54 protein-coding genes, 1 tRNA gene and 1 pseudogene (1 of these 56 only partly in view) are annotated in these 57273 nt (G+C 61.9%); 36 read left to right on the forward strand and 20 right to left on the reverse strand.

Annotated features, from left to right (window positions below; all coding sequences use genetic code 11):
- The 6 genes from NKK51_RS13560 to NKK51_RS13585 form a co-directional block, all read left to right on the forward strand.
- On the forward strand, nucleotides 1–3014 hold a 3014-nt coding region (locus tag NKK51_RS13560), incomplete at its 5' end, for a cadherin-like domain-containing protein (protein ID WP_352553314.1).
- A gap of 60 nt (nucleotides 3015–3074) precedes the next feature.
- Nucleotides 3075–3446: a PDZ domain-containing protein gene (locus NKK51_RS13565; protein ID WP_352553316.1), complete on the forward strand. Its 372-nt coding sequence runs from the start codon at nucleotides 3075–3077 to the stop codon at nucleotides 3444–3446.
- A gap of 32 nt (nucleotides 3447–3478) precedes the next feature.
- The gene (locus NKK51_RS13570) at nucleotides 3479–4252 is read left to right on the forward strand and encodes a lytic transglycosylase domain-containing protein (protein ID WP_352553487.1); all 774 of its coding nucleotides are present in this window, start codon (nucleotides 3479–3481) and stop codon (nucleotides 4250–4252) included.
- 92 nt (nucleotides 4253–4344) lie between these two features.
- Nucleotides 4345–5544, forward strand: coding sequence for a type 1 periplasmic-binding domain-containing protein (locus NKK51_RS13575; protein ID WP_502902460.1), 1200 nt, complete (start codon nucleotides 4345–4347; stop codon nucleotides 5542–5544).
- Between the two features lie 57 nt (nucleotides 5545–5601).
- On the forward strand, nucleotides 5602–6282 hold the full coding sequence (locus NKK51_RS13580) for a thermonuclease family protein (protein WP_352553320.1): 681 nt from the start codon (nucleotides 5602–5604) through the stop codon (nucleotides 6280–6282).
- Between the two features lie 228 nt (nucleotides 6283–6510).
- On the forward strand, nucleotides 6511–7263 hold the full coding sequence (locus NKK51_RS13585; RefSeq protein WP_128305808.1) for a GGDEF domain-containing protein: 753 nt from the start codon (nucleotides 6511–6513) through the stop codon (nucleotides 7261–7263).
- Nucleotides 7264–7321: 58 nt separating this feature from the next.
- Here NKK51_RS13585 and NKK51_RS13590 read toward each other — a convergent pair whose 3' ends face one another.
- Nucleotides 7322–8869, reverse strand: coding sequence for a GMC family oxidoreductase (locus tag NKK51_RS13590; RefSeq protein ID WP_352553322.1), 1548 nt, complete (start codon nucleotides 8867–8869; stop codon nucleotides 7322–7324).
- A 42-nt stretch (nucleotides 8870–8911) separates the two neighbouring features.
- Complete coding sequence (locus NKK51_RS13595) at nucleotides 8912–9589, reverse strand: FadR/GntR family transcriptional regulator (protein WP_023809939.1); 678 nt, start codon at nucleotides 9587–9589, stop codon at nucleotides 8912–8914.
- A 204-nt stretch (nucleotides 9590–9793) separates the two neighbouring features.
- On the opposite strand from NKK51_RS13595, the gene NKK51_RS13600 reads away from it, so the two are divergent.
- The 9 genes from NKK51_RS13600 to NKK51_RS13640 all read left to right on the forward strand — a co-directional run bounded on the left by NKK51_RS13600 (nucleotide 9794) and on the right by NKK51_RS13640 (nucleotide 18883).
- Entirely contained in the window at nucleotides 9794–11422 is a 1629-nt protein-coding gene (locus NKK51_RS13600; protein WP_352553324.1) for a GMC family oxidoreductase, read from the forward strand.
- A 290-nt stretch (nucleotides 11423–11712) separates the two neighbouring features.
- Nucleotides 11713–12864 carry a cupin domain-containing protein gene (locus NKK51_RS13605; protein ID WP_024505127.1) on the forward strand — a complete coding sequence of 384 codons (1152 nt, stop codon included), beginning with the start codon at nucleotides 11713–11715 and terminating at the stop codon, nucleotides 12862–12864.
- A gap of 45 nt (nucleotides 12865–12909) precedes the next feature.
- Nucleotides 12910–14067 (forward strand): LVIVD repeat-containing protein, encoded by a 1158-nt coding sequence (locus tag NKK51_RS13610; RefSeq protein ID WP_352553326.1) that lies wholly within the window; start codon nucleotides 12910–12912, stop codon nucleotides 14065–14067.
- Between the two features lie 9 nt (nucleotides 14068–14076).
- A complete protein-coding gene (locus NKK51_RS13615; RefSeq protein WP_023809936.1) occupies nucleotides 14077–14484 on the forward strand; it encodes a RidA family protein in 408 nt (135 codons plus the stop codon).
- Nucleotides 14485–14510: 26 nt separating this feature from the next.
- On the forward strand, nucleotides 14511–15131 hold the full coding sequence (locus NKK51_RS13620) for a glutathione S-transferase family protein (protein ID WP_023809935.1): 621 nt from the start codon (nucleotides 14511–14513) through the stop codon (nucleotides 15129–15131).
- Entirely contained in the window at nucleotides 15131–16060 is a 930-nt protein-coding gene (gene fhmpcd1, locus NKK51_RS13625; RefSeq protein WP_352440316.1) for a 5-formyl-3-hydroxy-2-methylpyridine 4-carboxylate 5-dehydrogenase, read from the forward strand. Before NKK51_RS13620 ends, fhmpcd1 begins: the two co-directional genes overlap by 1 nt.
- Nucleotides 16061–16190: 130 nt before the next feature.
- Nucleotides 16191–17021, forward strand: coding sequence for an ABC transporter ATP-binding protein (locus NKK51_RS13630; RefSeq protein ID WP_352553328.1), 831 nt, complete (start codon nucleotides 16191–16193; stop codon nucleotides 17019–17021).
- Nucleotides 17018–17833, forward strand: a complete 816-nt coding sequence (locus NKK51_RS13635) for an ABC transporter permease (RefSeq protein ID WP_224621906.1) — start codon at nucleotides 17018–17020, stop codon at nucleotides 17831–17833. The genes NKK51_RS13630 and NKK51_RS13635 overlap by 4 nt, the downstream gene beginning before the upstream one ends.
- Before the next feature lie 39 nt (nucleotides 17834–17872).
- A complete protein-coding gene (locus NKK51_RS13640; protein WP_023809931.1) occupies nucleotides 17873–18883 on the forward strand; it encodes an ABC transporter substrate-binding protein in 1011 nt (336 codons plus the stop codon).
- Between the two features lie 38 nt (nucleotides 18884–18921).
- Here NKK51_RS13640 and NKK51_RS13645 read toward each other — a convergent pair whose 3' ends face one another.
- The gene (locus NKK51_RS13645) at nucleotides 18922–19347 is read right to left on the reverse strand and encodes a hypothetical protein (RefSeq protein WP_023809930.1); all 426 of its coding nucleotides are present in this window, start codon (nucleotides 19345–19347) and stop codon (nucleotides 18922–18924) included.
- Between the two features lie 100 nt (nucleotides 19348–19447).
- On the opposite strand from NKK51_RS13645, the gene NKK51_RS13650 reads away from it, so the two are divergent.
- From NKK51_RS13650 to NKK51_RS13685, 8 genes are all read left to right on the forward strand, one after another.
- The gene (locus NKK51_RS13650; RefSeq protein ID WP_031212769.1) at nucleotides 19448–20476 is read left to right on the forward strand and encodes a putative B6 ABC transporter substrate-binding protein; all 1029 of its coding nucleotides are present in this window, start codon (nucleotides 19448–19450) and stop codon (nucleotides 20474–20476) included.
- A 79-nt stretch (nucleotides 20477–20555) separates the two neighbouring features.
- Nucleotides 20556–22124 carry a putative B6 ABC transporter ATP-binding protein gene (locus NKK51_RS13655; RefSeq protein ID WP_352440320.1) on the forward strand — a complete coding sequence of 523 codons (1569 nt, stop codon included), beginning with the start codon at nucleotides 20556–20558 and terminating at the stop codon, nucleotides 22122–22124.
- Entirely contained in the window at nucleotides 22121–23218 is a 1098-nt protein-coding gene (locus NKK51_RS13660) for a putative B6 ABC transporter permease subunit 2 (protein WP_023809927.1), read from the forward strand. Before NKK51_RS13655 ends, NKK51_RS13660 begins: the two co-directional genes overlap by 4 nt.
- 3 nt (nucleotides 23219–23221) lie before the next feature.
- A complete protein-coding gene (locus NKK51_RS13665) occupies nucleotides 23222–24157 on the forward strand; it encodes a putative B6 ABC transporter permease subunit 1 (protein WP_023809926.1) in 936 nt (311 codons plus the stop codon).
- Nucleotides 24158–24204: 47 nt separating this feature from the next.
- Nucleotides 24205–25011 (forward strand): 4-pyridoxolactonase, encoded by an 807-nt coding sequence (gene pldA / locus NKK51_RS13670; RefSeq protein ID WP_023809925.1) that lies wholly within the window; start codon nucleotides 24205–24207, stop codon nucleotides 25009–25011.
- Between the two features lie 25 nt (nucleotides 25012–25036).
- Nucleotides 25037–26215 carry a pyridoxamine--pyruvate transaminase gene (ppaT, locus tag NKK51_RS13675; protein ID WP_023809924.1) on the forward strand — a complete coding sequence of 393 codons (1179 nt, stop codon included), beginning with the start codon at nucleotides 25037–25039 and terminating at the stop codon, nucleotides 26213–26215.
- Nucleotides 26216–26248: 33 nt separating this feature from the next.
- Nucleotides 26249–26995: a pyridoxal 4-dehydrogenase, SDR-type gene (gene pldH, locus NKK51_RS13680; RefSeq protein WP_023809923.1), complete on the forward strand. Its 747-nt coding sequence runs from the start codon at nucleotides 26249–26251 to the stop codon at nucleotides 26993–26995.
- 125 nt (nucleotides 26996–27120) lie between these two features.
- Nucleotides 27121–27957: a sulfite exporter TauE/SafE family protein gene (locus NKK51_RS13685; protein ID WP_352553330.1), complete on the forward strand. Its 837-nt coding sequence runs from the start codon at nucleotides 27121–27123 to the stop codon at nucleotides 27955–27957.
- 21 nt (nucleotides 27958–27978) lie between these two features.
- Here the strand turns inward: NKK51_RS13685 and NKK51_RS13690 are convergent, their stop codons facing one another.
- Nucleotides 27979–29328: an HlyD family type I secretion periplasmic adaptor subunit gene (locus NKK51_RS13690; RefSeq protein ID WP_352553332.1), complete on the reverse strand. Its 1350-nt coding sequence runs from the start codon at nucleotides 29326–29328 to the stop codon at nucleotides 27979–27981.
- Nucleotides 29325–31094 (reverse strand): type I secretion system permease/ATPase, encoded by a 1770-nt coding sequence (locus NKK51_RS13695; protein ID WP_352553489.1) that lies wholly within the window; start codon nucleotides 31092–31094, stop codon nucleotides 29325–29327. Before NKK51_RS13695 ends, NKK51_RS13690 begins: the two co-directional genes overlap by 4 nt.
- Before the next feature lie 469 nt (nucleotides 31095–31563).
- On the opposite strand from NKK51_RS13695, the pseudogene NKK51_RS13700 reads away from it, so the two are divergent.
- A pseudogene (locus NKK51_RS13700) lies at nucleotides 31564–31744 on the forward strand (IS21-like element helper ATPase IstB); the annotation flags it as partial.
- A 507-nt stretch (nucleotides 31745–32251) separates the two neighbouring features.
- Nucleotides 32252–34357 carry a hypothetical protein gene (locus NKK51_RS13705; protein ID WP_352553334.1) on the forward strand — a complete coding sequence of 702 codons (2106 nt, stop codon included), beginning with the start codon at nucleotides 32252–32254 and terminating at the stop codon, nucleotides 34355–34357.
- Between the two features lie 334 nt (nucleotides 34358–34691).
- Here NKK51_RS13705 and NKK51_RS13710 read toward each other — a convergent pair whose 3' ends face one another.
- Nucleotides 34692–35333 carry a response regulator transcription factor gene (locus NKK51_RS13710; RefSeq protein WP_023809918.1) on the reverse strand — a complete coding sequence of 214 codons (642 nt, stop codon included), beginning with the start codon at nucleotides 35331–35333 and terminating at the stop codon, nucleotides 34692–34694.
- Nucleotides 35334–35524: 191 nt separating this feature from the next.
- On the opposite strand from NKK51_RS13710, the gene NKK51_RS13715 reads away from it, so the two are divergent.
- The 3 genes from NKK51_RS13715 to NKK51_RS13725 all read left to right on the forward strand — a co-directional run bounded on the left by NKK51_RS13715 (nucleotide 35525) and on the right by NKK51_RS13725 (nucleotide 38980).
- Nucleotides 35525–35665 carry a hypothetical protein gene (locus NKK51_RS13715; protein WP_164779986.1) on the forward strand — a complete coding sequence of 47 codons (141 nt, stop codon included), beginning with the start codon at nucleotides 35525–35527 and terminating at the stop codon, nucleotides 35663–35665.
- Between the two features lie 245 nt (nucleotides 35666–35910).
- Nucleotides 35911–36360, forward strand: coding sequence for a hypothetical protein (locus NKK51_RS13720; protein WP_352553336.1), 450 nt, complete (start codon nucleotides 35911–35913; stop codon nucleotides 36358–36360).
- Nucleotides 36361–37024: 664 nt separating this feature from the next.
- Entirely contained in the window at nucleotides 37025–38980 is a 1956-nt protein-coding gene (locus NKK51_RS13725) for an AAA family ATPase (RefSeq protein WP_352553338.1), read from the forward strand.
- A 274-nt stretch (nucleotides 38981–39254) separates the two neighbouring features.
- Here the strand turns inward: NKK51_RS13725 and NKK51_RS13730 are convergent.
- Nucleotides 39255–39331, reverse strand: a tRNA-Met gene (locus tag NKK51_RS13730).
- Between the two features lie 240 nt (nucleotides 39332–39571).
- Here NKK51_RS13730 and NKK51_RS13735 point away from each other — a divergent pair.
- Nucleotides 39572–40537: a Gfo/Idh/MocA family protein gene (locus NKK51_RS13735; RefSeq protein WP_352553491.1), complete on the forward strand. Its 966-nt coding sequence runs from the start codon at nucleotides 39572–39574 to the stop codon at nucleotides 40535–40537.
- A 26-nt stretch (nucleotides 40538–40563) separates the two neighbouring features.
- Here NKK51_RS13735 and mnmA read toward each other — a convergent pair whose 3' ends face one another.
- Nucleotides 40564–41754, reverse strand: coding sequence for a tRNA 2-thiouridine(34) synthase MnmA (gene mnmA / locus NKK51_RS13740; protein ID WP_127317831.1), 1191 nt, complete (start codon nucleotides 41752–41754; stop codon nucleotides 40564–40566).
- A 288-nt stretch (nucleotides 41755–42042) separates the two neighbouring features.
- On the opposite strand from mnmA, the gene sciP reads away from it, so the two are divergent.
- Entirely contained in the window at nucleotides 42043–42318 is a 276-nt protein-coding gene (gene sciP / locus NKK51_RS13745) for a CtrA inhibitor SciP (RefSeq protein WP_013529904.1), read from the forward strand.
- Nucleotides 42319–42410: 92 nt separating this feature from the next.
- On the opposite strand, the gene NKK51_RS13750 is transcribed toward sciP, so the two are convergent.
- Nucleotides 42411–43337 (reverse strand): NADP-dependent oxidoreductase, encoded by a 927-nt coding sequence (locus NKK51_RS13750; protein ID WP_352553340.1) that lies wholly within the window; start codon nucleotides 43335–43337, stop codon nucleotides 42411–42413.
- Between the two features lie 90 nt (nucleotides 43338–43427).
- Here NKK51_RS13750 and NKK51_RS13755 point away from each other — a divergent pair, with 90 nt between their 5' ends.
- Complete coding sequence (locus tag NKK51_RS13755) at nucleotides 43428–43826, forward strand: winged helix-turn-helix transcriptional regulator (RefSeq protein WP_023809911.1); 399 nt, start codon at nucleotides 43428–43430, stop codon at nucleotides 43824–43826.
- A gap of 86 nt (nucleotides 43827–43912) precedes the next feature.
- Here NKK51_RS13755 and NKK51_RS13760 read toward each other — a convergent pair whose 3' ends face one another.
- Nucleotides 43913–44290 (reverse strand): flagellar export protein FliJ, encoded by a 378-nt coding sequence (locus tag NKK51_RS13760; RefSeq protein ID WP_013529907.1) that lies wholly within the window; start codon nucleotides 44288–44290, stop codon nucleotides 43913–43915.
- 452 nt (nucleotides 44291–44742) lie between these two features.
- On the opposite strand from NKK51_RS13760, the gene ctrA reads away from it, so the two are divergent.
- Nucleotides 44743–45438 carry a response regulator transcription factor CtrA gene (gene ctrA / locus NKK51_RS13765; RefSeq protein WP_006203583.1) on the forward strand — a complete coding sequence of 232 codons (696 nt, stop codon included), beginning with the start codon at nucleotides 44743–44745 and terminating at the stop codon, nucleotides 45436–45438.
- A 104-nt stretch (nucleotides 45439–45542) separates the two neighbouring features.
- Here ctrA and NKK51_RS13770 read toward each other — a convergent pair whose 3' ends face one another.
- The gene (locus NKK51_RS13770; protein ID WP_032901484.1) at nucleotides 45543–45947 is read right to left on the reverse strand and encodes a response regulator; all 405 of its coding nucleotides are present in this window, start codon (nucleotides 45945–45947) and stop codon (nucleotides 45543–45545) included.
- 240 nt (nucleotides 45948–46187) lie between these two features.
- A complete protein-coding gene (gene chpT / locus NKK51_RS13775) occupies nucleotides 46188–46817 on the reverse strand; it encodes a histidine phosphotransferase ChpT (protein WP_024504504.1) in 630 nt (209 codons plus the stop codon).
- A gap of 391 nt (nucleotides 46818–47208) precedes the next feature.
- On the opposite strand from chpT, the gene NKK51_RS13780 reads away from it, so the two are divergent.
- Both NKK51_RS13780 and NKK51_RS13785 read left to right on the forward strand, forming a co-directional pair.
- Nucleotides 47209–47745 (forward strand): DUF1134 domain-containing protein, encoded by a 537-nt coding sequence (locus tag NKK51_RS13780; RefSeq protein WP_245273156.1) that lies wholly within the window; start codon nucleotides 47209–47211, stop codon nucleotides 47743–47745.
- 189 nt (nucleotides 47746–47934) lie between these two features.
- On the forward strand, nucleotides 47935–49071 hold the full coding sequence (locus NKK51_RS13785) for a coiled-coil domain-containing protein (RefSeq protein ID WP_352553342.1): 1137 nt from the start codon (nucleotides 47935–47937) through the stop codon (nucleotides 49069–49071).
- Between the two features lie 91 nt (nucleotides 49072–49162).
- Here NKK51_RS13785 and NKK51_RS13790 read toward each other — a convergent pair whose 3' ends face one another.
- From NKK51_RS13790 to NKK51_RS13815, 6 genes are all read right to left on the reverse strand, one after another.
- Nucleotides 49163–49978, reverse strand: coding sequence for a TrmH family RNA methyltransferase (locus NKK51_RS13790; RefSeq protein WP_352553344.1), 816 nt, complete (start codon nucleotides 49976–49978; stop codon nucleotides 49163–49165).
- Between the two features lie 164 nt (nucleotides 49979–50142).
- Nucleotides 50143–50487, reverse strand: coding sequence for an ArsR/SmtB family transcription factor (locus NKK51_RS13795; RefSeq protein WP_352553346.1), 345 nt, complete (start codon nucleotides 50485–50487; stop codon nucleotides 50143–50145).
- A 152-nt stretch (nucleotides 50488–50639) separates the two neighbouring features.
- Nucleotides 50640–51419 carry a HugZ family pyridoxamine 5'-phosphate oxidase gene (locus tag NKK51_RS13800; RefSeq protein WP_352553348.1) on the reverse strand — a complete coding sequence of 260 codons (780 nt, stop codon included), beginning with the start codon at nucleotides 51417–51419 and terminating at the stop codon, nucleotides 50640–50642.
- A 31-nt stretch (nucleotides 51420–51450) separates the two neighbouring features.
- A complete protein-coding gene (locus tag NKK51_RS13805) occupies nucleotides 51451–52626 on the reverse strand; it encodes a CaiB/BaiF CoA transferase family protein (protein ID WP_352553349.1) in 1176 nt (391 codons plus the stop codon).
- Nucleotides 52627–52632: 6 nt separating this feature from the next.
- Nucleotides 52633–53394 carry a 3-hydroxyacyl-CoA dehydrogenase gene (locus NKK51_RS13810; protein WP_352553350.1) on the reverse strand — a complete coding sequence of 254 codons (762 nt, stop codon included), beginning with the start codon at nucleotides 53392–53394 and terminating at the stop codon, nucleotides 52633–52635.
- A 60-nt stretch (nucleotides 53395–53454) separates the two neighbouring features.
- Complete coding sequence (locus NKK51_RS13815) at nucleotides 53455–53991, reverse strand: GNAT family N-acetyltransferase (protein WP_352553351.1); 537 nt, start codon at nucleotides 53989–53991, stop codon at nucleotides 53455–53457.
- A 275-nt stretch (nucleotides 53992–54266) separates the two neighbouring features.
- Between NKK51_RS13815 and NKK51_RS13820 the strand changes: the two genes are divergently transcribed.
- Nucleotides 54267–55259 carry a glutathione S-transferase family protein gene (locus NKK51_RS13820; protein WP_352553353.1) on the forward strand — a complete coding sequence of 331 codons (993 nt, stop codon included), beginning with the start codon at nucleotides 54267–54269 and terminating at the stop codon, nucleotides 55257–55259.
- Nucleotide 55260: 1 nt separating this feature from the next.
- Here the strand turns inward: NKK51_RS13820 and NKK51_RS13825 are convergent, their stop codons facing one another.
- The gene (locus tag NKK51_RS13825) at nucleotides 55261–55755 is read right to left on the reverse strand and encodes an NUDIX domain-containing protein (protein ID WP_023809899.1); all 495 of its coding nucleotides are present in this window, start codon (nucleotides 55753–55755) and stop codon (nucleotides 55261–55263) included.
- Nucleotides 55756–55808: 53 nt separating this feature from the next.
- Between NKK51_RS13825 and NKK51_RS13830 the strand changes: the two genes are divergently transcribed.
- Nucleotides 55809–56738, forward strand: coding sequence for a metallophosphoesterase family protein (locus tag NKK51_RS13830; RefSeq protein ID WP_352553355.1), 930 nt, complete (start codon nucleotides 55809–55811; stop codon nucleotides 56736–56738).
- Here the strand turns inward: NKK51_RS13830 and NKK51_RS13835 are convergent.
- Nucleotides 56722–57273 carry the 3' portion of a hypothetical protein gene (locus tag NKK51_RS13835; protein ID WP_352553357.1) on the reverse strand. Its footprint extends 66 nt past the window's final position, so 552 of the gene's 618 nt are visible here — the last part of the coding sequence; the start codon falls outside the window, past its right edge; it ends in the stop codon at nucleotides 56722–56724. The two genes, NKK51_RS13830 and NKK51_RS13835, sit on opposite strands and share 17 nt — an antisense overlap.

Consider the following 57273-nt stretch of genomic DNA (forward strand, 5'->3'; position numbering starts at 1 on the left):
CGACGGCGGGGACCGAGGACAATCTCGGCTTCAACCTGAGCTACAAGGTCTACGACGCCGACGACACGGCCGCCACGGCCGCGACCGGCACGCTGACCGTGACGGTCGACGACGACATCCCGGTTGCGGTCAATGACGGGCAGGCCGCGACGGAAGGCGGCGCGGCGATCGTGACGAATGCGGCCAATGGCGTCCTGGCCAACGACCATGTCGGTGCGGATCAGCCCGGCACGGTGACGGCGGTGGCGGGCGGCACGCTCGGCAATCCGATCGTGACGGCCTATGGCACGCTGACGCTGAACGGCGACGGCTCCTACATCTATACCCCGAAGATCGGTGTATCGGTGCCGGCTGGGACGGTGGACAGCTTCACCTACACGATGAAGGACGCGGACGGGGACACCTCGCAGGCGGTTCTGTCGTTCACCTTCTCGGGCGACAACAACCATGCGACGGCGGGCACGTCGGCGGCGCTGGTCGACGAGGACGACCTTGCGACGGGCAACCATGACAACGCTCCTGGCGATGACGTGCCGAGCGTGCAGCCCGGGACGCTGACGCACAATTATGGTGCGGACGGCGCGGGCCATATCGCGCTGGTGTCCGGCTCGGAGACGGTGAACGGCACCACCTACACCTACACGGCCAACGCGGCGGGCACGCAGATCATCGCGTCGGCCGGCGGCGTCGATGTGTTCCAGGTTGACCTGACCAATGCGGTCACCGGCACCTATACGGTGACGCTGCTGTCGCCGGTCCAGCATCCGACGGCGGGGACCGAGGACAATCTCGGCTTCAACCTGAGCTACAAGGTCTACGACGCCGACGACACGGCCGCCACGGCCGCGACCGGCACGCTGACCGTGACCGTGGATGATGATTTACCGACGGTGGCGACCAACCTCGCCGTCCAACTCGACGACGACGCGCTTGCCGGCGGCAACCCCGGCGGCACGGGTGACGTCACTCCCGACACCGCCAACCTCACCGGAACGCTGGCACACAGCTACGGCGCCGATGGCGCCGGCTCGACACTGCTGTCGGGTGCCGGCCTGCCGACCTCGTCGGTGGTGGAAGGTGCCTTCATCCAGACGGTGAACGGCACCGGCACATTGTTGACGATCAGCCAGATCCAGAACGGCATCGCGGTGGCGGTGATGTCGGTGTCGCTGTCGAACACGACGGCCGGCGCCTACACGGTCACCCAGCTGCATGCGATCGACCACCCGGCGGGCGCCAACGAGAACGACGTGGCGTTCACGGTCGGCTACACGACAACCGATCATGACGGGGATACGGCGACCGGCTCGCTGACGATTAATGTTGATGACGATACCCCAACGATCACCGGCATTCAGGACGCGATCATGCCGAACATCAGCGGCACTGATGTTCACGGCACCTGGCAGCCATCCTTTGGAGCGGATGGGCTGAGCCTTACTTCGGCGATCACCTTGGCTATGGGGACTGCACCCGCCGGGTTGACCTATATCTTGACCGGCCACGGGACGAATGGTGCCGGCGACACCATCAATCAGGTCGACGTGAAGAGTGGAACGACGACTCTCTACACGTTCTACGAGTACACGCACTACGATCCGGCAACCCACTCGTCCGAGATGTTCGCCTACACAAACCTTGCGGATGCGCAGGGCGCCACCGGCGCGAACGAATACTTCACGCTGACTGTCGCAGCTGATGGGACCTACGACTTCCACCTTGTGACGAACAGCCTGCAGTCGACCAATACGTTCGATATCACGGGGGTCCATCCGGGTAACGGCAACTACGCGACGATCATCAACAACGTTGGCAGCTTCGGCAACGGTGCGGTTCCAGCCAGTGGCTATGATGTCCTTATCGATGGGTTCAACGCGTCAAACGTCAACGACAACGTATACATGAACAATAACGGGTTGGGGGTCGGCAACGGCAACCTGGACACGAACGAAACCCTGACCTTCAAGTTCGCTCTGCTTCAGGATCAAGTCTCAATGGCCATCGGAAAAAGCGGAAACGCTGTGTCCGAGCATTTCCTGGTGACCATTTGGGATACGACGCACACCATCTCCGCCACTTGGAATGTAACCCAAGCGGACGGCACGCCGCTGATTATCGACGCGGCCCATTGGGGGACCAACGGATCGAACAGCGGGGCGTTCTTCGACTTCAGCGAAGCGGATGTGAAGAACATCTCGAGCGCAAGTAGTGAGGATCCCAAGCTCGTGATCCTGTCGCTTACCTACAACTCGCAGACGATCATTAGCGACACGACGCTGAATTTTGTGCTTGGCATCACCGATCATGATGGCGACTCCGTCACCAGTTCGGACAATCTGTCCGTCTCGCTAGTCGGAACCCATACCGGCTCCGGCTATCAGGAGACGGGTACCACGACTGCGGAGGTGATTGCCGCGAGTTCGGGTGCCGACACGCTCAACGGCGGAACCGGCCCCGGCGACACCGTCGACTACAGCAATGCGTCGGGCGCGGTCACGATCAATCTGTCAACGCAGACAGTGAGCGGAGCGGGTGCGAGTGGCGACACGATTAGCAACTTCGAGAATGCCATCGGCTCGCATTTCGCAGATACATTGACCGCCCACAACACCGGAAGTGCACTGTGGGGCGGGGGAGGCGACGATACGTTGATTGGCGGCAACGGCAACGACCTGCTCATCGGCGGCGCTGGCCATGACACGATGACCGGCGGCATCGGCGCCGACACGTTCAAGCTCGACGACCTGAATATCAAAGATCTCATCATCGACTACAATAAAGGCGAAGGAGATCAAATCGACCTGACTGCGTTGTTCGACAAGGCTGCAGGGACCATCGACGACTACGTGCATTACGACACCAGCACCAAGACGTTGAGCGTCGACACCGATGGTTCGGGCAATGCGGCCAATTTCGTGGCCGTTGCCGAGTTGCAGAACGGACCGACCACTGCCGGCGCCATCACGATACTCTACGACGACACGGCGCACGTACAACACACGGCCACTATCTAACGCCATAGCGCGCGACCACGCGACTATGTTATACATCGCTAATATCGAGGGGAGCTCAACATGAAACGTTCTGCAAGACTGCTGGTTTCCGCTGCGACGCTGTTGCTGGCAGTCGGGTCGACGGGTTATGCCGCCGACATCATCGAAGGTCCGACGGGCGACTATTGCCGTGTCGTGGGGACGTCCAACCTGGTGCTGAACGACAACATCGTCGATCTCAGGGAGCAGGTGGTGAAGCTGATGGACGAGTCGGTGGTCGTCGCCAACAGCTCGGAGTGGATCAACTCGTCGCGTCCCGTCTTCGTCTGGGCATCGGAAGCCAAGGTCGCCTGCGGCATGGCTTACGGCTATCTCAAGACGAACTACAAGGACGAAGACACCCTCAACAAATGCGAGTGTTTTCACGATCGCATGGTCGAGTACATGCACTGACCGGATAGGCGAACCCACGCCTGTTGGCCATCATGACAGCCGACGGATCCTTCCTGAAGGCGGTCGCGGGCGCGATCGTGTTGTTTGGCTTTGTCCAAACGGTCACGCCGGCCAGTGCCAACTGGCTGGAACGACCGTCTGTGAAACAACAGTTTTCGTCCGGCCTGAATCAGCCAGTGCGCTGTGATCCGGCCGCCGAGTGGACCCGGCAGGCTTTCAAGTCATTCGCCAGTTGCCAGGCATCGATCCATGGCCTGGAGCCGATGCTGGCGCATGCGGTGATTGAGATCGAAAGCGGCTTCGATCCCGACGTGCAAGGCGCCGACGGCGAAGTCGGCCTGATGCAGGTGATGCCGGCGACCGCCAGGATGCTCGGCTTTCGAGGTTCCCTGGACGATCTGAGCGCGCCGGCGGCCAACATCGCGCTGGGGGTCAAATATCTTGCACAGGCCAACAGGCTGGCCGCCGGCGATCTGTGCACCACCGTCATGAAGTATCGCGCCGGGCACAATGAAAGCCGGTTCTCGGCCCTTTCGGTCCGCTACTGCCAGCGTGCGCGGGCAATCCTGGCAAGGGAAGGCTTTGAAGTGACCGGGCTTTTGCCGGTGGCGACGTTCGGCTTTTCCGCCTTTTCAGGCGGTGAGGGTGGAGCCGCTGCCCAATTCTGGCCGGGGAAGGGGGCAAAGGGCGTCTGCGTGCGCCGCGTGTTCGTGCCCGGGCCGCGATACATGAAATGCGCCGACTATCGGAGTGCCGGGCAAGCAAGGCAGATCAGGGCGCTCAGAGACAGGCTTTTCGGCGGCTAAAAGAACTACAGACGGCACTGCAAGTCCGCCGTAACATGCGTTGGAGACCAGACCGGGAACAATATCCGGCGGCACATAGGGGTTGAGCATTCATGGAAGCTGGCCGACAGGTCCACTGTCCGCGGACATGGGCAATCGCCTTGGCGCTCGCCGCGATCTTATCGGGCTGCCAGTCGAAGGGCGGCGTGTCCGAAGTGCTCGATCCGGCGGCGATTGCCGCGCCTGCCGGGCAGAATGGCGCCGCCGGTGCCGGCCCCGTCCAGGCGACCCAGTCGCTGGGCACCGGGTCGACAAAAGTCACGATGCTGCTGCCGTTGTCCGGCTCCGGAACAGCGGGCGAAAACGGCAGGAAGATGCTGGATGCGGCCAAGCTGGCGATGACGGATATTGGCAATGGATTGCTGACGCTGACGGTAGAAGACACCAAAGGCGACAGCGCACTGGCCAGCAAAATGGCGATAACGGCCATAACGACGGGCTCGAAGGTCGTGATCGGCCCGACCGAACTGACGGCAGCCCAGCATATTGCCACGCTGTCTGGATCGAAGCGGCCACCGGTCCTGGCGCTTGCCGATAATTTCGCCGGCGGCGCCGGGGTCTATGCCGTGCTCCTTGGTGAAGCGGACAGCGCCGCCGCGGGCGCCGCGGGACTGGCCGCGAAAGGCAGCAAGAAGTTCGTACTGCTTGTCGCGGATGGCCCAAACGCCGGCGCCATGGAGAAGCGGGTCGCAAACAGCCTCAGCATCTACGGCGCGGCGCTCGCGGTCACTCTCCGATATTCCGCCGGCGACGGCGCCGCGAAGGCGGTCGACGAAATGGGCTCACTCGTGGACGCCCCCGACGCCGTCATTGTCGCCAGCGGCAATGGCAGTCCGTCGCCTGTCCTTGCCGCCCTCAAATCGAAGGGCATTCCGGGAAAGACTATCTCCGTCGTCGGAACGAACCGTTGGCTGGAGCACCCCATGGATCCGCTCTTAGAGGGGGCGTTTATCGCCACGCTCGATCCAAGTGAAACCGGGCCGATCGCCGACCGCTTCAGGACGACATACAACTATCCCGCTGACGTCAATGTGGCCTATGCCTATGACATGGTTGCCCTGACGGCAGGGATTGCCAGCGCGATCGGGCCTGGTGGCTTCAGCAAAAAAATTCTCGAGAATCCAAACGGCTTTCGCGGGTCGACCGGCCTGTTCCGGTTTCGGGCCGACGGATCCAGCGAACGCTCGATGCCGTTCTATCGGATTGAAAAAGGTGCGCTCAAGCTGGTTGCCAAATCGACGTCGGGTTTCTGACCGGCGCAAATCCCTGAGATCCTGTTCAAGCTGATGGGCAGGCCGGGCCGCAGCCGCTTGGCGATCGCGCTCGGAAGCCTGCTGCTTCTGGCCGGGATACTGCTGATCATTCAAGGTGGGGCGTTGCTTTCGGTCGATCGGCCTGTCCGTGCCCCGTCGCGGGATGTTGACGATACGCAGCCTATCCGGCCGGTTGCCCCGGTAGCCGGCGCACAACGCCTGGAGCCGGCGCGCAAGGTTGCTCAAGACCTGATCGCTCCGCCACGGCTTGATCCCGCTGAGATCGAACGGACCGAGCCCCGTCCGCCACTCAGCGAGCTCGGTCTCGCCGTGCCCCCGAAAACGCCGATGCCTGGGGATTGGCGGGAGGTCTTGCTCTACCGCCCGGTTGCCACATCGTCGGCGATGTTCGCATCCATGGGCCGCAAGGTGGTCATCAGCGGAGTGCGAGGCATCGATCTCGACAGCTCCTGCTCGTTTCATGACGTCACCTGGCCTTGCGGCCTGCGCGCACGCGCCGTTTTCAATTCCTGGCTGAGGGGACGCGGGCTGCACTGTTTCGTACCGCCGGACGTCGAGCGTTTTGCCGTCGCCGCGCCATGCAGGCTGGGCAAGCAGGATGTTGGCGCCTGGCTTGTCTCCAACGGCTGGGCCACGGCGCTGCCGAGCGGCATCTACGGCAAGGCGGAGGCGACAGCCAGAAAGGCTGAGATGGGCATATTCGGCCCGGCACAATAGCCTGCCATTCAACCCTGATGTTTTGTTTGTTAACCGCCACGGGCGCAGCTTAGATCTTTGTTTTTCTGCATGTCCTTTTCCCAAAGCGGAGGTCATGCATTGGGAGCAAGCCGATTTCGTCCGCAGCCTTGATGGGGTCATCGCGCAATCGATTAAATTGCAAGGTTCCTTGAAACTGAAATTGCAACACACCGGCCCTATACCAGCCCATCCACAGGAGATCGGCCAGTGACAAAGACTATGGCGAGCACCACCGACCAGGCATGGAAAGGCGTCGCTTTGCTGACGTTTCTGGGAACCACTGCAATCCTGGGCGTTTCCGTCGGCCTCAATTATCTGCTCCTGTTCTCCGAGGCGCTGACGCCATTTGGGCGCAGCATGATCACGGCAATCCTGTTGCCTGTCGTCCTTGGTGTTCCGCTTTTTCTGTTCGTTGGATTGAAACAGATCGAGCTTCGTCGCTATCGCCGGGAACTCGACAAGTCGGCAACCTTCGACACCACGACCGGCTGCCTGAACGGAGCGGTCTTCACGTCGATGGTCGAAAAAAGAACGGCAAGGCCGTCGGTGCCGGGGCCTAAATCGGGCGCCTTCCTGGTTATCCATTCGGAGCATCTGCGGTCCATCAACCTGCGCTTTGGTCTTGAATGGGGCGATCAAGCCTTGCGGCTCATAGCCTCGACCATACAATCGTCGGTGCGCGCGGAGGATCTGGTTGGACGCATGGGAACGTCGATGTTCGGGGTTTTCCTCGCCGGTGCGACCGAAGCAGAAGCCAGGGAAATCGGCCAGCGTATCGAGGCGCGGATCGCGCAAGTCTATTTCGCGCCAAAGGGGACCGAGGATGCCCTGACCGTCAAGGTCGGCGGCGTGGTGTTCGAAAACCAGGTGGAGTTCGCGGACATGTTCCGGTCCGCCGAGCAGCGCATGGCCGGCGTCCAGGACGGAGCCGCGTTTGAACTGACGCATCTCCATAGCTGACATTCGCCGGGAACCAGAGCCATTCGGAACCCAGGGGAATTGTCGGACGCGGCCGCGGTTACGCTGACGACGGGGTAGCCCGTGAAGACGCCGCCCAGGTTTCGGCTACGGCGACGATCGCGGCATTGATCGGTCCGCTCGGGATCGCCGGCATCACCGAGGCGTCGACGACAAAGGCATTGTCGAAGCCGTTCAGCCGCAAGTCAGGATCGACGACGGCCTCAGTGTCACGACCCATCCGGCACGTGCCGGCCGGATGGTGATGGGTGGAAGCAGCCCTGGCAATGAAAGCATCGAGTTCGGCATCGGACTGAACCGGTGCGCCTGGCAGGATCTCGATATCGCGCCATTCGTCCAGAGCCGCATGATGGCCGACCATGCGCGCCCGCTTCAACGCCATCCTGAATGCCGCGCGGTCGTGTTCGGTTTCGAGATAATGCGGGTCGATGACCGGCGCATCGTTGCGGCCCGGCCCGCTTGGTGTGATGCGCCCGCGGCTTGTCGGATGGGTGACGCCGCACAGGATGGTAAAGGCGGAGCCATAGGGCGGGGTCTTCAGGCCGTCGGCCGCTGACGGGGCGACGACGCAGGCGAGCACGATATCGGGACTTCCCGTGGAGCGGGTCGGATCGTCGCTGTGCAGATACATCAGCGATTCGGAGTGCTGCAGGCGGGAAGGCGGCACCGGCCTTTTCGTGCTGTAGACATTTCCGAGAGCCAGCAGATGATCCTGCAGGTTGCGGCCGACATCGCCCCGATCGGCTAGGCAGCGTATATCAGCCTGCTTCAGCGTATCGGGACAGCCAATGCCCGACCGCATGAGGATGAGCGGCGTGGATACGGCGCCGGCGCAAAGAACGATCCGGTCGGCGGAGAGTGTTCCGGTCTCACCCCCGCACACCACGCTCACGCCCGTGATCTTGTGGCCGTCCAGCACCAGATGCTCGACCTCGTGGCCGGCGAGCAAGGTCAGGTTCGGCCGCGCCATGACCCGCGGCGGCAGATAGGCGTCGGCGACGCTCAGGCGCTTGCCGTCACGTATATTGAGTGAATTGGGACTGGTGCCGACCAGTTCGCCGCCGTTGTGGTCGCTCAGGGCGGGAGCGCCCAGGGATCGCCCGGCGGCGATGTAGGCACGCACGACCGGACTGACCTCGGCGTCCGGCAGATAGACGTCCAGCGGGCCGCTCTTGCCGCGTGTCGGCGCATCGAAGGCGGTGAAGGCTTCGCTGCGGATGAAGCCCGGCAACAACCCCCGATAGGACCAGCGCTCGCCACCGGCTTGTGCCCAAGGTTCGAAATCATCGGGATGGCCGCGCACATAGGCCATTGCATGCAGGCAGCTCGAGCCGCCGACTATCCTGCCGCGCGGCCATTCATGGACGCGGTCGGCAGTGAAGGGCTGGGGCACGGTCCGGTAGCTCCAGTCATAGGCGCGGCCCTGGAGCATCGTCCATTTCAGCGGATCGGCGATGTCGGGATCGGCCGGCATCGCCCCGGCCTCGATGAGGCCGACCTGGCACGACCGGTCTTCACTGAGCCGGCTGGCAACAACCGAGCCTGCGGATCCCGCGCCGATCACCAGCACGTCGAAATGACGTTTCAATTTGAAATTCCCCGCACAGGCTCGATGTCAGAGGTGATACGATCACGCGGCAAAGGCGCCGGCATTCGACCGTTCCATGATCTGTCTCTGCACGGACAAAAGGTGCGCGCGCATTGCGGTCTCTGCCGCTTCGGGATCGCGCTGCGAGATCGCTTCGGCGATCAGGCGATGCTCGCCGTCGCGGTGGGCGATCCGCTTGGGGCAGGTGGGTGCCGCGGTGCGCGCAACCTTCACCCGCGCATCGACACCGACCTGGCGCAGCATCTTGTAGAATTCCGCGGCAAGGTGGTTGCGGGCCGCGGCGACGATCGCGAGATGGAAAGCGAAGTCGACCTCACCCGACGGGGCGTTCTCAGGCGTGGTTGCCGCGTCGAGGATCCGCGCCGTCTCGAAAGAGGAGGCGCGCAGCGACGCCAGTCGGGCAAGGCCCGGCTCCATGATCAGGCGCAATTCCAGGACCTCGATCGGATTGGTTACCCTGACCAGTTCCTCGCCATATCTCGGAAGGGCAGTCGGCGCCCGCCTGGCGCGCGCCGGCTTGAGGTCGCCCGAAAGGCGCAGCACTTCAAGCGCCTTGCGAAGCTGATGGCGCTTGACGCTCAGATGTTCCGCAAGATCGCGCTCGGACGGAAGCTTGCCGCCGCCCTGCTGCAACTGGCGGACCGCGGCGATGATGTCGTCGAGATCCGATGGTCCGACCTGCGGCTCGAATGCGCTCAAAACCAAATCTCCTGTCCGATCGGCAGACCGCCGACTCAACGTCCCGACATCATATTGTGACACGAAAACCTGTTCGACGGCACTCAACCAATTCAACCAATCTACAACTGTACGCAATGGTTGACAACACCAGTTGCGCAATGGTTGACTGCCCATGTCGACGGTTGCCATCGCGGCGGACCGTCTTTCTCCCGAGGATCACGCATGCCGGCTGACGAAACCTTTGACTACGTCATTGTCGGTGCGGGATCGGCCGGCTGCGTGCTGGCGAACCGGCTGAGCGAAGACCCTGCCGTGTCGGTGCTTCTGCTGGAGGCGGGGGATTGGGACCGCGATCCGATGATCCACATCCCGCTCGGCTGGGGCAAGATCCTGACCGAACGCCGCCACGACTGGATGTATTTCTGCGAGCCCGAGGCCAATGTCGGCGGGCGCAAGGTCGAATGCGCGCGCGGCAAGGTCATCGGCGGCTCTTCCTCCACCAACGCCATGGCTTATGTGCGCGGCAATCGCGGCGACTACGATCGTTGGGCGGCAAGCGGCCTGACGGACTGGTCGTTCGACAAGGTGCTGCCCTACTTCAAGAAGCAGGAGCGCTGGGAGGCGGGCGAAAGCCGGTATCGCGGCGGCAGCGGACCGCTGAACACCCAGTTCTGCCGCTACAAGGACGAACTGATCGATGCCTTCGCCACGGCCAGCCGTGATGCCGGATATCCGCAGACCGACGACTATAACGGCGCCATACAGGAAGGCTTCGGCCGGCTGCAGATGACAATTGCCAACGGCCGGCGCTGCTCGACCGCGACCGCCTATCTGCGGCCCGCCATGCGCCGCCGCAATGTCAAGGTGCTGACCGGCGCGATGGCGACGAAGATCCTGCTGAAGAATGGGCGCGCAACCGCCGTTGCCTATACCAGAGGCGGAGCGAGCCATGAAGTTCTGGCGCGGCGCGAAGTTCTGCTTGCCGGCGGCGTCATCAACACGCCGCAGCTGATGATGCTGTCAGGCATAGGCGACAGCGGCGAGCTCGCGGCGCATGGCATCGAGACCAAGGTTGATCGTGCGCAGGTCGGCAAGAATTTGCAGGACCATGTTTCGGTCATCCTGATGTATCGGCGCAAACAGCCGGGACCGTTTCTCAAGATGATGCGGGCCGATCGTATCGGGCTGGATTTCGTCAAGACCTATCTCACCGGAAAGGGCTTTTCGGGAGATGTGCCTGGCGGCGTCGTGGCATTCCTGAAAAGCGACGCAAGCCGGCCGTTGCCGGACGTGCAATTGCTGTTCACCGCCGCACCGCTTGGGGCATGGCCTTACATGTCGCCATTCAAGGCACCGTTCGCCGACGGCTTTGCGACCCGTATCGTCGCCGTGCAGCCGGAGAGCCGTGGCAGCGTCAAGCTGGCGTCGAGCGATCCGGTCGCCGCTCCGCTGATCCATCAGAACTTCCTGTCCTCGCAGCGCGACTGGCAGTCGCTTCGCGCCGGCTTTCGTGTTGCGCGCAACCTTGCCAGCCAGCCGTCCATGGCCCCGTTCGTTGGCGCGGAATTCTTCCCCGGCCCGAAATGTGAGAGCGACGAAGAGATCGACGAGCATATCCGCAAGACGTCGATCACCGTGCATCATCCGGCCGGCACGTGCCGTATGGGTGTCGATGCGGGGTCGGTGGTCGATCCGGAATTGCGGGTGCGCGGCGTTGCCGGACTTCGTGTCGTGGACGCCTCGGTGATGCCGGATCTCGTCTGCGGCAACATCAATGCGGCGGTCATCATGATCGCTGAAAAGGCCGCGGATCTGATCCGCAGCCGCGCTCAACAGAGCGTGGCGGCCTGATAAGACGGCCGGAATACAACCAAAGTCTTTTGGTTGACACTGAAAAACTGCGTTGGTTGGACTGTCATGTGCATCCGCATGGCCGTGACGAAGTGGTTTCACGCCCTGATTGCGAGCTGTATTTCGTGCATTTCTAGGCTATTTCTGCCTATTTCTGGGCATTTGCCTCTCAAAAATGCACCCCAACCAAAAATTTATAAAATTCGCAATTTGGGTATTGTCGAGCAAAACCAATGCGAATACGGTTGAGTTGGTTAGAAGTATTTTCTTCGCGATGAGAGGTGTCCGATATGTCCCTGGCGCAACCAGCTAACGATGTGCTCACCAACAAGAAGGCAGCACTCAAGGGCCTCTATGACGCCCTCTACGCTAAGAACATGTTTCCGTTCTGGGCGACGTCGGAAGGCGTCGACCATGACGAGATCAAGCAGCTGATGGCGACGTCGAAGGCCGTTCCCTTCGTGTGGTCCTATTCGGACATCGAGCCGCTGCTGCAGCGCGCCGCCGAACTGGTGACCATGGACGACAGCGAGCGCCGTTCGCTGATCCTGGTCAATCCCGGCCTTGCGCCCAAGCGTGCCTCGGTCAGCACCATGTACACTGCCTATCGCCTGAACGATCCCGACGAGATCATGCCGCCGCACAAGCACTCGCCGAGCGCCATCCGCTTCGGCCTGACCGGCAAGGGCAACTTCACCGGCGTCGAGGGCGAAGACGTGGTCTTCGGCCCGGGCGACATGGTGCTGACGCCCAACGACGCCTGGCACAATCATGGCACCGTCGGCGGTGAGCAGGCGGTCAACCTGTCGGTGCTCGACCTGCCGCTGGTCGAAACGCTGCATGCCGTCCATTTCGACCACAAATACACCGAGATGGTCGATGGCAAGGAAGTCGAGAAGAAGGTGCAGACCGCCCGCTATCCGAGCGACTACTCACAGCGCATCTATGGCGAGGGCGGCCTGATGCCGCGTTTCGTCGATCACAAGCGCGGCGGCGGCCTGTCGTCGCCGATGTATGTCTACCGCTGGGAGAAGATGGAAGCGGTCCTCGATGCCCACAAGGATTGGGACGGCGACCCTCATGAAGGCATCGTCATCGACTATGTCGATCCGACGACCGGCGGACCCGTCTTCCACACCATCAATTTCTACGTGCAGATGCTGCGCCCCGGCGAGAAGACCTTGCCGCAGCGCGAGACCGCCAGCCTGCTCTTGGCGCCGTTCCGTGGCAACGGCCATTCGATCATCGACGGCAAGCGTTACGACTGGAACCAATTCGACACCATCGCCATACCCGGGGGTTCCTGGGTCGAGCATGTCAACGGCTCGTCGAGCGAGCCGGTGATCTTCTTCGGCGCCACCGATGCGCCGACGCAGAAGGCGCTGCTCCTCTACAAGCGCTGGGGCCGCAACCAGGCCGGCGATCTGCTCCGTCTCGTCTAGTTCCCATCCTACTGCCCCGCCGCCATTGGCGGCGGGGACATTGAAATGACGTTTCAGCAGCAAGGGCGTATGCATTTGGTTTCGGCGTTCAACACCAAGCAGATCGGCCATGTCGACTGCCCAGGCGGCGGCCAGGTCTGGGTCGACGGCAACATCCTCTATATCGGCCACATGCGGCCGCCGAGCGGTACGACGCTGGTCGACATTTCCGACCCGCGCAATCCGCGCAAGATAGCCACGATCGATGTTCCGCCCGGCTGGCACTCGCACAAGGTGCGCGCCAAGGACGGGCTGATGATCATCAACCACGAGCGCTTTGGCGATGCCGGCCCGGCCGATTTCGGCGGCGGACTGGCGCTCTACGACACCACCAAGCCGGCACAGCCCAAGCTCATCTCGAAATGGATAACCGGCGGCAAGGGCGTCCACCGCTACGACTTCGACGGTCGTTACGCCTACATCTCGCCGACCGCTGACGGTTATGTCGGCAACATCGTGATGATCCTCGACCTGATCGATCCCACGAAGCCGGTCGAGGTCGGACGCTGGTGGATACCCGGCCAGTGGACCGGCGGCGGCGAAGAATACCCCTGGCATGACTATGTCACGCCGCGCTGCCACCATCCTTTGCGCATGGGCGACCGGCTCTATGTCAGCTACTGGCATCACGGCCTGTTCATCCTCGACATTTCGGACATCACCAAGCCGAAGCTGGTCTCGCACGTCAATTCGAGCCCGAGCTTTCCGCACCCCACCCACACCTGCCTGCCGATTCCACAGCCGCTCAAGGGTCGCAACATCATGGTGGTGGCGGACGAGGATGTCGCCAAGCTTCGGCCATCACCGCCGGCCTTCACGTGGATTTACGACATCACCGACGAGACCAACCCGTTGCCGATCTCGACCTTCCAGGTGCCGGGCCTCGACCTGGACGGTTCACCGCAGCCGCAGATGACCGGCTGCCATCAGCCTTCCGAACGGTTCAATGGAACCGTCATTCCGTTTGCATGGTTCGCGCAGGGGCTGCGCCTCGTCGACATCGCCGACCCGTTCGCGCCAAAGGAGGTCGGCCATTTCGTGCCCGACGCGCCCGAGGGGGCGGAGCGTTCCTCGTCCAACGACGTGACCATCGACGACCGCGGCATCGTCTACCTGATCGATCGCATCCGTGGCGTCGACATCATCGAAACCAGTGTTCTCTAGGAGCAGGCATTGAGCGACAGCACGCGAAAATCCGCCAGCCATTACGCCATCGGCAACAAGAACCCGAACCTGCCGTTTCATCCGGCGGTGCGTGCCGGCGACTTCATCTTCGTCTCGGGCCAGGTGCCGAAGGACGACAACAACAACATGATCAGCGGCACGATCGAGGAAGAGACGCTGGCCACGCTGAAGACCATCGCGCGCGTCATCGCGCATGAGGGCGCGACGCTGTCGGATGTCGTGCGGATCACCACCTATCTCGAGGATACGCGCGATTTCGGCCGCTACAACAAGGCGTTCCTCGAAGGGATCGGCGATGCCGTGCTGGCGCGCACGACCGTCGAGGCAAAGGCCGTCATCAACACCAAGATCGAAATGGACGCGATCGTCTACAAGCCGCTCCCAGCGAGCAAGTAGGCATTGGACACAATCGAGGAGACGACATGTACAAGCTGTTAGGCCGCCAGACATCAGGCAACGTCCAGAAGGTGCTCTTCATGCTCGAAGAGCTTGGGGCATCCTACAAGCGCGAGGACTATGGCCGCCAGTTCGAGAACACCCAGACGGCGGAATACAAGGCGCTCAACCCGACCTCCAAGGTGCCGACGCTGGTCGACGGTGACACCGTGATCTGGGAGTCCAACACCATCCTGCGCTATCTCGCGGCATTCGGTGGCGAACAGTTGAATGGCGCCACGCCGGCGGAAAAGACCGAGGTCGAGCGCTGGATGGATTTCCTGCTGGCGGCGGTCAATCCCGGCTACCTGGCGGCCTTCAAGGGCGCCAAGCTCACACCCGAGGAACAGACCGCCGAATACAAGGAACAGGTGAAGGACCTTGTCGCGCAACTCAAGATCGTCGATGGCCACCTGGCCGGCAAGGACTTCCTGGCGCTGGACAAGCTGACCCTTGCCGACATCGCCTGCGCGCCGATCCTGAAGCGCTGCGTCGACTTCAAGATCGACCGGCCGTCGATGCCCGATCTGGAGCGTTGGGTGGCCGCGATCGCCGCCCGGCCGGCCTTCAAGGCGGCAACCACTGCTGCTCCCGCAAAGGCCGCATAATGATCAGGCGCGCCGCTCTCATCGGATTGGGAACGATGGGTCCAGGCATCGCCGCGCGGCTTTCGCGCGGCGGCCTCGATGTCACGGCGTATGATGTTTCACAGGCGTCGGTCGAGCGTGCCCGCGGCATGCTCGATCTCGCCGGCGGCGTGCTCGATCGTCTCGACATCAAGGCGCCCGGGACAGGCGCCGGCAGCGTGCGATTCGTCGAGACGATCGCCGAGGCCGTCGATGGCGCCGAACTGGTGATCGAGAACGTGCCCGAGAATATCGACATCAAGGCGCAGACCTATCGTGACATCGATCCGCTGATCGGCCCGTCGGTCATCGTCGCTTCCGACACGTCGGGCATCCCGATCACCAAGCTGCAGGCGCATATTTCGCATCCCGAGCGGATGGTCGGCATGCACTGGTCGAACCCGCCGCACATCATTCCGATGATCGAAGTGATCGGCGGCGAAAAGACCGCACCTGAAACCGTGGCCACGATCCGCGACCTCATTCGCTCGATCGGCCTGCTGCCGGTGGTGGTGAAGAAGGATGTTCCAGGCTTCGTCGAGAACCGCGTGCTCTATGCGCTGCTGCGCGAGGCGGTTGATCTTGTCGAGCGCGGCGTCATCGAGCCGGAAGACCTCGACACCTGCGTATCCTGGGGCATCGGCTACAAGATCGCCGTCATCGGTCCGATGGCGCTGCTCGATATGGCGGGGCTGGATATCTACAAATCCGTCTCATCCTTCCTGAATGCCGATCTCTCCAACCGCGACGATGTCGCGCCGATGGTGCTGGAGAAGACGGCTGCGTTGAAGTTCGGCATCAAGTCGGGCGAGGGCATGTTTGCCTACACGCCCGAGCAGACAAAGGCGCTGCAAGGCGAACGGGCGCGCAAGCTCGTCGCGGTGCGGCGCATCCTGGAAGGCCGGGAGTAGCTAATGTCAAACGGTGCGCAGAGGGCAGGCCGGTTCGAGGAGTTCCACCGGTCGGCTGTTTGTGTGAAGGGTGCCTTCGCCATCAAGACGGCGTGGCTGCGGCCGACGAAAGCGCGCGGGGCGACAAGCCATGCGCATTGAAACCATTCGAGCCGCCGGTGACAGGCCGGCCCATATCCGCCATGACAATCTGATCTCCGCCAAGGGCGTTTCGGTGGTCATCGCCCGGCAGCTGATCCTCAGCAACATCGATCTCTCGGTGCCGAAGGGGTCGTTTGTCTCCCTTATCGGCCCTTCCGGTTGCGGCAAGAGCACCTTGCTCAAGGTGCTGGCCGGGCTCGTGAAGCCGACCCAGGGCAGCGTTGCGATCGCCGGGCTCGCACCGGTCGAGGCGGCGCGCAGGCGCATGATCGGCCTCGTCTTCCAGGACGCCAACCTGCTGCCGTGGAAGAACGCCGTCGACAATGCCTCGATGCTGCTCGGCATCGCCGACAAGTCGCTGTCGCGCTCGGAATTGCGGGCGCGCGGGCAGGAGATGCTGGAGCTGGTTGGGCTGGGCGACAGCGCCCACAAGCGGCCAAACGAGCTGTCGGGTGGCATGCGGCAGCGGGTCGCCATCGCACGAGCCCTGGCGCTCGATCCGGCGGTCCTGTTGATGGACGAACCGTTCGGCGCGCTCGATGCCATCACCCGCGATTCCATGGGTCAGTCGCTGCTGGAAATCTGGCAGCGTACCGGCAAGACGATCGTGCTCGTCACCCATTCCATCGACGAGGCTATCCATCTGTCGCGCCATGTTCACGTGCTGGGGATCAAGCCGGGGCGGATCACCGAGAGCCTCGACATTGCGCTGCCTTATCCACGCGACCTGACGGTCACCGAAGATCCGGAGTTCGTCAGGCTGGTGGTCCAGTTGCGAACGATGCTGCGCTCCAGCCATCAACCGGGAGGCGCGTCTTGAGCGACCAACCCATCACGGACCTTTCCGAGCCGCGGCTCGCCTCCAGCTGGAGTGCGGCGACCGGCAGTTGGCTGCCGGCGGTCATCCTGCTGCTGGTGACAATCGTAGCGTGGGAAGCCGCCGTGCGGATCTTTGCCATATCCGCCTTCATCATTCCCGCCCCGTCCGAGATCGCGAAGTCGCTGGTGGCGCAATGGGGCACGCTGATGCAAGCGACGCTGGTGACCGCGGGCGAGATCCTGTTCGGCTTCCTGGTCTCGGTCGTGGTCGGCATTGCCATTGCGCTGGTCATCGTGCGCTTCGACTGGCTGGGACGCGCGCTGTATCCACTGGTGGTGCTGTTCCAGAACGTGCCGAAAGTCGCGCTCGCGCCGATCTTCATCCTCTGGTTCGGCTATGGGCTGGCGCCCAAGATCGGCCTCATCCTGGTCATCGCCTTCTTCCCGGTGACACTGTCGATGCTGGCGGGCATGCAATCGGTCGACCGCTCGCTGCTGTCGCTGATGAATTCCGTCGGAGCCAGCCCGACGCAGATCCTGTTCAGGATCCGTGTTCCGCATTCGCTGCCGAACCTGATGGCCGGAACCAAGATCGCCGCCACGTTGAGCGTGATCGGCGCCATCGTCGGTGAGTTCGCCGGGGCGTCGGACGGTCTCGGCTACGTCATCCAGTTCGCTTCGACCCAGCTCGACACGGCGCTGGTCTTCGCAGCGCTGCTGCTCGTTTCCGTGCTTGGCATCGCCTTCTACTACGCCGCCGAAATCCTCGAACGCATCGTGGTGCCGTGGGCGCCGAAATTCAGCCAGTCCTAGGTCCGCTCGATCAACCAAATTCATAAAAGGGAACAAAAAATGCTGAGACGCTCACTTATCAAGGCCGCTACCTTCGCGGCGTTTGTTGCAGCACTCGGTTTTTCCAACGCTGCTCTGGCGGCGGACAAGGTCAACGTTCAGCTCGACTGGGTGGTGCGCGGCAATCACGCCATGTTTTTCGTCGGCAAGGAAAAAGGCTTCTTCGCCAAGAACGACATCGATGTGGCCGAGATCCGCAAGGGGTCCGGCTCGCCGGACGCGATGCGGCTGGTGGGCAATGAGAACGCGGATTTCGGCTTCGGCGATCTTCCCACGCTTGCCGTCGCACGGTCGCAGAATGTCCCGGTCGTGGCGCTGGCGGCCGTCAATCAGCACTCGCCGCTGGGGATCATTTCGCTGGCCAAGACGCTGAAGCTCACCAAGCCGTCCGACCTCAAGGGACTGACCATCGGCATTCATCCGGCTGGCTCCACCTACATCTTCTTCAAGGGCTTCCTGGCCGCCAATGGCCTGACCGAAAAGGACATGACGCTGAACAGCGTCTCGCCTCCCTATGAAAGCTATCTGCTGCTGGGCCGGGTTCAGACGGTCGTCGGCTATATCGACGCGGAGGTTCCCGAGCTGGAGGCGAAGGCCGGAGGCCCCGGCTCGCTCAGCATCATGATGGGGGCGGACCATGGGTGGAAAGCCTATGGCTCGGGCCTGTTCACCTCGCAGGCGATGATCAAGGACAAGCCGGACGTCGTGCGCCGCTTCGTCAAGGCGTACAGGGAGGCCTTCGACTATGTCGTGGCTCATCCGGAAGAGGCCGCCGAGATCACGGCCAAGGCAGCGCCCGGCTATGCGGACAAGAAGGACGTGCTGCTGGCGCAGATCAACGCCGACATCGCCTCGACATTCAGCAGCCCCGACACCAAGGAACACGGTCTCGGCTGGATGACGAAGACGCAGTGGGAGGAGACCCTAAAGACGCTGACGGACCAGGGCGTGCTCAAGGCGGCTCTGTCGGCGGACGACGTCTTCACCGACGCATTCCTGGCAAAAGAATAAGGGGCGCGCGGTGTTCGAACGGAAAGATCGATGAGCGCCTACCGGCAGACCAGGCTGTCCTGCGCGATGGCGCAGGACACATCACGCTCGCCTTTCGCCGCATCGGCGCGGTCGAGCGTGACCTGCACGCGGGTGGCATATGCCCGGCTCGCCAGACCGCACCACAGCCGCTCGACGGGCAGGTTCTCGCGCTTGTCGTTGAGGATCGTGAACGTGCCGGTCTTCGCATCGAACCAGAGCTCGACGCGGGTCTTCTTGCCCGGCTCGATCGTTGCGATCCCGGCTGAATACCAGTGGGCGAAGTCGGCGTTGCAGGAGAGGCCTTCGCTGCCCGCATTCGAAATCGTCAACGGAACCATGTCGAGCCCGTCAGTGCCGGTGCGGACGGTGACATGGTGCAACTCAACCGCGTTGGCGAAGGACGACAACGCCAGCATCACCGGAAGGGCATAACGGATCTTCACTTTGCCTGAGCTCCATATATAAATTTCGCAGGCAGTCTATCTCGCTTTCGCGCAATAACAATAAGAATGTTGATTGGTAAATCAAAACAGAGAGGGTAACATGTTAAAGATTCTCAAGAGCAGTGTAAGTGCAGTTATATTGAGCGGTGTCTTGATGAGCGGCGCGCTTGCCGGCGAGGTCAAGTCGATCGCCATCCTGACGCCCGAAGAAGGCACGGACTATGGCTGGAACCAGCAAGGCATCGACGCTGCCAAGGCGGCGGGCAAAGCCGCAGGTGTCGAAGTGGTCGTGGCCCAGGGTCTCGGCTATGGCGACGTTCGTCCGACCTTGCGGGAACTTGCCTCCGACGGCGCCAGCCTGCTGATCGCGCATGCCAGCGGCTACAACACCTCGGCGCCCGAAATCGCCAAGGAATTGAAAGTTCCGGTGGCGATCGTCGACACGCCAGCCGGCCTGGAGAAGGGCCTTGTCGCCGACTACACGCTGAGCGGCCACGAGGGTGCCTATCTCGCCGGCCGTCTCGCCGCCAAGGTGTCGCGTTCCAAGTCGGTCGGCATCGTCGTCTCGGGCGAACCGCCATCGTGGAATTCGCAGTCGGCGGCGTTCGCACAAGGCGTGAAGGCGGAAAACCCTGACGTCAAGATCACCTATGCGGTGATCGGCCCTGCCGCCTACAGCGACGCGGCCGGCGGCAAGCGCGTCACCGAAAGCGTGATCGCATCCGGTGCCGACATCATCTTCGGCCAGGGCAACGGTTCGAGCTTCGGCATGCTGCAGGCGGTCGAGACGACCAAGGCAGCCGATGGCGGGAAGGTCTATTTCATCGATGTCATCGGCGACAAGTCACCGATCGACAAGGGCTTCCTGCTGTCGTCGGTGGTGTGGAACATCGAGCCGGTTTATGCGGCAATGATTGCCGACCTGAAGGCCGACACGTTCGGCACCAAACACTATACGATCGGCCTCAAGGACGACTCGGTCAAGCTGCTGAAGACCGCTGCGATCCCGGACAATGTCTGGACGGAAATCCAGGCGCTGCGCGAGGACGTCATTTCCGGCAAGATCAAGGTCGAGCCGGTCTATGACGCGGCCGCCGTCAGGGCACTGATGACCAGCGTCGCCCAGTAAGGCGATCACGGTCAACTGCCGGAGGGGTGATCCGTTCACCCCTCCGGACGATTCCCGTTTTTTTTGGTGCTGGGCTTTCATGAGCGGTTTTTCTTCATCGTCCGTTGCCGGGCGCGACATCGTCGCGCTTGAAGGCGTGACCAAACGGTTCCCCGGCATCGTTGCCAATGACAGCGTCGACCTGTCGATCCGCCCGGGCGAAGTGCATGTGCTGCTGGGCGAGAACGGCGCTGGAAAATCGACATTGATCGGCATGTTGTCCGGCCTGCAGCAGCCGGACGAAGGACGCATACTGGTCGACGGCAAACCGACGCCGATCACCTCGCCGCGCCATGCGCTGGCACTCGGCATCGGCACCGTATTCCAGCACATGATGCTGGTGCCGACGCTGACGGTGGCGGAGAACCTTCTGCTTGGCGGGCCGTGGTGGCAGCGCCCCAGGACCGAGGAACTGGCGGCGCGCGTCGCCGAGATCACCGGCACGCTCGGCATCACCGTCAAGCTTCAAGCCAAGGTATCGGAGTTGTCGCTCGGTGAGCAGCAGCAGGTCGAGATCCTGCGCGCGATGCTGCGCAACAGCCGGCTGCTCATCCTTGACGAGTCCACCTCCATGCTGACGCCGAAAGGTATCGACGAACTGGGCGCGCTGATGCGCCGCCTTGTCGAGCAGGGCCTGGCGATCGTCTTCATCACCCACAAGCTCAAGGAGGCGGCTGCCTTCGGCGACCGCATCTCGGTGCTGAAGCTTGGCCGCAAGGTCGGAGAGATCCCGCCCGAGCGGTTTCGCACGCTGGGCGAACAGGAGATCGTCTCCGAGATCGTGGAATTGATGTTCGGCAAGCAGAAGGATGATCCGGAAGCCGTCGAGCGTCCGGTCCGCACTGCCCGAGCAGAAGCGGCCCCGCTGCTTCAGGTTACGGATCTGGCGGTAGCACCGACGGACAATGCACCGGGCCTGTCGTCGATCTCCTTCGACATCCGCCCGGGCGAGATCCTGGGCATAGCCGGCATCGACGGCAACGGCCAGAAGCAGCTGGCGGAAGCGCTGGCCGGCCAGCGTACAGCTGCCGGCGGCTCGGTGCGGCTGGAAGGCGCCGCCATCGAGACGCTGAGCGTCGGCGAGCGCCGCCGGCGCGGCCTTCGCTACCTGACCGACGACAGGCTGGGCGAGGGCACTGTCGGAACCTTCCCGGTCTCGATCAACTTCTTTCTCAAGCAGGTCGGCGCGGCTCCGTTCTGGCGCAACGGCGTCGAGCAACGCGCGGAGATCGACAAGCGCGCCGCCCAGCTCGTGCGCGAATATGATGTGCGTACGCCGAGCCTGAAGACGCCTGTCGCGCGGCTGTCCGGCGGCAACATCCAGAAGGTGCTTCTGGCGCGAGAACTGGCTGAGGGCGCCAAGGTGGTGATCTTCAACAAGCCGACCTACGGGCTCGATCTCGCCAACACTTTGGCGTCGCGCCAGCGCATCCGCGACACGGCGGCGCGTGGCCTTGCGGTGCTGCTGATCTCCACCGACCTCGAGGAATTGCTTGGCATGTGCGATCGCATCGCCGTCATCGCCGACGGAGCTTTGGTCGGCACCGTCGAGAATGCCGACGACGCCCGCACCAAGGTCGGTCGCCTGATGATCGGACTTGCCGCATGAGCATTGACACCGCACCCACGGTCAGTGCTACCGCACTCGATGCCACGAGCGGGGCAACGACGCGCCGCGACATCCTGCATCGGCTGCTGATGACGCTCGGCCCGATCCTCATCGCTCTCGTCATAGCCGGCTGTATCCTGCTTGCCGTCGGCGTCGACCCGCTCGCCTATTATGGCTTCGTGCTGGAGAAGGGACTGTTCTCGCCGCTCGGCATCCAGCAGACGCTGACGCGCATGGCGCCGCTGCTGTTTCTTGCCGCCGGCCTGATCGTGGCCTTTCGCGCCGGCATGTGGAATCTCGGCGGCGACGGGCAGTTCCTGCTTGGCGCGGTGACGGCGGCTGCCAGCGCTCCCGTGTTCGTGCAGATCATGCCAGCCTGGCTGGCGCTGTTCTGCTCGTTCCTCGTCGCCATGGTGGTGGCGATGATCTGGTCGCTGGTGCCGGCCCTGCTGCGTGCCTATCAGGGCGTCAACGAGATCATCACCACGCTGATGATGACGTTCCTCGGCACTTCGCTCGCCAATGTGCTGGTCAAGCTGGCATTTCGCGATCCGGGAACGACCGTGCCGCAGACGCGCACGCTGCCGGTGGAGGGCCGGCTGCCGCGCCTGTTCGAAACGACCATCACCAGTGGCCTGCTGCTTGGGCTGGCGGCGATCGTCATCGTGCATCTGGTGATGACGCGCACGGCGTTCGGGCTGAAGCTGAGGATCGTCGGCGCCAATCCACGCGCGGCGGTTCACTCGGGGCTCGGCGTTCCCGGCCTGACCGTTGCCGTCTTCGCCATTTCCGCCGGGCTGGCCGGACTTGCCGGCGCTGTCGACATCATCGGCGTCCAGGGCAATGTCCGCGCCGACTGGAATCCCGCCTACGGGCTTGCGGTGATACCCGCTGTCTTTCTCGCCCGCATGAACGGCTTTGCAGCCATTGGTTTCGTGTTCCTGCTCTCGGTGCTTTCGATCGGCGGCGAGAGCGCGGCGCGCCGGCTCGGCGTGCCCAATCATTTCACGCTGGTGCTGGTTTCCATCGTGCTGATCGTGCTCGCGCTCGCCGAATATTTCGATCACCGATACAACCAGTCGCGGAGGGCCTAGGGCATGACCGGGCTGTTCAGCGAAGTCTTTCTCAGCGCGCTCCTGTTCGGCGCCGTCACCGCGGCGATCCCGCTGCTGCTTGCCGGGCTCGGCGAGCAGATCTCCGAGAAGGCGGGCGTGCTCAATATCGGCATCGAAGGGATGATGCTGGCCGGCGCCTATCTCGGCTTTGTCGGCGCTTTCTATTCGGGGTCGCTGTGGCTGGGCTTTCTCACCGGTGCCGCTGGCGGCGCCGCGGTGGCGCTTGTCATGGCGCTGCTTTGCGTGCGCATCGGGCTGAACCAGATCGTCATCGGCATCGCGCTGACCTTGGGGCTCGAGGGCCTGACGGCACTGCTCCACCATTTCCAGTTCTCACGCAGCTACCCGCGCCTGCCCGCGGCGGATGCTACCGTCATTCCGCTGCTTTCGGGCATCCCGGTCATCGGGCCTGCATTCTTCAAGCATCATCTGATCGTCTATCTGGCGGTCGCGCTGGTTTTCGGCATGAGCTACCTCTATCGGCGCACGCAACTCGGCCTCAATTTGCAGGCGGCAGGCGACAAGCCGGCCGCGCTCGATGTCGCCGGCATCGATGTCGTGCGGACCCGCACCATCGCCGTGTTGACGACCGGAGCGCTGGCTGGGCTCGGCGGCGCCTATCTCGCCAATGTCGGGGCTGGGCTGTTCATTCCGTTCATCACCAATGGCGCGGGCTTTCTCGGCATCGTGCTGGCCATGCTGGCGCGCGGTCGCCCGATCTGGGTGCTGTTCGGCGCGTTGCTGTTCGGCGTCTGCCTGTCGCTGACGACGGCCATGCAGGTGGCCGGCATCAACATACCGACCGACATCATCCAGATGCTGCCGTTCCTGGCGGTGATGATCATGCTGGTGCTGTTCGGCCGGCGCGCGAGCCTGCCGGCGGCGCTCGGCATTCCATACGAGCGCGGCGCGCGCTGAGCACAATTCATGCGCGGACGGGACCCGCGCCAATAAAGGAGGCAAGAATGTCGGATACCAAGGTCTACCTGCTCGACGGCGGCTCGCTCGTTCTCGACGGCTATCATGTGTTCTGGAATCGCGGCCCTGGCGGTGAAGTGCGCTTCCCCGTCTATTCGATCCTGATCGAGCATGCCGAGGGTCGGTTCCTCATCGACACCGGCTACGACTACGACCACGTGATGAAGGTGCTGCCGTTCGAAAAGCCGATCCAGGAAAAGCACCAGACCATCCCCGGCGCCCTGGCGCTGCTCGGCCTTGAGCCGAAGGACATCGACGTCGTCGTCAACTCGCATTTCCACTTCGATCATTGCGGCGGCAACAAGTATTTTCCGCATGCCAAGAAGATCTGTCATCGGACCGAGGTGCCGCAGGCTTGCAATCCCGAGCCCTTCGAACATCTCGGCTATTCCGACCTGAGCTTTTCGGCGGAGGCTGCCGAAGCGCGTGGCGCGACCGCACAATTGCTTGCGGGAACGACACGGGCGAATTCGACCTTCGAAGGCATCGATGGCGACGTCGAGCTTGCCAGGGGTGTCCGGCTGATCTCGACGCCCGGTCATTCGATCGGCCATTACAGCCTGCTGGTAGAGTTCCCCAAGCGCAAGCCGATCATGTTCACCATCGACGCGGCCTATACGCAAAAGAGCCTTGAAACGCTGTGCCAGGCGGCCTTCCACATCGATCCGGTGGCGGGCGTCAATTCGATGCGCAAGGTGAAGAAACTCGCCGAGGACCATGGCGCCGAGTTGATGTACTCGCACGACATGGACAACTTCAAGACCTACAGGACCGGCACGCAATTCTACGGCTGACCGCCTGCAATCGGGAGACAAGACGATGCGCTATCTCGAACACGCCGATCCGGTCATCACCCTGACCGCGGGGCCGGTGAACGCCTATGCCGAAGTGCTGCGCGGCCTCGGTCGCACGGTGCTCTACGACTACGACCCGGCGTTCCAGCTTTTTTACGAGGGTGTGGTCGACAAGGCGCAAAAGGCGATGCGGCTGTCGAACAAGCCGGTCATCCTGCATGGCGAGCCGGTGCTTGGCCTGGAGGCCGCCGCGGCCTCGCTGATCACGCCGGACGATGTCGTGCTCAACCTTGCCTCGGGAGTCTACGGCAAGGGCTTTGGCTATTGGGCGAAGCGCTATTCGCCACATCTGCTCGAGATCGAGGTGCCCTACAACGAGGCGATCGATCCGCAGGCGGTCGAGGCAATGCTGAAGGCGCATCCGGAGATCACCGTCGTTTCCGTCTGCCACCACGACACGCCGTCCGGCACCATCAATCCGATTGACGCCATCGGCGCGCTGGTCTCAGCCCATGGCGGTTACCTCATCGTCGATGCCGTCTCGTCCTTTGGCGGCATGAAGACGCATCCCGAGGATTGCAAGGCCGATATCTATGTCACTGGCCCGAACAAATGCCTGGGCGCGCCTCCCGGCCTCACGATGATGGGTGTCAGCGAGCGGGCCTGGGCCAAGATGAAGGCCAATCCTCTGGCGCCGCGCGCGTCGATGCTCAGCATCGTCGACTGGGAGCATGCGTGGTCGCGGGACAAGCCGTTTCCATTCACGCCGTCGGTCTCGGAGATCAACGGGCTCGATGTCGCGCTCGACCTCTATCTCAATGAGGGACCGGAGGCTGTGTGGGGGCGCCATGCACTCACCGCCAAGGCCATGCGCGCCGGCGTTGCCGCGATGGGTCTGTCGATCTGGGCTGCCAGCGACAGCATCGCGTCGCCGACCACGACCGCTGTCCGCACGCCCGAAGGCATCGACGAGAAGGCGCTTCGCCAGGCCGCGCGCGCCCGCTACGGCGTGGTGTTTTCGTCTGGCCGCGGCGAAACCTTGGGCAAGCTGACACGCATCGGCCACATGGGTCCGACCGCCCAGCCGATCTATGCGATCGCGGCGCTCACGGCGCTTGGCGGCGCCATGAACGCGGCCGGCCAGAAACTGGCGATCGGCAAGGGTATCGACGCGGCGCTGGCCGTGATCGACGCCGACGCCTGAACAGACATCACCACGGATTGAGGGAGCATTTTCATGACTGAACGGCTTGCGGGAAAGACGGCCCTGGTTACAGGCGCCGCGCAGGGTATCGGCAAGGCGATCGCAACGCGGCTGGCCGCCGACGGGGCAACCGTCATCGTCAGCGACATCAATGCCGAAGGCGCCGGGGTGGCGGCCGCGACGATAGGCGGGAAGGCGAGGGCGATCGCCGCGGACATTTCCGATTCGGCATCCGTCAAGGCGCTCTTCGCCGAAATCCAGACCCTGACCGGAGGCATCGACATCCTGGTCAACAATGCCAGCATCGTGCCGTTCGTCGCCTGGGACGATGTCGATCTCGACCATTGGCGCAAGATCATCGACGTCAATTTGACCGGCACCTTCATCGTCAGCCGCGCCGGTACGGACCAGATGCGTGCGGCAGGCAAGGCCGGACGGGTGATCAGCATCGCATCCAACACCTTCTTTGCCGGCACGCCGAACATGGCGGCCTATGTCGCGGCCAAGGGTGGCGTCATCGGTTTCACCAGGGCGCTCGCCACCGAGCTTGGCAAATACAACATCACCGCCAATGCGGTGACGCCCGGCCTCATCGAGAGCGACGGCGTCAAGGCGAGCCCGCACAACGAGGCGTTCGGCTTCGTCGAGATGCTTCAGGCCATGAAAGGCAAAGGGCAGCCGGAACATATCGCCGACGTGGTTTCGTTCCTGGCCTCCGACGATGCGCGCTGGATCACTGGCCAGACGCTCAATGTCGACGCCGGGATGGTGCGCCACTAACCAAAAGCGCATTCCAAAAACGCTATGACCCTTCTGGGCGACCTGCATTTTTTGGGTCGCAACAGCGGGAGCGCGGCCGTGCCCGCAAGGCCGTGCCGCAAATAGCCAATCAAGGAAAAATCACGGTGGACTTCGGATTCGACACGTCGGTTTTCGACGGGCTGACGATTGCAATGCTGGTCGCCGGCCTGGCCATGACCGGAATGGCCTCCGGCGTGCTCGCCGGTCTGCTGGGGGTCGGCGGCGGCATCGTCATCGTCCCGGTGCTGTTCTGGGTGCTTAGCCTGTTCCACTTTTCGCCTGCTGTGATCAGCCATCTGGCGGTCGCGACCTCGCTCGCGGTCATCATCCCCACCTCGATCTCGTCGATGCGGTCGCACAACAGGCGCGGCAATGTCGATCGGCCTCTGCTCACTCTGTGGGGACCGGCCATTTTCGCCAGTGCCCTCGTCGGCGGCATCATGTCGAAATTCATCCCGGGCGCCGGCTTGCGGCTGGTCTTCGGCGTCGCCGGCCTGCTGGTGGCCGTCAACATGGCGCTGCCGAAGCACCTCGTGATCTCCGATCACCTGCCGCAAAGCGGCTGGATCAACCGCGCGATCGCTGCTGTGATCGGCTTTGTCTCTTCGCTGATGGGAATTGGCGGCGGCACGCTCTCGGTGCCGACGCTTTCCAGTTTTTCCTTTCCGGTGCACCGGGCCGTCGGCACATCGTCGGCGCTTGGCCTGCTTATCGCGCTTCCGGCAGTGGCCGGCTTCATCTGGTCGGGTCTTGAAATCGCCGGCAGGCCTCCGCTCAGCCTGGGTTACGTCAGCCTGCCGGCGGTTGCCATCATAGCGCCGGTGAGCTTTCTGTTTGCACCCTTGGGCGCAAGGCTCGCCCACGCGCTCAATCCGCGCTACCTGAAACTTGCCTTTGCGTTCTTCCTGGCGATCACGGCCGGGCGAATGTTGCTTTCCTGAATCCGGTTCAGCGGCCTACGGCTATTTTTCCCGCATGGCCCGGCGGAAGTTCTGCGTGATCGGCTCGGCGAGGTAGGAAAGCACGGTGCGGGCACCTGTCCGGATCATCGTCTCGCTCGACATGCCGGGCAGTAGCTTGCGGCCCTCCAGCTTGGCGAGTTCGCTCTTGTCGATCAAAACGGTCGCGGCGAAATAAGGTGCCCCGCTGCGCTCCTCAACCATGCGGTCAGCCGACACGATCTCCACGACGCCCTCGAGCGGCGGCAGGTTGTAGCGAGCGAACGCCGGGAAGCTGACGCGCGCGGGCTGTCCGGGGGCGATCGTCTCGACATCCTCCGGCTTGACCATGGCTTCGACCACGAGTTGCTGTCCGAGCGGCACGATCGTCATCAATGTCTCACCGGGTTTCACGACGCCGCCTGCCGTATGGACCTTCAGGTCCATGACGATGCCGTCAACCGGTGCGGCGACGTTGGTGCGGTCAAGCACGTCCCTGGCGGAGCGCTCCTGCTGTCCGAGGTCGAACAACTCCGCCTCGACCTTGCTCAACTCATCGACGGCCTGGTTCAGCCGCACTGTGTTGAGGTTCAGGATCTGCATATCAATCTCGGCCATGGCGCTTCCGGCACGGGCGATTGCGGCAATGTTGGTAGCGCGCTCCCCTTCGATCTCCCGCTGTTGGCGTCTGAGCAACAGGTTCCGTTCGCGGGTGGTCAGCCCTTTCTTGAGCAGACCCTCAAGGTCTTTGCTTTCGCCCTCGATTGCCTCGATCTGCTTGTCTTCGGTGACGATAAGCTGCTCCAGTCCCGTTATCTCTTCCTCGACCTGGTGACGGCGCTGGCCGAGAATTTCCCGCTCGTCCTTCAGATTGTGGTGCTTCGCGGCAAACACGTCACGCTGTGCTGCCACCGCGTCCTTCACGGCGGTGGCGGGGTTTGCGAGCAACGCCGGATTGAACTCGATCTCGGCCTTGCCGTCGCGCTCGGCCCTGAGACGGGCGGCCAGCGCCTCACGCGTTGCTATCCGGTTCTGGATCAGGTCGAGCTGCGCCTTTGCCTGCGTGTCGTCGAGCCGGACGAGGATCTTGCCCGCCTTGACGATATCCCCGTTGGCGGCGTTCAACTCCGCGATGATGCCGCCCTCGAGGTGCTGGATGAGCTTGCGGTCGCCGGCGACCTTGATAACGCCCGGCGCCACAGCGGCGCTGTCCAACGGCGCCAGCGCCGCCCAACCCCCGGCCACGCCGAAGAACAGGAACATGATCGCGAACCCGGTGCACGTCACGCCGGTGAGACGGAGGGGTTGCGGCTCCAGGAGAGAGGGCGGCGCGAGGGGCAACGGCACGACGTTCAATCCGGGGGGGCGGCTCATGCTTCCTTGACCTCTTTGATTTCCTTGACCACTTCAAGGGCTGGCAACTGGGCCGCTTTGGGCAGATGGGCCACCTTGCTGACACGGTTGGCGAGTTCGTTGAAGACATGGTCGCGCGGCCCGAAGAGATCTTGCTGACCTCTGTTGAGCACCAGTATCTTGTCTATCTTGTCCAAAAGGTTGGGGCGGTGCGCGATCAGGATAACGGTTGTGTTCGTGGCCTTGGCCACGCCGAGAGCAGCAATCAATGCCTCCTCGCCCTCTCTGTCGAGGTTGGAATTGGGTTCGTCGAGGATAAGCAGCGCGGGGTCGCCGTAGAGTGCCCGCGCCAGCCCGATGCGCTGGCGCTGCCCGCCTGACAGGACGGCGCCGGATTCGCCGATCTCGGTGGCGTAACCCTTCGGCAGTCCCTTGATCAGTTCGTGGACTCCTGCCAACTGCGCGGCCTCGACCACCTTGTTGAAGACCGCCGGGTTGAGCGTCGCGAAGCGGCAAATATTTTCGGACACGGTGCCGGCGAAGAGTTCGATGTCCTGCGGTAGGTAGCCGACATGACGGCCACGGTCTTCCGCCGCCCATTGGGCAACATCCGTTCCGTCCAGCAAGGCGCGCCCCGCGGACGGGCGCCAGGCACCGGCGAGTATGCGCGCCAGGCTCGTCTTGCCAGCCCCGCTCGGACCGATCAACGCCATCGCTTCACCCGGCTCGAGGCGGAAGTTGATGCCTTTCAGGATATGTTCGCCACCCTGTCGGGCAAGCACAATGTTCTCGGCCTCGAACCTGCCTTTCGGTCGTGGTAGCGGCAGAACCGGTGTGGCCTCCCGGTGCTGTCCGGCGACAGCGGTGAGACGCCGGTAGGCGGCACGCGCTCCGAGCGTCGCCTTCCATGTGCCGATGGCTTGCTCGACCGGTGACAATGCGCGGCCCATCAGGATCGAGGCGGAGATCATGATACCGGGCGAGGCCTCGTTGCGAAGTACCAGATAGGCGCCGAGGCCGAGTATCGCCATTTGCAGGGCCAGCCGGTGACAACGCGCGATAGCCGCGATGGCCCCACCCCGGTTGGCGGCAAGAACCTGTCCTTTGTTCGCCTCGTCCTGCTGTGCCTTCCAGCCCTCCAACAGGGGCTTCAGCATGCCCATGGCCTGGACGACCTCGGCGTTGCGGATTGCAGCCTCGGCCTGCACATATGCCCGCGACTGCGCACCCGCAGCCTCGGTCAAGGGCTTTCGCGTGACGTATTCGTTGAGCAGCGCCAAAGCGAACAGGACGATCCCGCCGCCGAGCGCCAGCCATCCAAGCCATGGGTGCATGACAAAAATGGCAGCGAAAAACAGCGGCGCCCAAGGCGCGTCGAGGATCGGGAAGACGCTCGGGCTGGTGAAGAAATTCCGCACCTGGTCCAGATCGCGCAGCGGACGGGCGTTGGCCTGGCCAGGCGCCGACGCGGCGTATTCCACCGATGCGGTCAGCAGAACCGGTCCCAAGCGCGCGTTCATCCATGATCCGACCTTGGCCAGAAGACGCCCGCGTATTACTTCCAGCCCGGCGAGCGTCCCGAGCGCGGCCGCCGCCATCAGCGACAGCATCACCAGCGTCTCCAGGCTATGGCTGCCGAGTACGCGGTGGTAGACCTGGAGCATGTAAAGCGCCCCGGTCAGCATCAGCACGTTGATGCCTCCGCTGAACCAGATCAGCGGCCGAATGGCGCGTTTGATCTCTTTCATCACCACCTGCAGGGCAGGGGGCTGTTGCTTGGTTTTCATCGCTATTTCTCTGGTGTGCGGAGTGACATCCGGCGCAAGGGATTGCAGTGAGGCCAGCCATGAGCTGCTATGGTGGGTGCCATCGAGATTCCCCCTTTTTGAACGCATCAAGAAAAGGGGATCCCCATCCCCAGATGCCCTAACGCGCTGAATTGCGGCCTTTGATCCTCGATTGTGGCGCCGCCGAAGAGGAGGCGTCCATTCCCGGTTCGATAGTATTGAGGTCAATGTCCGCACCTGATCGAACGATATATATCTTTCGATAGATCAGGCTGACGCAGGCGCTGCGGTGGGTATCACGGCCGATGCCATCACGCGGCTTTCCGGCCCCCTTTGCCGCTTCATGTCGATGCCAGTTGAGAGTGGGGTGTCAGAGGAGGCCCGTTCCTGGACGCTCAGCGCCTTTGCCATGCCCAGGCCAGCTCCGCCCGGCTGCCGAGGTGCAGCTTCTCGTAGACGTGATAGGTGCAACGTCGTCGATCTGCTCAACCAGCTCAAGACCGAGCGTCGCGCCGGCAAGCAGGGCCGCATCGCCGACTATCTCACCCGCCTCGGCTTCGTCGTCCTCGATGAACTCGGATCGTCTCACGCATCACTGTGAGATCATCGAGACTGTCAATGAGTCCCGGCGCTTCAAGAACCGCGCCTGATCAACACAACACGGCCAAGCTCATCCGCGCTCGCCAGGCTGCGCAACCCGATAAGCTCCGGCGAGCGCTAAGCGACGTGCCCTACATAAAGGGGGACGCCGATCGGGGCCAGTTTTGCAAGGCGTTTGACACGTATGGTTTGCTCCGGGCGCGGGCATTCACTACGGCGCTTCTCCGCCAGGTCAATATTCCCATTTATATTGACGCCGGCGACCCTATCGAAAACGATATATATCGTTCGATATAGGTCATAATACTACCAGACGGAAAGTTGACTTGCCATCCTTAGGCTGCGCCAAATTGACCCCTGAGCATCTGGGGTTTGTTAGCATTTCAAGTGGCATCTCAAGTGATGGCGGACGGGCAATCGTAGTTTTCCAAGCCTCCGGAACTTACGCACGTCAAGGCGTGCTCTGTTCCGGTTCTCGAAATCCACCATTTTCGGCGCGCCCTGACCTCATTCCAACTGACCCTGGGGACAGCTCGATCACAATTGGGAGGAAGATTATGACCACTATTACCGACACCAATCTCGTTCTCGACGAGCAAATCGGCGTACAAACCGTCACCGATGATAACGATGTCCTCCTCGACCAGACGCTGAGCGACGCGCTCACCGCTCTCGGCGTGCTTGGAATCAGTCCTACCGACCCCACGACAGGGTTCCCGCAGGTGGCTGTCAACACCGCCCTCCTTGACACAACCGGCGCGACCGATCTGGCGCTGTCGATTCCCGATGACGGCCCGGGCGGCACCACGAGCGGCCTCTTTACCGTCGACGGTGTGGAAATCTTCCTCTACAATGAGGGCGGCATCATTTATGGACGCGAGGCCGACGGGAATGGTGACGCCGATCCCGCTGGCGCCTTGGCGTTCGCGGTTGCGCTTGACGAGACTGACCTGTCATCGGCGCAGATTTACCTCATTCAATACGAACCGCTGCAGCACAACGTTCCTGGTGATCCTCCTGTCATTGACGATGACGACATCCTGTCATTTGCCCAGGGCAAGATCACACTGGATGTAACGACCACCGAACTCGTAACGACGTTTCAGCCACTCGACTTCGCGTCGATCCCGGCAGGCAGCCCGCAGGAGACGCTCACGGTTGCGACAGCCGATCCCACTGACAGCCACAGCGCCAAGTTTGATGGCATCATCTTCCCGGCAGGTCCGGTAGGTACAGTCACTGATCCGACGACCATCAACAAGAACCCCGGAACCAATGATGATCTGAACCCCGACTCCATCGGCTTCGGTGTGAAGGGCGGCCAAGCCTCTCAGCTGAATCAAAATGAGGGCTTCTTCGTTCAAGACGCGGCCTGGACCTCTGGTGATGAGAACGAGATCGGCGGCATCCGGTTCGACATCCAGGGCATAGGCGGCGTGAAGAGCGTTAACATCGAGTGGTGGGCTGTCGATGATGGGGTAGTAGTTGCAACAGGCCATGACACAGTAAGCTTACCTGCTGGCAGCGCCGTCTTCGAGAATTACACGATCGAACCGAATGATAGCGTCGATCAAATCTACGTTCGATTTTTCTACGACACGAAGGCAAGCACCTCCGGCGTGCGCGTTGAGAACCTCGAAGTCGCGTTCCCGTCAACGACTGAGGTGACGGTCGTCAACCACGAGGATCTCGGGACGCACCTCGTGTTCGAGGACGCCGGGCCGACGTTCGACGGCATCACTGGTGATGCAACGCCGTTCCAGGTCGGATTGGCCGCCAATCAACAGGACACAGGGACGTTCGACCTTACTCCCGGAGCCGACGGCTCACACGTCACCATCACCGGTTTCACCGATCTCGGTGGCACTGCCATCACGGAGACCCTCACCAACGACGGAACCACGCTGACGTACCACGACGTGGCCACCGATACGGATCTTTACCAACTGAACGTGACCGACTCGGGATACACCTTCGACGTGCTCTTCACACCCCAGGGTGAGCAGTCCGACCTCAACTTCAATGCGGTCAAGTCGGGCGGTCCCCAGGAGACCTTGACAGTACCCACGGTGGATAACACCGGCAGCATCGTCTTTGACGGCCTGATCTTCAACGCTACGCCCGCAGCGGACGCGACCGAGGCAGCCTTTGTGCCGTTCAACACCACTCCACTGGGAGGCCCGACTGTAGCGGCTGACGACCTTAACCCCGATGCAGTTGGTTTCGGCGTGAAAGGCGGTCAGGCTTCGCAGATCAATAACAACGAGGGCTTTACCTTCTCCACTGCGGACGGGTCTGACATCAACAATCTAACCTTCGCGGTCGCAGGAATTGGAAACATCAACGCCATCACCGTAGAATCGTGGCTTTACGACGATGGCGGCAATCTGATCGATCACACCATCGAAAACGTTACTGGCTTGCGCTCGGGCAATCAGACCGTGACCATCGATGATGATGGTGGGCAAGCCTTCGACACGGCCTACGTTCAGTTCCACGTCGGCGGTGCCAACTCGGGTGTTCGCATCCTCGACTTCTCGACGAGCATCGAGGGCCCAGTTGACGATCAGCCGTTCGAATTCACTCTGGCAAACACCGACCTCGACGGGGATGCTGCTACGCAAACACTGAGCATCCTCGCAAGCCAGGACTTCATCGTTTGATGACGTTCTCGCAGCCTTCATTAGCTTCAACGCAGACGATCCGGCCCCCTTCGAGGGGCCGGACGTTCAAGACACCAAGGCTCTGGACTCAAACTAGGCGACATGCAAAGCGGCGGCTTGCGGTGTATGCTGTGGCGGCTTTCCGACAACCAGCCTCTTTGGCTGAAGGAACCGGAGGAGGGGAGAGCCAGCAACCGCCAAGCCAATCTCCAATGCCCCGGTTATCAGGCGGGTCGGACCGAGAGCAGGCTGTCGCAATCGCGGCCGATGCCATCGCGCGGCTTTCCGGCCCGCTGCCGGCCTCACGTCGATGCCCGTTAAAAAAGTGCTGCTTTCAGAGGAGGCCCGTTCCTGGGGGGGGGGCGAGGCTTTTGCCGTGCGTCATCCAGGCCAGTTCCGCCCGGCCGCCGAGGTGCAGCTTCTCGTAGACGTGATGCAGGTGCATCTTCACCGTGCCTTCGGATAAATGCAGCCGCTGCGCGATGGTCTTGTTGCGCAGCCCGCGCGAGACGAGATCGGCGATCTCGGTCTCCCGCCCGGTCAGCCGGGACATTGGCTGCGGCTGCGACCCGGGCATCAGCAGTTGCTGGACGATCTTGTTGTCGATCCACTTCTTGCCCGCCGCCACCGCATTCACGCATTCGATGAGAAAGCGGTGGCTGATGCCGTCCAGAAACAGGCCGTCGACGTCGAGCGTCTGTATCTCCTTGACATCGAGCCTGCCGGTTGGCTGCACGATGAAGATGATGCCGAGAGCGCTGTTGCCGGCCTTCAGCCGTGAGGAGAGACCTGATGTCTGCTGGTCCGCGAGATCCACGCCCACGATGACGATATCAGGCTGATGGCGCTCCACATGAGCGAGAACGTCCACAGGGCGGCGACACTGGGCGACAACATCGTGCCCAGCCTTCTGCAACACCCACTCCAGACCGGCGAGATACACCCCCCGCGGGTCGGCGACAACCAAAGTCGACATACCAACACCGTCCGAAAAAAACGCAACGAACTTGGTTAAACACCCGTTAAATCAGGAAACCAGAGCGTAGGCATATTGTCAAGTAACAGCTAATATACATGTTGCTATATCCGCGACGGGCCGGGGAGCAACCAAAGCCCTGGTTCCGGAAGGAACTGTCGGAGATTAAGCTTGTTCGTCGGATCGGCAAGGTGCGCGATGTCGGCCGCAAGATGCTGGACAAGTCGACCGACCGGCATGCCCAATGCTATCGCGACCGGGTGACGACCGGCCTGCTCAGCGACGGCCAGGGGGCAGCGCTGCATGACTGCCTTACAGTTGCGACTCGTTGAGCCTGCGGTCGGGAGGTTCCGATCTCACTGGCCCGCGGTATCGCGTTGGCGGTGCAGCGCCTATCAGGTCGCGTGTGAGTGGCTGCTGCTCAGGTCTAGAACGTCGACGCCGACCGACTTCCGCACGAGCCAGGCCGGCATGAGTTCCCGGACAACCGATTTGAGATAATCAACCATGGGCAACGCATGTTGCCTTCTGCGGGTTCCGTATCACCGCCATCCCTCGCAGTTCAGAGCCCGAGGGTTTGGCCCGCTTCAATCTGAAGGAAATCTGCCGACGAATTCCGGAACACAGCGTCCTGGAACGCGGCGACGGCAGAGCCATGGGTGACATCGACCAGCACGGTCGCCGCAGCTTCAACTTTGTCGGCCGCTTCGTCGACCTTGTCGAATCGCATCATCATTCGATCATGGAGCATCGAAAGCCGGGCCGCGTGGTAAAGCACGCTGCGTTTGTGATAATCCGAGTCCAAGGGTTCGAACAGCATTGTCATTTGGGGCTATCGATCTCGTTTGGCGGCCTCGACCAGACGCCGAATCCTGCCGGACCGTTCGATGCTTTGGGCCACCATCTTTTCCGCGCGTTCAATCGCGAGTTCGGCCCGTTCGATCCGCGGCTTGGCGGCTTGGCATTGGCGACATCGGACGCAATCCCGATTCCGTGGGGTTTGATGGTGTTCATCATGAGTTTGTAACCCACCGAGGGCGGAATCGTTCCTTGACCGGCCAAGTAGCCCTGTCGGCCGACGTGGGGGATTCTCTTGACGATGTCAGCACCCTCGACCATCGGCAAGCCATGCACGTGGGCAAGCAGCATGCCTAGCGCGCCGTCCAACGAAGCTCAGGCCAACACGAGGTCGAGCATTATCTCCGGTGCCTGGCCTTCAACACACGGTCTATATTTCGCTCATCGAAAAGGGGTTCAGGTCGCATCCATGTCGCGTGGACCTGCCGATAGTTGCAGGAAACCCTTGGAAATCAACGGTAGTCATTTGCAACATGGTGCGACTTGAGAATGGCAAAGAAGGCGCGCTAGATGACGCCTAAATGCCTAAATTTATTTGAAGAAATTTGGTAGCGGGAGAGGGATGTTAATCGCTAATGAAATCAATTATTTAGACCGTCTGATTCAGCATTTTGCAAGAAATGAGTCCCCAAACGAAGTAAGGTGTATTCGATTTCCGGTATGCCATCAAACGATCATCACAGTAGGTTTGGGCACTCTAGAGTGAAAACCTGACTCTTGGTGCCCGACGACACGACCGCAATGGGGTGGAAAGAGGACGCTCCGCTATCAGGTGGCAATTCGAGAAAGCGGACATCAAAGGATATTGTGGGTTGGGCAGGCAGGGGGCACGTATGCAAATTCGAAGATTAGCAATTGAGAATGTTCGCAGTTTTTTAGACCGGAGAGAAATTTCCTTCGACGGACAGATTTCTATTCTCATTGGCCCGAACGGCGGCGGCAAGACAAACCTGCTGGACACGCTTGTCATTATGCTCCGGCGCTACATCTTCAACTCGCCCTACTACCGTCATGCCCCAACCGCCGACGAACCTGATCGCTGGGAAGAGCAATACAACGATCAACTCAACCAACTCTTTTTTGAAAAGAACAGCGCAGGCGGGGCCCTCGATCAGGTGATCGAACTTGAGCTTGAGATCACTCAAGACGACATCGACAACATGCAGTTAATTCAATCCGAGGCGGGCCAGGTGCTTGCAGCGCAGAAGCGGCGATTCATCAGCAATCCTTGGCAGGGAGTTGAAGATTGGGATATTGCTGCAATCGTGCCTGGCGCGCGCGTCGTGGCGATTTGGAAGAATGGCACGATCGTGCCACCGCCAGAAGCTTGGGCGCAACACTTCCTGCGGTATCTCCACGTCTTTGAAACAGACAACAATTTCAGAGCGGAAGCCGGGATGAGCACGCTCCGAACGCCTATGGTTTACTTGCCCGTGAACCGCACATCAAGTGGTTTCAGCTCATCTATCGGCCTGTCAGGTTACAACGACTTTGATCAGAAACGTTCGTCTGACGCCGCGTCGTCAAGATCAGGGTCAAACGTGATCCCGTTCGCGATTGGCCGCTTGGCAAAAAAGTACCGGCTTTTGCAGGAGCAATCGAACATCGAGGTCAAAGATATCTTCTACAAGGACGAGAATTTGATCGCCCTGTCCCGCGATTTGAAAGACCTTAATTACAGTTGGGAATTGGTCACGGTCGATCCCCTGAGCAACACATACGACGTGCGGCTCACTAAGCAAGGATCGTCCTTCCTTGTGGGCGGGGCATCTTCGGGCGAGCGAGAATTGCTTACCTACCTTTTCGCCATCTATGCCCTGAACGTTAGGAACGCCCTTATCATCGTGGACGAGCCAGAACTCCATTTGCATCCACGCTGGCAGAGCGCGCTATTTGCGCTCTTCGAAAAGCTCTCGAAGACGACAGGCAACCAGTTCGTATTGGCGACCCACTCGCCGACATTTATCTCCCCGGCGTCGATTCAATATGTGTCCCGTGTTTTCTCGGAGAACCAGAGGAGCGATATCGTCCGGCTGAACTCGACGGCACTGCCAAACGCCAAGCACTTGTTCAATGTCGTCAACACTCAGAACAACGAACGCGTCTTCTTCACGGACAAAGTGATCCTTGTGGAAGGGCTCTCGGATCGGATCGTTTTTGAGAGGGTACTGGAGATCGTGGCCAAGCAGAACGGCATACAGGGGATACCATCACTTGAGGTTGTAAGCGTCGGCGGCAAAGGACTGTTCACGGCCTATCAGAAATTGCTTGAGGCGTGCCACGTTAAATGGGTCGTAGTCGCCGACCTCGACTATATCGAGCAGGTAGGCAGCGGCGATGTCAAAAACCTGTTCGTCCTCAATGCCGATGAAATCAAAGACGACGTGATCGCCAACGTCAAAAGTCTTGATGGCGCGGCCCTCGTTGAGCGCATTGAGGAGGCTCTGTCCTCGGGGGATTGGAAGGACGCGCAGGATCTATGGGCCTACATCAAATCGCACCGCTTGCGTTTGCGGCCCAATTTGGACGCCGCCGACCAAGCTATTCTCGATACCTTCATTGGTGCAAAAGAGGCGGACAACATGTTTATCCTGGGGAGAGGAGCGCTAGAAAACTACCTACCCGAAGGTCATAAGAGCAAAAATATGGGGGCGCTGATAGCACTCGTATCCTCAGATGATTTTTGGGACCAGCTTCCGCCGGAGCCGCGGGCCGACCTTGAGCGCATCGCCAGGGTCGTCCTCGGAATTCCGCCAGCGCCGGGCCAGTCAGAAGCAGCCAAGGCGTAGACGCGGCGAACGGCTTACGGTGACATGCAGACGGCGCCTTGAACCGCCCGCGAGGTTGCGTAGCAGTAGGTGCGCGCTTCGCCCGCGCCCTTCATGACATCGCGGCACTTGATGCGAACTGAACCGGAATTTGGCGTGGCGAAAAATGTGGATTCGGAAGGAGGAAAGTATACCCACAAATGAGTCCACACCAGCGGACAAATCGATTTAGGTCCCTCCCTACTAAATTTTAACCCATTGATTTTATTGAGTTTCAACAGCTAAAATGTGAAACTGGTAGCGGGAGAGGGACTTGAACCCCCGACCCCAGGATTATGATTCCCGTGCTCTAACCAACTGAGCTACCCCGCCAGGGCGGCGAAAGACCCGAAATCCGCCTCAAATCGAAAGGCATGTCGGGGGCGTTCGCCAAGGTCGCGCGGATATAAGGTTGGGAGGGTGAGCCTGTCAAGCTTCGAAGCAACCGGCTTGCCGGCTTATCGTCATTATCGAAAAGCTTTGCCGTGCGGACATTTGGTTGCCGCCGCCGGGGTTGAGTTCGAAGGGGCACGTCGCTATGTCTCGGCCAAGAGTTTTTAGAGTTTGAAACAGATGAAGCCGCGCATAGCAGTCCTCGGTTGCGGATACTGGGGCAGCAACCACATCCGCACTCTCAAGGCGCTCGGCGCGCTGCACGCGGTCTCCGATACCAACCGGGCTCGGGCAGAAGGCTTCGCCAGCGAGCAGGACTGCCTGGCGATCGAGCCGGACCAGTTGTTCGTGCGTGACGATATCGACGCCATCGTCATGGCGCTGCCGCCGCAATTCCATGCCGACCTGGCCGTGCGTGCCGTCGAGAGCGGCAAGGACGTGCTGGTGGAAAAGCCGATCGCGCTGACGGTTGCCGATGCCGAGCGCGCGGTGCGGGCGGCCAAGGACAATGGCCGCGTCTTCATGGTCGGCCATGTCCTGCGCTTCCATCCCGCCTTCGAGACGCTGAAAGCGTTGATCGACAAGGGCGAACTCGGCGAAGTGCGCTACATCCACTCGCACCGCCTCGGCCTCGGCAAGTTCCACACCGAGAACGATGCGCTGTGGGACCTGGCGCCGCACGATCTGTCGATGATCCTGGCGATCACCGGCACCGAGCCGATCGAGGTGCGCGGCGAGGGCGCCGCTCTGCTCGACAGTCTCAGCGATTTCGCCCATCTGCACATGCGCTTTCCCAACGGCCTGCGCAGCCATCTCTTCACCTCGCGTCTCAATCCCTATCGCGAGCGGCGGCTGACCGTGGTCGGCACCAAGGCGATGGCGGTGTTCGACGACGTCGAGCCATGGGAACGCAAGCTGGCCGTCTATCGCCACGCGGTGTGGCAGGACAGCGGCCAATGGGCCTTCACCACCAATGAGCCATCCTATGTCGCGGTTGCCCAGGGCATGCCGCTGACACGCGAGCTGGAGCATTTCATCCAGTGCATCGAGACGCGTGCCGAGCCGCGCACCAGCGGCGAGGAAGCCATCAGGGTGCTGCGCATCCTGACCGCCGGCACGGTCACGCACACCAAGTCGAATTCCTAAAAGCGCGGATTTATTCGGCGGGAATCTTATTCGGCAGGAATTTGGGCCGGCCTGGCGGCAAGCCGGGTCAGCATCGCCTCGGCCTCGGCGCCACGCTCCGAACGCTCGATGAAGCCGCCGCCGAACACGCGGGCCTCGTTGCCGTCATCGGAGTAGAGCACGCAGGCCTGTCCCGGCGCGATGCCGGACTCGCCGTCGACCAGTTCCACCCAGGTGGCACCGGCACGATGATGCAGCACGGCCGGGCGCGGCGGCCGCGTCGAGCGGACCTTGGCGAACAGCTCCAGGCCGCCAGCAGGGACGTCTGTGAGCGGTCCGTCGCCCAGCCAGTTCATATTGCGCAAATAGATCTTGTGCGTCTCCAGCGCCTCGCGCGGGCCAACCACGACGCGAGCGCGGTCGGCATCGAGATGGACGACGTAAAGTGGCTCGCCGGACGCGATGCCGATGCCACGGCGCTGGCCGATCGTGTAGCGCAGGATGCCCTCATGGCGGCCGAGCACGCGGCCGTCGATGTGGACGATGTCGCCCGGATTGGCCGCGGTTGGCTTCAGCTTGGCGATGATGTCGGAATACTTGCCCTGCGGCACGAAGCAGATGTCCTGGCTGTCCTGCTTGGCGGCAACCGCCAGCCCCATCTCCTCGGCGATGGCGCGAACCTGGGGCTTCGACAGGCCGCCGAGGGGAAAGCGCAGATAATCGATCTGCGCCTGCGTGGTGGCGAACAGGAAATAGCTCTGGTCACGGTCGGCGTCGACCGGACGGTAGAGAGCGCGGTGGGCGCCATTGGCGCCGGAACGGATGTAGTGGCCGGTGGCCAGCGCGTCGGCGCCGAGCTCCTTGGCGGTGGCCAGGAGGTCGGCGAACTTCACCGTCTGGTTGCAGGAAACGCACGGGATCGGCGTCTCGCCGGCGACGTAGCTCTCGGCGAAGGGATCGATGACCGCCTTGCGGAAGCGTTCCTCGTAGTCGAGCACATAATGGGGGATGCCGAGCGTCTCGGACACACGGCGGGCATCGTCGATGTCCTGCCCGGCGCAGCATGAGCCGGCCCGGTGCGTCGCCGCGCCGTGGTCGTAGAGTTGCAAGGTGACGCCGACGACGTCGTAGCCCTCGCGTTTCAGCAGGCCGGCGACGACCGAGGAATCGACACCGCCCGACATGGCGACGACGATGCGGGTGTTTTCGGGACGTCCGGGAAGATCGAGACTGTTCATGATGCTTTCGTTCTGCGCGGCGCCTCAATGCCAATGTCGAGAATATAGGTCAAGCTTTACCGGCGCGCCAGCGTGCAGGGCGATTCACCGGTTGCGGCCGATCTCCGCCAGGGGATGCATTTTCCCCGGCAAATCAGGGTTTGCGGGCAGATGTTTCAAATGCCGGCGAAAAGACTAACGCGGCGTTCATGATCCTTACCTAGTCATTAGGGTCTGCTTAGGCAATTTTTAAAGCTGTGGCGGTAACGTGGCGGGGATTGGGTCTTTGAGTTTTTTGTAGAGAGTACGATGACCGATCTGGTTAGACCGAGAGTCAAATATGTTATCGGGCCTGACGGCAGCCCTCTTACGATTGCCGATCTGCCGCCGACCAATACACGTCGCTGGGTTATCCGGCGTAAGGCGGAAGTGGTTGCGGCCGTGCGCGGCGGGCTTTTGAGCCTGGACGAGGCATGCCAACGCTACAAGCTCACCACCGAGGAATTCCTGTCCTGGCAGGCGTCGATCGACGAATATGGCCTTGCCGGGCTGCGCACGACACGCATACAGCAATACCGGCACTGACCGTTGCCAATTTAGACGAAGGGCGCGGCTAACCCCGCGCCCTTCGCGTTTTCCAAAACGCTTTTCGTTTCTGGAAGCGAGCCTTCTGGCGCTCAGACTGTCAATGCAACCTTGCCGATCGGCTTGGCGGCGAGGAAGGCGTGAGCGGCCCCCGCCTGGTCCAGCGGGAAGCTCTTCGCCACATGGACGGTGAGCTTGTTGGCATCGATCAACCGAGCCAGTTCCATCAGGCCCTCCCTGTCGGGCACGACGGACATACGTTCGACCCGGATGTCTCGCGCGCCGGCCTGAGCCCTTGTGTTGTCGCTGACATCGAGCAATGACACCAGCACGCCGCCAGGTTTGAGGGCCTTCAGCGAATGTTCGGCGTGGTCGCCGCCCATTGGATCCAGCACCAGATCGATGTCGCGAACCCGGTCGGTGAAATCGCCCTTGGTGTAGTCGATGACCTCGTCGGCGCCAAGTTTGCGGACGAAATCGAGCTTGGCCGGGCTGGCCGTGGCGACAACGTAGGCGCCGCGCGCCTTGGCGATCTGCACCGCCAGATGACCGACGCCGCCGGCTCCCGCATGCACCAAGACGCGCTGATCCGATTTCAGTCGGCCGTGGCGAACAAGCCCTTGCCAGGCGGTGAGGCCGGCAAGCGGCAAGGCCCCGGCCTGGAGGTGGTCCGCGCCCTTCGGCTTCAGTGCGATTTGATCGGCAGGTACGGCAGCAAACTCAGCATAGGCCGCTGCTTGCTTGGGGAAGCGAGGCATGCCGAACACCTCGTCGCCGATCTTGAAGCCGGTGACGCCGGCGCCGAGCGCTTCGACAGTTCCCGAGATATCCCAACCCAGGATGAAGGGCGGCTCGCCGAGCAAGGGGTAGTAGCCGGCACGGACGGCGCCATCGACCGGATTGATGCCCGCGGCCTTGACCCGGACCAGCACTTCGCCGGCCTCCGGCGTGGGATCCGGCCGATCAGCGATGACAAGGACGTCGGGTCCGCCGACGGAATTCTGGATAACGGCACGCATTGAGATGTCTCCTGCTCGGTTGATGCCACTATCATTTGGATAGTAATAGTCTCTTGTCCAGTATGTACCTTCCTGATATATACGCACCCCATGGATAGTGAAGATGATTGCGGTTTCGGCTATGATGCGTTCCGGCGGACGTGTCCTTCGCACACCGTGCTGGAGATGCTGGCCAGCAAATGGGTCTATCTGGTGGTTTGCGCGCTGCGAAAAGGCCGGCTGCGCAATGGCGAGCTCGCCCGCAAGCTCGAAGGCATCACGCCGAAGATGCTGACGCAGACGCTGCGGGTGCTCGAGCGCGACGGCCTGGTGCGGCGCGAGATTTTCCCGGTCATTCCGCCGCGCGTCGAATATGAATTGACCGAGCTCGGCCAGAACCTGGCGGGACTGCTTACCCAGATCAGGTCATGGGCGGAGCAGCATGCGCCGGATATCAAGGATGCCCGTGCAAGGGCAATTGCCGAGAGTGAAGGGGATTGGGCCGCGTAGGGCGGATTCATTTTTCCCGCCGGAGCCGCAAGCCGCGACAATGCGCCAGCCTGATGGCGGGCGTTGGCGCGGCAGACCGCCAGGTCTTAGCCGATCATGGCGCTGCGGCCACCGACTTCCGCTTCGCGGATCTTCGTGTCGCGCGATTCCAGCATTTCCGCCTTGGAAAGCTCCGCTTCAGCTTCGCCGAGTAATGATTCGGCGGCGCTTCGCTGCTGCGCGAGGTCGCTTTGGGAATTCCTGAGGTTGTCGCGGCGCAGGCGAGCCGCCTTGGCGAAGGTTGGATAGGCGAAATGGTTGATGTCGGTGATGCCGGCCTTCTTTTCCTCGGCGGTGATCTGAAGCTCCAGCTCGACGGCCATGCGTTCGAACTCGGCGATCATCATGTCGAGCTGCAGCAGCTGCCGCCGCTTCTCATTCACCTGAAACTGTTTCAGCCGAACGAGGTTTTCACGTGACTTCATGATTCGGTACTCCCGGAAACGCACACCCGCATCTATCGTCCAAACCACCTGGAAACGCCCAGGCCGCACCCGTGTCCACCGCCTTTCCCCTAACTATGGGAAACAAAACCCTAAAGTTTTTTGCCGACGGTAACCATTCGTTTACGGGCATTGTTAATCATACGGGTCAGGACTTAAGGCCGGGTAAAAATTCCGGCCACCGATGCGGAAGCGACGTCGATGAGTCCCTGGAGTCGCTTAGTCCAGGTTGTTAATGTGTTGCATTAGGAATTTGGTTCTGAGATTCGTTATTAGATTCAAGAGGGTGTAGAAAGAGGTTAAAAAATCTGGTACCGTCATGGACGGGAAATTAGGATTTGTTAACCATTCAATGGCAGCCTCTGCACAAGGCAACCACTGCTCCGGGTCCGGACGGGTCGTGAAATGGTCCGGCAGCAGAAAAGGGGAATGAAATGCGTGTTCTGCTGATAGAAGATGACAGTGCAACCGCACAAAGCATCGAACTGATGCTGAAATCGGAAAGTTTCAACGTCTACACGACCGATCTCGGTGAAGAGGGCGTCGATCTAGGCAAGCTCTACGACTACGATATCATTCTTCTCGATCTCAACCTGCCTGACATGTCGGGCTACGAGGTCTTGAGAACGCTTCGCCTTTCCAAGGTCAAAACACCTATTCTCATCCTCTCCGGCATGGCCGGCATCGAGGACAAGGTGCGCGGCCTCGGCTTCGGTGCAGACGACTACATGACCAAGCCGTTCCACAAGGATGAGCTGGTTGCCCGCATTCATGCCATCGTGCGGCGCTCCAAGGGCCACGCCCAGTCGGTCATCACCACCGGCGACCTGGTGGTCAACCTCGATGCCAAGACCGTCGAAGTCGGCGGCCAGCGCGTGCACCTGACCGGCAAGGAATACCAGATGCTGGAGTTGCTTTCGCTGCGCAAAGGCACCACGCTGACCAAGGAAATGTTCCTCAACCACCTCTATGGCGGCATGGACGAGCCTGAGCTGAAAATCATCGACGTCTTCATCTGCAAGCTCCGCAAAAAACTCGACGCGGCATCGGGCGGTCAGAACTACATTGAAACGGTCTGGGGGCGCGGCTATGTGCTGCGCGAACCGGAAGACATTCGCGTCAGCGCCTGAGCGACGAATCGTTCAAATCTTTTCAATAAAAAACCCGGCTTCGGCCGGGTTTTTGCATGACGGGCTGGTAACGGTCTGTTTTTGGGCTTCCGAGCAGAAAACCGTCACGCACTTTTTCTGGAATTGCTCAAGGGTGCCGAATCAGGTGCGCTCTTCAAGGTGCGAAAGCGCTCGAGCAGTTGCGGGCGGTTGAACGGCTTCAAGAGATAGCCCTGGGCGCCGGCGCGCTTGGCCCGCATGATCGAAGCAATATCGAGCTCGACCAGGGAAATCAGGATCTGCGGCCTTATCGGACTCTCCATGGCGCGGACGCGACGGATGAGATCGACCGCCGGTACGTCGGGCAAGGCGCCATCGACGACGATGATGTCGGGCATGTCGGCGGCGCACATCTCCAGCGCGTCAAGTCCGCTGGCGGCCTCGATGACAATCATTTCGGAGCCGCCCAGGATGCGTTTTGCAACCTTCCTGATGACGCTTGAATCGTCGACGAACATGCAGCGTTTCATTTCCGGGTCCTCTTTGCCTTCTGGCAGTCCGGTAGCGTCGGGGGCATCCAGGGCGGACCATAGGCCAATCTGGTAAAGAAGCCGAAAACGCGTTAGGTAAAATTTTTACAAAGATAGGCAGGGTGCCTGCTTTTATTCGCGAATGCTTTGGCACTGCCTGGATGACCAGATGCATCTCAAGTCGATGATCTGGAATTACAGATTTCAATGTAGAAATACTTCGCTTTATCGGCTGCGCAATCAGGCCGCAGAAAGGACGATTTCTTCCGGCGTCGCGTGGATCGATATCGTCATGCCGGCTTCGCGCGCCAGAAGCAGCGTGTAGTAGGGCTGCACGGAATGCGCGTCGATCGGTTCCTCCGGCTTGTGGCCGGAATGCAGTTCGAGGAACTTCGGCGGCACACGCAGCATGGGGCCGGCCGACGCAAGCGCGAAACGCGGTTCGGTCTCAAGATTTTCCAGCGTCACGGAAAGCTTGCCGCCGCGCGGAATGGCGGCATTGGCGACGAGGATCAGGTTGAGCAGCAGCTTGACCTTGTTCTTGGGCAGCAACGCGCGGGGCCCGTTCCAGGTCAGTTCCGGCTTTTCGTTCTTGAGGAAGGCGATGGCGACCGCTTCGGCATCGCCGGTATCGATCAACATGCCGGCCGAGCCGGCGGCACCGAAGGCGATGCGGGCGAACTGCAGGCGGGCCGAAGCGTTGCGGGCGCTCTGGCGGATCAGCTTCATCGCGTCCTCGTCGGCGCCGCCTTCATCAAGCAATTCGAGCCCGTTGTTGATCGCGCCGACCGGCGAGATGATGTCGTGGCAGACCCGACTGCACAAAAGCGCTGCCAGATCGGGTGCGGAAAGGGTGAACAGATCGGCCATCGGCGAAAAATCCCTGCAAAATCTCACAACTCATGGCCGGGCGATCGATCGTCGCCTGCCACACGAATCACGCACTCTCTCCTCGGGCTTTCTGAATACACAGCGCCCGTGCGTGCAGCAACAAATCCAAATTGTGGTTGTGGCAAATGGCGTGTTCACGCAGGCTGCCGGCCCCACTTGAGCGACCCCAAACAGCCTTCGAACCGCCATGTTCATGTGTGAGCTTAATGGTTGAAAAAGGATTACGGCATAGTTTGCCCCTAACAGTTACCCTTAACGGCCGGCTAAAAGAGCCGTACGGGGTGCGAGGCGTCGGCGAAGGTGCTCCCTGACGGAGATTGGAAGCATGTTTTCCCGATACTACGACCGGAGCTTTCTCCGTGTCTTCTCAATGGCGGTCACGCTCCTGGGCGTTCTCGTCTTCTCGACTTCAGCCCTGCGGGCCCAGGAATACACCGCTCAGGAGATTGTCGATTCCGGTCACAAATTTTTTGGCGCGACATCGGGCGGGCTCGCCACGGTGATCGAGAAGATTTTTGCCTCCTACGGCCTGCCCAACGGCTATCTGCTGGGCGAAGAGGGCTCGGGTGCGCTGATCGGTGGCCTGACCTATGGCGAAGGCACGCTCTACACCAAGAATGCCGGCGACCACAAAGTGTTCTGGCAAGGCCCGTCGCTCGGCTGGGATTTCGGCGGCGAGGGTTCGCGGGTGATGATGCTGGTCTACAATCTCGACGATGTGGGCAGCCTCTACAACCGCTATGGCGGCGTCGCCGGTTCGGCCTATGTGGTGGCTGGCGTCGGCTTCAACGTGCTGAAGAACAACAATGTGATTTTGGTGCCGATCCGCACCGGTGTCGGTGCCCGGCTTGGCGTCAATCTCGGCTATCTGAAGCTTACCGAGCGCGCCACCTGGAATCCGTTCTAAGCTGAAGTCCTTGGCTGTCGTTGCCCAAAACCGGGACCGCTTTTGGGTCGACATGCATTAAACTCGTGGCGTTGCGGCAAACCCTTGCCGCAACGCTGGATTTCCGCCATGTCAACGTGGCACAGTCAAGCGCTCTATGCGCTTTTGGTTTATCTGGTTTGATGCTTACCGGCCACAACGGGTAGTCACTTGGTCCAGTCGGTCCTGTTCTTCGTCCTCGGCTTTCTCTGCGCTGGCTTTCTGGCGCTCATGGTGGCTCCGGCCATATGGCGTCGTGCGGTCGTGCTTACACGCAGACGCGTCGAATCCTCGATCCCTCTGACGCAAACCGAGATCCAGGCGGACAAGGATCGCATCCGCGCCGAATACGCTATGACGACGCGCCGCCTGGAAATCGGCGTCAAGGCGTTGCGAGAGAAGGCGGCCGAACAACTCGTCGAGATCAATCGCGGTCGCGAGGCCATAAAGGGCCTGGCGGTCGAGCGGACGGACAAGAACCAGGCGCTGACCGAGCTGGGCGCGAAGAACGAAGCGCTGCGTCAACGAGAGGGCGAGTTGCAGCAGCTTTCGGAGCGGCTGAAGGAAACCGAGCGCAAGCTGGAAAAGCGCGCAGTTGAGCTGGAAAAGCTGGAGCGCATGTATGACGACGCCAGTTTTTCCTCGAGCAGCCGGCAGATCGAGCTCGTGGCGCGAGAGTCCGAAATGCAGAAGCTCGCCAGTGACATTGCGATGCTGCGCGGCCAGCGCAAGGAAGCCGACAGGCGCGGCCAGGAAATCGTGGCTGAAAGCAAGGCCGCGCGGGAGGCCCTGAAAGCCGAGAAGAAAAGGACCGCCGAGCTCGACAAGAAGGTCGAGCGGCTGCTGGCCACACTTGCCGATCGCGAAGACAAACTCGACCGCCGCGAAAAGGAACTGGCACGCATGCGCGAAAGATCGAAATCCGAGGACAGCGCGCCAGCCTTGCGGCTGGTCGGCAAGGGCGGCGATGCCGCCAGGAGTGATGATTTGGACGAGGCAATCGCCAAGCTCGACAGCGACCGTGAGCAGCTCGAGGCGAGGCTGACGGCGCTGGCGCGCGAGAACAAGCGGCTGAAGGCCGATCTCACGGCACTGGCCGCGTCCAAGGCCACGGACAGCAGCTCCGCCTTGCGCGAGCAGATGAACGAACTGGCGGCGGAGGTCGTCCATCTGACGGCCAAGCTCGAGGGGCCTGGTTCGCCGATAGCCAAGGCATTGGCGGTACCGTCGGACGCCCGCTCCGGCAACGGTGACCGCAGTCTTGCCGACCGCGTGCGCGCGCTGCAGAAGGCTGACGCGACAAGCTGAATCAGGCCTCTTTAAAGCATTTCACCGTTTCACGGAAACGGCGAAATGCCCGAACTCTTTGCTTTGACGCAATTCTGGACGGAAAACCGCTTCACACTTTTCCTAGAATTGCTCTGGCCGAAAAATGATGCAGCGCGATGGCTGAAGCCGCGGCGACATTCAGGCTGTCGAAGCCTTCCGCCATGGTAATCCGCACGTTGCGCAGGCTTGCGAGCAGGTTGTCCGGCAAGCCTTCGCCCTCGGTGCCGAGATAGAGCGCCAGGCGCTTGCTGCGCTGCGCATCGCGGATGTCGGTCTTCCCGCGTGGCGACAGCGCGAATTGTTCGAAGCCACGCCGGGCGAGCATCGTTGTGAAGCCGGCGGTGTCGGAGAACGATGCGAAGGGGATCTTGAGCGCGGCGCCGACCGAAACGCGGATCGCCTTGCGATAGAGCGGGTCGCAGCATGTCGCATCCAGCAGAACCGCGTCAGCGCCAAAGGCGGCGGCATTGCGGAAGATCGAGCCCATATTGTCATGGTTGGCGATGCCGACGAGCACTACGACGAGCGCCCGAGGCGGCAAGCCATCGAGCAGGTCTTCGGCCGGCTGCGGCTCTCCCTTGCGGCCAATGGCCAGGATGCCGCGATGCATATGAAATCCGGCGATAGCGTCCATCACCGCGCTGGTGGCGACATAGACCGGGAGGTCGGCGGGCGCCTTGCTCAGGATGTTGTCGAGACCTGCCAGCCGGTTTTCCAGGACCAGGATCGATTCGGCGGCAAAGCGCCCGGTCGAGAGCAGCAGGTCGAGCACCACCTTGCCTTCGGCGACGAAGCGGCCTTGCCGGCCGGCGAGGTCACGCTCGCGAATGTCGAGATAGGCAGCGACGCGCGGATCTTGCGGGTCATCGATGCGAATGGAATCCATGCATTCCTCGCGACCGTCGCATCGGCCCGAAAATCCGGACCGCTTCCCGGCGCTCACCTTGTTTGGAAAGCACGATGCGACAATTCGGGACAATCAGCCAGCTCTGTACGCCCCGGATGGGCGCATGTCGCTCTGAAATCACCGGCGAGATCGGCGCTATGTGGTCAGGTTCCAGCACGGCGCAAACGGTGCGCCATCTGGGACAGGTCATCCTTGCCGCTGCCGAAAATGCCGTCCAGCATGACAAGCAGTTCTCGCACGGCGTCGGATTTGCAGGAGTAGTAGATCATCTGCCGGTCGCGGCGGGTCTCGACCAGGTCGAGCCCCCGCAACTTGGCGAGGTGCTGGGACAGGGCGGATTGGCTGAGCATCACCTTCTCAGCAATGGCTCCAACCGACATTTCACCTTCAGCGAGGTAGCTCATGATCAACAGTCGCTTCTCATTGCCCATCAGCATGAGAAACTCTGCCGCCGATTCGGCGTTCACGATTAGCTTTGTCGAGACCATCGATCCCCCATGCTTCCTGTTCATCCCGACGCCATGGGGGCAATGGCGTCTGATTCCATAAATTCACTTGTCGATCGGCGCTGGCGATTCAGCGTCACCAAAAGGTAGAGCATTTCAGTTAAATCTCAAGTGTTGCTTTTGATCCAGCATAATTAAGTCTCAGTCCCGGCGTCGGCCATGGCTCGGCCGGCCTTGGCCATATCGACCAGAACGTGCCGCAATTCGCCTGCCGCCGCCAAAGGGTGTGGGTAAAAGACCCGGCAAACATCGTCGCCCGACACCAGGTCCATGCCATCGGCATCGAATCCGGCAACACGCCAGCCGTTTCCGGATGCTTTGGCGAAATGCTGTGCGTAAACGGCGATTGCGTCGAGATGGTCGGCGTTCATGTGGTCGATGGCCGATTGTTCGCGCGCCGCGAGTTCCTCGACGACCGGTCCGCTGGCGAGCAAATCCGATCGATCGAGCTGATAGGCCTTGCCGAAGCCGCCGTTGAGGCTGGCGCGTTGCGGATCGAGGCGAAAGATCGAAAAGTCGCCGAGACCGGCGTAAAGATTCGCCCTGGGATTGTGATTGAGATAACGGCGCTCGGTGCGGGCGTGTTCGGCTGATCCGCGCTCAAGCCGTGCCGCCTGGCAGATCAATGTCAGGCGCGGGTGCGCCAGCGGGTCGCCCTTGCCCGGTTCGCCGAGCAACAGGGAACAGCGCGGATCGGCAAGCAGAGCGCCGGTGTGCGCCGAAAGCATCGAAACCAGGATCAGCGGCGCGCCGTCGATGTCGGTGGCCACGCCGACCCTGCTGGCCAGCGGCGAGCCGGTTTGCGGTTCGATCACCGCCAGGGCGCCAAAGCGGGCGCTGCGCAGAAGCGTCTTCGCCAGCCGGATCGCTTCGGCGTCCGTCTCGCGGATCACGTCCTTTTTCGGCTCGTCCAAGGCAGCACCACAGTAAGTTGATCTTTCTTCTCTAGTTATCGGTCAGCAAGCCGGATTTGACAAGGTCGTCGATCTCGGCTTTCGCAAAGCCGAAACGTGCCAGAATTTCCGATGGCGACACATCCTCATTGCCTGGCATAGGGGCCAAGGTCGGTTGCGAGCTCGAGAAACGCGGCGCGGGGGCCGGGCGCTCAAATGCACCTGTCGTCACAGAGGCGTTGCGTGCCCGATTGTGCGGGTGGTGCTTCGCCTCCTGCAGCGACAGAACGGGTGCAACGCAGGCATCGGTTTGCGCGAACAGAAGGTCCCAGTCGTCGCGGGTTTTCTGCCGGATCCGATCGGTAATGGCGGCGCGCATCGGCGGCCACAGGGCCTTGTCGTACTGGCCGGACGCAAAGTGCTCGTCGAGCGGCAGCAGCCTGGCGAATTCGGCGAAGAATTGCGGCTCGAGACAGCCGATGGCGATATGGCGTCCGTCCGACGTCTCATAGGTATCGTAGAACGGGGCGCCGGAATCGAGCAGGTTCGCGCCGCGCTTGTCGCTCCACAAGCCGGCCGCCATCAAGGCGTGCAGGGGCACCGCCAGCATCGAGGCACCGTCGACCATCGCGGCGTCGATGACTTCACCCTTGCCCGTGCGCAAACGTTGGAACAGGGCGGCCAGCACGCCGGCAATCAGCATCATGGCGCCACCGCCATAGTCGGCGACAAGGTTGAGCGGCGGGACGGGACGGCCGTCGGCATGGCCGATGGCGTGCAGCACGCCGCTATAGGCGAGGTAGGTGATGTCGTGGCCGGCGCGGCCGGCGAGCGGGCCGTCCTGACCGAAGCCGGTCATACGGCCGTAGATCAGCGCCGGGTTGCGCGCCAGCACCGCTTCCGGGCCGAGGCCGAGCCGCTCCATGACGCCCGGGCGAAAGCCTTCAAGCAACATGTCCGCCTTTTCGGCAAGGCGCAGCAACAGATCGGTGCCTTCACGGCGCTTCAGGTCGAGGCGCAGGACGGCGCGGCCATGGCGGTCGATGTTGTACTCATCGGGCAGCGACAGGAACTGGCTCGTCCCCGCCCGTTCGATGCGCAACACTTGCGCGCCCATCTCCGACAGCATCAGGCCAGCCAGCGGCACCGGGCCGAGCCCGGCCATCTCGATCACCTTCAGCCCGGTCAGCGGACCGGTTTTAGCGGCAGCGGACAGGCCGGCGTTCATGACCTTCTATTTCGGCGCCATGCGAATGGCGCCGTCAAGGCGAATGGTCTCGCCGTTCAGCATCTGGTTCTCGATGATGTGCAGGGCGAGTGCGGCATATTCGGACGGTTCGCCCAGGCGCGACGGGAAGGGCACGGCGGCGCCCAGCGAATCCTGCACCTCTTGCGGCATGCCGGCCATCATCGGCGTCTTGAAGATGCCGGGAGCGATGGTGCAGACGCGGATGCCGGAACGGGCAAGGTCGCGCGCCACCGGCAGCGTCATGCCAACGACGCCGCCCTTGGACGCCGCATAGGCGGCCTGGCCGATCTGGCCATCATAGGCGGCAACCGAAGCGGTGTTGACGATGACGCCGCGCTCGCCACCCTGCAGCGGCTCAAGCTTCGACGCGCGCTCGGCGACGAGGCGGATCATGTTGAACGTGCCGATCAGATTGACCTCGACCACCTTGCGGTACTGGTCGAGGGGATGGGGACCATCCTTGCCGATCGTCTTCACCCCAATGGCGATGCCGGCGCAATTGACCAGCATCCGCGGCTGGCCAAGCTTGGCCGTAACGCCGGCGAGTGCAGCGGTCCCACTGTCGGCGCTGCTGACGTCGCACTGGAAGGCAATGCCGCCGATCTCGGCTGCGACCTTGGCCGCGCGATCGATGCCGACGTCGAAGATCGCGACGCGGGCGCCCTTGGCCGCCAGCGCGCGTGCCGTTGCCTCGCCGAGACCGGAGCCGCCGCCGGTGACGATCGCGATCTGGCCGTTCGGGTTCATGGCGTCATCCTTTGATCTCAGGAACAGTGGACGGATCAGGCGCCAGATCGATGGGAAAGGTCAAGCCATCGCGGCGGCAGGATCGGCCACCCTGGCCTGATCGGCGTGGCAGACCTCGCCCAAGAGCCTGGCGACCGCGCCCGGCGCGATCTCGTGCGACAGCAGCCGGTCGAGATCGACGGGGCGCGGCATCGAAATCTGGCCACGCGGAATCCGCTTGAAACCGAGCGGCCCGTAATAGGGCTCGTCACCGACCAGCATGACGGCAGGTGCGCCGGTCTTGGCGGCGGCCTCCAGCGCGATCGCCACCAGCCGGCGGCCGATGCCGAGATTCTTGAAGGCCGGCCGCACGGCGAGCGGCCCGAGCATCAATGCGCGGCCGGCACCGGCGGCGATGCGGGTCATGCGCACGGAGGCGACCACTATGTTCCCATCGACGGCGACAAAGGACAGCGAGCGCTCGTGCCCTCCGGCCTCACGAATCTTGTAAGCGGCCAGCACAAAGCGGCCGGGCCCGAAGGCTTCGTCGTTGATGGCTTCGATCTCGGGGTCGTGCGCCGGGGTTTCCGGCAGGTATTTCACGTCAGCAAGGCTCATGGTCTTTGCGGTCCGGTACAAGGAGGAAAGGTTTGCTGCAAACGGCAGCATTCGCCAGTCAGCGCTTCATCAAGCGCGGGCGCCCTTTCGTCGTCGGTCAGACCGGATCAAAGCAAAGTCGAACATGCGGATTGTCCGCTAGCATCAATTTCCCGCCGCTGCAATCGGCCGTTTTTGTCCATCATTTCTGCCAAGTGACGGTCTGTTCAGCACCTGACGTCTTCGACAGGGCAACCTTGCGCCTACATCAACCAACAGGACGCAAGGAGATTTGCATGGGATTGCTGGTCGAAGGAAGATGGCAGGACCGCTGGTACGATACGGCGGACAATGGTGGCAGGTTCGTGCGGACGCAGTCGCAATGGCGCGACTGGATCACCGTTGACGGGGCGCCTGCCGAAGGCCGGACGCGCGGTTTCAAGGCCGAGCCCGGCCGCTATCACCTCTATGTCTCGCTTGCCTGTCCGTGGGCCCACCGGACGTTGATCTTTCGCGCGCTGAAGAAGCTGGAAGGCGTCATATCGGTGTCAGTGGTGCATCATTTCATGGGCGCCAACGGCTGGACGTTTTTGGCTGAGGATGGCGCCACGGGCGACACGCTTTACGGCCTCGACTTCCTGCACCAGATCTATGCCAAGGCCGATCCCGCCTATACGGGCCGGGTGACCGTGCCGGTGCTGTGGGACAAAAAGGAACAAACCATCGTCTCCAATGAGTCTTCCGAAATCATCCGCATGCTGAATTCAGCCTTCGACGAATGGGGCGACGCCAGCCTCGATTTCTATCCGAAGGCGTTGCGCGGCGAGATCGATCGGATCAATGCGCTGGTCTATCCCGCGGTCAACAACGGCGTCTATCGCGCCGGCTTCGCCACCACGCAACGTGCCTATGAAGAGGCGTTCGGTGAATTGTTCACAGCGCTGGATACGCTGGAGGAGCGGCTGTCGAAGCAGCGCTATCTCGTCGGCGATCGTATCACCGAAGCCGACTGGCGGCTGTTCACCACGCTGGTGCGCTTCGATCCGGTTTATGTCGGCCATTTCAAATGCAATCTGTGCCGTATCGCCGACTACCCGAACCTGTCCAACTATCTGCACGATCTCTATCAGGTGCCTGATGTGGCCGGGACGGTGAATCTGCATCATATCAAGGCGCATTATTACGGCAGCCACCAGACAATCAATCCGACGCGGATCGTGCCTGTCGGACCGGATCTGGATTATGCCGCACGGCATGACCGGGCGCGCTTCGAGAAAGCGGCAGCCTGATCTACCAGTAGGGCGAGGGCTGCTCGCCGTCAAAAACCTCGGCGATCCGGCGCAGCGTCGCCGGCGTCGTGCCCTGCGGCAAGCCGTCGAGCGGGAAGAAGCCGGCTTCGGCGATCTCGTGGTCCGGCAGCTTCGGCGCCGTCTGGCTGAAATGCTCGAGCAGATAAAAGCCGACATGGTCGCGGCGGCTGGAGCGGCGGTTGAAATGCATCGATTTGAGCACCGGCGGGGCCGTGAGAGCGATGTTGCCTTCCTCGGCCAGTTCACGGGCCAGTGCCTCGTTCATCGTCTCGCCGACTTCGACGCCGCCGCCGGGAAGCTGCCAGCCCGGTACATAGGTATGGCGAATAAGGAAGACGGACCTGGACGCCCTGTCGTGGATCAAGCCGCGCACGCCAAGCGTCATCGGCCTCCGCAGCACGAAATAGAGATGGAACAGCCTGGCCCTCAAACCTGGCCAGCCGGTCTGGCGGAAGGCATCTTCAGGGCTCGTCATTGATAGCGAAACCGTGGGTGGAAAGCCGCGCGCGGGTCGCCTATGAAGGTTGTATGTTCAGGCTCGCGCATATTTCCGATGTCCATCTGGGGCCGCTCCCCGATGTATCCTATCGCGATCTCGCCTCCAAGCGCGTGCTCGGCTATGTCAACTGGCAGCGCAACCGCCGCCGCCATATGCATGATGCGGTGATTGACACGATCGTCGCCGACATCAAGGCGAACACGCCTGACCACCTCGCCGTCACCGGCGACCTGGTCAATCTGGCGCTCGACGGCGAGATCGAGATGGCCAGGCACTGGTTGGAGACGCTGGGGCCGGCGCATGATGTTTCGGTCGTTCCGGGCAACCACGACGCCTATGTGCCAGGCGCCTTCGACAAGGTCTGCCGATCCTGGGCGGCGTGGATGAGCGGCGACGGCGTCAACACGCCGGTCGATCGTAACGCATTTCCCTATCTGCGCGTGCGCGGCAACGTCGCGCTGATCGGTGTCTCGACAGCGCGCGCCACGGCACCCTTCATGGCCAATGGTTTCTTCATGGAAGGCCAAGCGAAGCGGCTCGGCAAAATCCTCGGGGATACCGCCGGACAGGGGCTGTTCCGCGCCATCATCATCCATCATCCGCCGGTGCGCGGCGCGGTCCCGCAGCACAAGCGGCTGTTCGGCATTGCCCGCTTCAACAAGATCATTCGCCGCCACGGCGCCGACCTTGTCCTGCACGGCCATTCACATCTGCCGTCGCTGTTCTTCATCGGCGGTCGCGGCGTCAGGATTCCGGCGGTCGGCGTCGCCGCCGCCGGCCAGGCGCCGGGCGGCAAGAACCCGGCGGCGCAGTACAATCTGTTCGACATTGACGGCGAGACGGGCAATTGGCGGATCCGGCTGACGCGGCGCGGCCTGACCGGGCCGTCCATGCCGCCATCCGATCTGCAGACGCTGGAACTCGGTGCCGTGACTGGCGCCGCTATGGCCGCAAGCTGACTACCATGGCGACGATGCGGTCCCAGAACAGGACGATGGACACGAGAAGACCGACCAGGGCACCGGCAGCCACAAGGCCAAGCCCGGACAGAAAGGCCGACCAGCGTTTGCCGCGCGCCGTCGCGCGCAGCGGCGGTTCGGCTTCCGGCACATAGGCACGTTTCATGCCGGCGACGGCCGGTTCGACGCCGCCTTCCAGCATCCTCTGACGCTCGACAATGCGCTCGGCGACATAGCGTGTCACGGAATCGGCAACCGGCTTCATCTCGGTGGATTCGGCAAGCACCACCCGGCCGATACGGGTGTCCTTGAGGAAGCGATAGGTCCGGCGGTCGCGCCCCATGGCGACATGGCTGATGGCGTCGATCCACAGGCGCGGCTGCAAGCCGGACGAGACGACAAAGTCGAAATTGTCCATGTCGGCCGGAACATCGGCAAAAACCGGCGCCAACTCGGCGGCAAGCAGATCGAGACGCATGCGATGCGCTTCGCGCATGTCGACGACGACGTCGTCGCGGTCGGCGAAGGCATTTTT

This window comes from Mesorhizobium sp. M0011 (assembly GCF_040324155.1).
Classification (GTDB): Bacteria; Pseudomonadota; Alphaproteobacteria; order Rhizobiales; family Rhizobiaceae; genus Mesorhizobium.

Bases quoted from the DNA above. Each gene is read 5' to 3' on its own strand.
- NKK51_RS13780 (WP_245273156.1), top strand. From the start codon at position 47,209: ATGGCGGTCACGCTCCTGGGCGTTCTCGTCTTCTCGACTTCAGCCCTG.
- NKK51_RS13570 (WP_352553487.1), top strand. From the start codon at position 3,479: ATGACAGCCGACGGATCCTTCCTGAAGGCGGTCGCGGGCGCGATCGTG.
- NKK51_RS13660 (WP_023809927.1), top strand. From the start codon at position 22,121: ATGAGCATTGACACCGCACCCACGGTCAGTGCTACCGCACTCGATGCC.
- NKK51_RS13820 (WP_352553353.1), top strand. From the start codon at position 54,267: ATGGGATTGCTGGTCGAAGGAAGATGGCAGGACCGCTGGTACGATACG.
- fhmpcd1 (WP_352440316.1), top strand. From the start codon at position 15,131: ATGATCAGGCGCGCCGCTCTCATCGGATTGGGAACGATGGGTCCAGGC.
- NKK51_RS13830 (WP_352553355.1), top strand. From the start codon at position 55,809: ATGTTCAGGCTCGCGCATATTTCCGATGTCCATCTGGGGCCGCTCCCC.
- NKK51_RS13725 (WP_352553338.1), top strand. From the start codon at position 37,025: ATGCAAATTCGAAGATTAGCAATTGAGAATGTTCGCAGTTTTTTAGAC.
- NKK51_RS13810 (WP_352553350.1), bottom strand. From the start codon at position 53,394: ATGAACCCGAACGGCCAGATCGCGATCGTCACCGGCGGCGGCTCCGGT.
- NKK51_RS13705 (WP_352553334.1), top strand. From the start codon at position 32,252: ATGACCACTATTACCGACACCAATCTCGTTCTCGACGAGCAAATCGGC.
- mnmA (WP_127317831.1), bottom strand. From the start codon at position 41,754: ATGAACAGTCTCGATCTTCCCGGACGTCCCGAAAACACCCGCATCGTC.
- NKK51_RS13710 (WP_023809918.1), bottom strand. From the start codon at position 35,333: ATGTCGACTTTGGTTGTCGCCGACCCGCGGGGGGTGTATCTCGCCGGT.
- NKK51_RS13770 (WP_032901484.1), bottom strand. From the start codon at position 45,947: ATGAAACGCTGCATGTTCGTCGACGATTCAAGCGTCATCAGGAAGGTT.
- chpT (WP_024504504.1), bottom strand. From the start codon at position 46,817: ATGGCCGATCTGTTCACCCTTTCCGCACCCGATCTGGCAGCGCTTTTG.
- NKK51_RS13650 (WP_031212769.1), top strand. From the start codon at position 19,448: ATGTTAAAGATTCTCAAGAGCAGTGTAAGTGCAGTTATATTGAGCGGT.
- NKK51_RS13575 (WP_502902460.1), top strand. From the start codon at position 4,345: ATGGAAGCTGGCCGACAGGTCCACTGTCCGCGGACATGGGCAATCGCC.
- NKK51_RS13640 (WP_023809931.1), top strand. From the start codon at position 17,873: ATGCTGAGACGCTCACTTATCAAGGCCGCTACCTTCGCGGCGTTTGTT.
- ctrA (WP_006203583.1), top strand. From the start codon at position 44,743: ATGCGTGTTCTGCTGATAGAAGATGACAGTGCAACCGCACAAAGCATC.
- NKK51_RS13790 (WP_352553344.1), bottom strand. From the start codon at position 49,978: ATGGATTCCATTCGCATCGATGACCCGCAAGATCCGCGCGTCGCTGCC.
- pldA (WP_023809925.1), top strand. From the start codon at position 24,205: ATGTCGGATACCAAGGTCTACCTGCTCGACGGCGGCTCGCTCGTTCTC.
- sciP (WP_013529904.1), top strand. From the start codon at position 42,043: ATGACCGATCTGGTTAGACCGAGAGTCAAATATGTTATCGGGCCTGAC.
- ppaT (WP_023809924.1), top strand. From the start codon at position 25,037: ATGCGCTATCTCGAACACGCCGATCCGGTCATCACCCTGACCGCGGGG.
- NKK51_RS13815 (WP_352553351.1), bottom strand. From the start codon at position 53,991: ATGAGCCTTGCTGACGTGAAATACCTGCCGGAAACCCCGGCGCACGAC.
- NKK51_RS13600 (WP_352553324.1), top strand. From the start codon at position 9,794: ATGCCGGCTGACGAAACCTTTGACTACGTCATTGTCGGTGCGGGATCG.
- NKK51_RS13655 (WP_352440320.1), top strand. From the start codon at position 20,556: ATGAGCGGTTTTTCTTCATCGTCCGTTGCCGGGCGCGACATCGTCGCG.
- NKK51_RS13695 (WP_352553489.1), bottom strand. From the start codon at position 31,094: ATGAAAACCAAGCAACAGCCCCCTGCCCTGCAGGTGGTGATGAAAGAG.
- NKK51_RS13805 (WP_352553349.1), bottom strand. From the start codon at position 52,626: ATGAACGCCGGCCTGTCCGCTGCCGCTAAAACCGGTCCGCTGACCGGG.
- pldH (WP_023809923.1), top strand. From the start codon at position 26,249: ATGACTGAACGGCTTGCGGGAAAGACGGCCCTGGTTACAGGCGCCGCG.
- NKK51_RS13610 (WP_352553326.1), top strand. From the start codon at position 12,910: ATGACGTTTCAGCAGCAAGGGCGTATGCATTTGGTTTCGGCGTTCAAC.
- NKK51_RS13825 (WP_023809899.1), bottom strand. From the start codon at position 55,755: ATGACGAGCCCTGAAGATGCCTTCCGCCAGACCGGCTGGCCAGGTTTG.
- NKK51_RS13755 (WP_023809911.1), top strand. From the start codon at position 43,428: ATGGATAGTGAAGATGATTGCGGTTTCGGCTATGATGCGTTCCGGCGG.
- NKK51_RS13630 (WP_352553328.1), top strand. From the start codon at position 16,191: ATGCGCATTGAAACCATTCGAGCCGCCGGTGACAGGCCGGCCCATATC.
- NKK51_RS13795 (WP_352553346.1), bottom strand. From the start codon at position 50,487: ATGGTCTCGACAAAGCTAATCGTGAACGCCGAATCGGCGGCAGAGTTT.
- NKK51_RS13605 (WP_024505127.1), top strand. From the start codon at position 11,713: ATGTCCCTGGCGCAACCAGCTAACGATGTGCTCACCAACAAGAAGGCA.
- NKK51_RS13665 (WP_023809926.1), top strand. From the start codon at position 23,222: ATGACCGGGCTGTTCAGCGAAGTCTTTCTCAGCGCGCTCCTGTTCGGC.
- NKK51_RS13690 (WP_352553332.1), bottom strand. From the start codon at position 29,328: ATGAGCCGCCCCCCCGGATTGAACGTCGTGCCGTTGCCCCTCGCGCCG.
- NKK51_RS13760 (WP_013529907.1), bottom strand. From the start codon at position 44,290: ATGAAGTCACGTGAAAACCTCGTTCGGCTGAAACAGTTTCAGGTGAAT.
- NKK51_RS13565 (WP_352553316.1), top strand. From the start codon at position 3,075: ATGAAACGTTCTGCAAGACTGCTGGTTTCCGCTGCGACGCTGTTGCTG.
- NKK51_RS13750 (WP_352553340.1), bottom strand. From the start codon at position 43,337: ATGCGTGCCGTTATCCAGAATTCCGTCGGCGGACCCGACGTCCTTGTC.
- NKK51_RS13735 (WP_352553491.1), top strand. From the start codon at position 39,572: ATGAAGCCGCGCATAGCAGTCCTCGGTTGCGGATACTGGGGCAGCAAC.
- NKK51_RS13620 (WP_023809935.1), top strand. From the start codon at position 14,511: ATGTACAAGCTGTTAGGCCGCCAGACATCAGGCAACGTCCAGAAGGTG.